The sequence below is a fragment of the Rhodococcus sp. P4_F5 genome (assembly GCF_056401315.1).
In genome coordinates this window covers 55,365-110,917 of record NZ_JBFUJP010000003.1, presented here as the reverse complement: position 1 = coordinate 110,917, position 55,553 = coordinate 55,365, and the positions used below count along the sequence as shown (strand labels likewise).

Below are 55,553 nucleotides of genomic sequence, written 5' to 3'. Positions count from 1 at the left end.
GCGGATGGTGCGCGGGGTCAAGAACCGTTTCGGCGCCGCGGACGAGGTGGGCTGCTTCGAACTGCGCGAGGACGGCATCGAGTGCGTCAGCGACCCGTCCGGCCTGTTCCTGCACCACCGCGACGACGCCGTGGCGGGCACCGCGGTCACCGTCACGATGGACGGCAAACGCCCGTTGCTGGGCGAGGTCCAGGCCCTGGTCGCGCACACCACCAACCCGTCGCCGCGCCGCGCGGTCAGCGGCATGGACTCCGCCCGGGTCGCGATGGTGCTCGCGGTCATCGAACGACGGTTCGGGATCAAGGTGTCCGACAAGGAGGTGTACGCGGCCACCGTCGGCGGGATGCGGGTGACCGAACCGTCGGCGGACCTGGCCCTGGCCCTCTCCGTGGCGTCGGCCTTCCGGGACGTGGCGCTGCCGGCGGGGCTGGTGGTGCTCGGGGAGGTCGGGCTGGCGGGCGAGGTGCGGCGCGTGACCGGCGTCGGCCGGCGGCTCGCCGAGGCGAAGCGGCTCGGCTTCACCCACGCGGTGGTGCCGCTCGACTCCGGCGACGCGCCGCCCGGATTCCGGTCGGTCGAGGTGGGGAACCTCGGCGAGGCCCTGCGGGTGCTGGACGGTCTCCCGCCGGCCGCACCGGACCGGGTCAAGCGGTCGCTGCGACCGGTCCCCTGAACCCGGTCTCCCACACGGAGTTCCGGGCCCAGGGGCCGGCGGGCTCCCTACAGCGAGGAGGTGCCGAACGGCGAGACGGGCACGCCGTCGACGAAGTCCGCCATCGGCGCGAAGTGCTCGGGCTTGATCGTCAGGAACAGCCCGCGGGAGGTCGCCACCACGGTGTCGCCCGCGGTGGGGCCCTCCACGATGCGGGCCTCCGCGCTGGTGTAGACCTTGCGCCGGACCATGCCGTCGATCCGGGCCCGGAACTCGAGCACCGAGCCCAGCGGGATCGGGCGGGCGAAGTCGATCTCGAGGTGCCCGGTCACCACCGGTCCGCCGAGGACCATGCAGGCCATGCCCTGCACCTCGTCGAAGGCCACCGACAGGATGCCGCCGTGGATGACGCCGGGTCCGCCCTGGTATCTCTGCGCCACCGTCAGCCGCCCGCTGACCTCGAGGCCTTCGCCGGCGGTGAAGGTCATCGCCATCCCGGCGGGCTGGTCGTCACCGCAGCCGAAACACTTCGACCAGTGCTGCGGCAGCGCCCCACCGGGCGCGGGGAAGAAGTCGGGACGGGGCGGAAGCGTCAGATCATCAGGCAAGGTCCAGGTACTGCTCATAGATAGGTAATCTAATCGCGGGAAATGCGTGGGGGGCTACCGGCCTCCTGCGATTCAGCACGGTGCCATGAGGTATCGCGAGGCGAAGGGGGACGGCGATGGAGGACACCGCGCCCACGGCCGCGCTCCGCGAGACGATCTCCCGGCTGGCGCCGGGAACCGAACTCCGAGACGGCCTCGAACGCATTCTGCGCGGCCGCACCGGCGCCCTCATCGTGCTCGGCTACGACGACGAGATCGAGGACCTCTGCGACGGCGGGTTCGAGCTCGACGTCGAGTTCGCCCCGACCAGGCTGCGGGAACTGTCCAAGATGGACGGCGCCGTCGTGCTCTCCTCCGACGGGACCCGGATCGTCCGGGCGAACGTGCAGCTGGTTCCCGATCCCAAGATTCCCACCGTCGAGTCCGGCACCCGGCACCGCGCCGCGGAGCGGACCGCCATCCAGACCGGCTGCCCGGTGGTCTCGGTCAGCCAGTCGATGAGCATCGTCAGCGTCTACGTCGACGGCATCCGGCACGTCCTGGACGGCTCGGCGACCATCCTCTCGCGCGCCAACCAGGCGGTCGCCACGCTCGAGCGGTACAAGTCGCGGCTGACGGAGGTCACCAACGCCCTCTCCGTGGTCGAGATCGAGGACTTCGTCACCCTGCGCGACGCGCTGACCGTCGTGCAGCGGCTGGAGATGGTCCGCCGGGTGTCGGTGGAGATCGAGCGCGACGTCCTCGAACTCGGTACCGACGGACGCCAGCTGGCGCTGCAGCTCGAGGAACTGGTCGGCGACAACGACGTGGCGCGTCAGCTGGTGGTCCGGGACTACGTCGCCGGGCCGGGGCAGGCGCCGACCGCAGCCGTCGAACGCGTCCTGACGTCGCTGGACAAGCTCACGGACGCAGACCTGTTGGACCTGACCACCCTGGCCCGCGCCTTCGGCTACCCGGCGACCATCGAGTCGCTGGATGCGCCGATGAGCCCGCGCGGGTACCGGGTGCTGGCCCGGGTGCCCCGGCTGCAGTTCCACCAGGTGCACCGGCTCGTCGGCGCGTTCGGCACGCTCCAGGGCCTGCTCGCCGCGACCGCGGCCGACCTGCAGGCGGTGGAGGGCATCGGCGGCCTGTGGGCCCGGCACATCCGGGAGGGCCTCTCCAGGCTCGCCGAGACCTCGATCGCCGGGCCGTTCGACTAGGTGATGTTGAACGGCTCCGGGGTGCTGCGCAGCGCGCCGAGCTGACCGACCACCGTGTAGGCGCCGGGGCCGACGGGGTTGCGGGCCGCCGCGCAGCCCGGCTCCGAGGTGGCGCCGGACCACTTGATGGTGAACGCGGCCTGCTCGCCGGGCTTGAGGGTGCGCACGTCCGGAGTGCTGTTGGGGAAGCAGTCGGTGTTCGACCACAGCCGGTGCTGGCCATCGAGGCTGTAGACCATCACCTGCTGCATGCCGGCGCCCAGGTCGCGTTCGCACGACTCGTTGCCGATGTTGGTGATGACGATCCCGAACGCCGGGTCCTGACCCGCCGGGTAGTTCGCCTCGTCCGAGCTGGCCTTGATCGCCAGCGACTTGTCCGCGCACTGACCGGGCGGCAGCGCTCCGGCGACCTCGGTCGCGGAGGCCGCAGCCGACCCGGAGACCGCCGATCCCGACGCCTGACCACCCGAGTCGGCGTCGGGCTCGGTCGTGGAGCTGGACGCCGCGGCGGACGCCGACGAGGAGGCGGCCAGCGCCGAACTCGACGCCACCGCTTCCGCGGACGGGTCCTCGTCCCCGCCGCTCACGGCGGAGATGATCCACACCAACAGCAGCAGCACGACCACTGAAACACCGATCGCAAGCATGCGGCGGCGCCAGTAGATCTCAGGGGGCAGCGGCCCGGACGGTTCCAACACAGACACCAAGGTATTCGCCCGGGCCCCGGAGGTGGTCGAGCAGGGTCGGCGTGTCGCTCGCCGCCGCCCCTTCGGTCGGTCAGGCGGGGGTGACGTTGTCCCCGATCTCGCCCACCACACCACGCACCTTCACGCCGCCGTTGGCCAGTGTGTAGGTGACACCGACGATGGCGCAGGTGCCCTTCTCGACCTTCTCGGCGATGATCCGGGATCGCTGCATGAGCAGGTCGCCGGTCTCCACCACGTGCCGGCCCTCGAGCTCGTCGACCGTGCTCAGGCCCTCGTTGCGGCCCATCAGGATGGACGGCGCGACCCGCTCGATGATGCTGCGGATGAAGCCGGCGGGCACCGCGCCGCGGTCCAGCGCGTCGATGGTCGCCGAGACGGCGCCGCAGTTGTCGTGGCCGAGGACCACGATCAGCGGGACGTCGAGGATCTCGACCGCGTACTCGATGGACCCGAGCACCGAGCTGTCGATGACATGACCCGCGGTGCGGACGACGAACATGTCGCCGAGTCCCTGGTCGAAGATGATCTCCGCGGCCACGCGGGAATCACCGCATCCGAAGAGCACGGCGGTGGGGTGCTGTCCGGAGACGAGTTTGGCCCTGTCGGCGACGCCCTGGCTGGGGTGCAGCGAGGTGCCTTCCACGAAGCGGTCGTTACCCTGCTTCAGTGCCTTCCAGGCGGAAATGGGGTTCGAATTGGGCATGGATGCATTGTGCACCCGGTGCCTGTGGCCGCTTTCGCCCGACCTGGTACAACCGCGAACGAGGGACATGACAATCCGGTGAATTCATCCGCACTGATCAGCTGGTTCGAACGCGAGGCGCGCGATCTGCCATGGCGACGCGAGGGCGTCACGGCGTGGCAGATCCTGATGAGCGAGATCATGCTGCAGCAGACGCCGGTGGTCCGGGTGGCTCCGGTGTGGGAGCAGTGGGTGGCCCGCTGGCCGGTGCCGTCGGCGATGGCCGCGTCCAGCCAGGGTGAGGTGCTGCGGGCCTGGGGCAAGCTCGGGTACCCGCGCCGCGCGCTACGACTGCACGAGTGCGCCCGCGTGCTCGCGACCGAACACGGCGACGCGGTCCCGACCGACGTCGACGTGCTGCTCGGACTGCCGGGCATCGGCGCGTACACCGCCCGGGCCGTGGCCTGCTTCGCCTACGGACAGCGAGTTCCGGTGGTGGACACCAACGTTCGACGCGTCATCGCGAGATCGGTACACGGACAGGCCGAGCAGGGCAACCCGTCCACCACCCGCGACCTCGCCGATGCGGCACAACTGCTGCCGCGCACCAGGACTCGGGCCACGGTCTTCTCGGCCGCGCTGATGGAGCTCGGCGCCACGATCTGCACAGCCCGGACCCCGGACTGCGCGCGCTGCCCCCTCGACGACTGCGCCTGGGTGCTGGCGGGCCGGCCCGAACACGCCGGGCCGCCACGCAAGGTGCAGAAGTTCGCGGGCACCGATCGTCAGGTGCGCGGGCGCCTGATGGACGTGCTGCGCGAGAGCCACGGACCGGTGGAACGCGCACGGCTGGACCAGGCCTGGCTCACCGACACCGGCCAGCGCGACCGCGCACTGCACTCCCTGCTCGTGGACGGACTCGTCGAGCAGACCGACGACGGGCTGTTCGCGCTGGCCGGCGAGGGCTGACGCACTGCGAAATCTCGCCGCTCGCGACTACCGGACTAGTCGTCGAGGCCGAGCTCGACGGCCCGGGTGAGAGCGGCGCCGAGGACGTCGGCGTCGAGCACCAGGGTCCGCAGGGCCGTCGCTGCGACGAGCAGGGCGTCGAGGTCGTCGCCGTAGACGCTGACCATGCCGGCCTCCGGGTCGAACCCGACCGCGCCGAGCGCCGACGGGGCCTGGTCGGTGAGCACGGCGCGAAGCGCGCCGGTGAAGTCGTATCCGGAACCCTCGATCCCGTGAGCCTCCAGCGCCGACCGGTGCTGGTGGTACTCCGGGCCCCCGGGCGAATAGATGATGCTGGAGCTGCGGCCGCCGGTCACGAGGCGAATCGGTTCGAGGGCGTCGAAGTCGTCAGGGGTTGCCATGCCGAGACCGTACCGGGGTCGACCGACATGGCCGCGTTCTAGTCGCGAAGGTCGGCGAGGAACTTCTCGACCGCCGCCCGGTACTCGGCCGGGCGGTCGTCGTGGACGAGGTGGCCCGCACCCTCGATCAGCTCGTAGCTGGTTTCGGACCGCCTCGCCGTGGCGGCCATCTCGCGCATCTGCCCGGCGGGGGTGATGGTGAACTCGCCCTCCAACAGCAGCGCGGGCGCGCGGACCGAGGCCCACTGCGTCCAGAAGTCGCGGGTGCCCCACTCCTCGGAGATCTCCCGCCACACCGGGACCTCGCCGTGCAGGTACCAGCCGTCGCCTCGCTGCTCGAACGAGTCCATGAAGTACTGCGCCGCAACGGGTCCGAAGAAGTCGACCATGTGCTCGGCGTCCCGGAACGGCTGCGGCCAGGAGCCGATCAGTGCGGCCCAGTCGTCCGCGGTGCGGCCCTGGAAGTCGGGCGCCATGTCCTCGACCACCAACGCCCGCACCCGCTCCGGGTACGCGGCCGCGAAGCACCAGCCGTGCAACCCACCCATCGAGTGCCCGATCACGACCATCGGTTCGGCGATCGACGCCGTCGCCTCGGCCAGGTCCGCCACGAAGGCCTCGGTGCTCAACGTGGCGGGCGCGGGCCGCCCGTGACCGGCCGCGTCGAAGGTGTGGACGTGCCCGAACTCGCGCAACCACGGCACCTGCCGGCGCCAGGTGCGGGCGCTGCCCATCAGCCCGTGGAGCAACAGGATTGGCACACCGGATCCACCCTCGTCATGAAGCACGGGTCCCAAGGTATCGGAGTACGCTCGCCGCCATGTCTGTGGTGAAGATCAATGCAATCGAGGTCCCCGAGGGCGCCGGCCCCGAGCTGGAGAAGCGCTTCGCGGGCCGCGCCCACGCGGTGGAGAACTCCCCCGGATTCCTCGGCTTCCAGCTGCTGCGCCCCGTCAAGGGCGACGACCGCTACTTCGTGGTCACCCAGTGGGACTCCGAGGAGTCGTTCCAGGCCTGGGCGCAGGGTCCCGCGCGCGCCGCGCATGCCGGCGAGCGCGCCAAGCCGGTCGCGACGGGCGCCTCGCTGCTCGAGTTCGAGGTGGTCCTCGACGTGGCCGCCAAGGGCGTCTGACCGTCAGGAGCAGCCTGCCGGGCGCCCGACCTGCACGGGCGCCGCGCCATCCTCGATTCCGATACCCTCGGCCGCAAGGGTTTACCAACCGTTGACACAAGCTTGAGGAGTTTCGTGGGATTCTGGGATCAGCTCAAGTCGAAGACGCAGGAACTGAACGGGCAGTTGCAGACGAAGACCGCCCAGTTCAAGAACAAGGAGTTCGCGAACGGTTCGATGGCGATGTGCGCGCTGATCGCGGCCGCCGACGGCCGCATCGATCCGGCCGAGCGCCAGAAGACCGCCGCGTTGATCATGGGCAACGAGTCGCTCAAGGTGTTCACGCCTGACGAGCTGCGCGAGAAGTTCGACTGGTACTGCGACAAGCTGCAGGGCGACTTCGACTTCGGCAAGGTCGAGGCGACCGCGACGATCGGCAAGCTGAAGCCGAAGCCGGAGCAGGCCCGCGCGGTCATCCAGATCGGCATCATCATCGGCGGCGCGGACGGCAACTTCGACGAGCACGAGAAGGCCACCGTCAAGGAAGCGTGCTTCGCGGTGGGCATCGACCCCGCCGAGTTCGACCTCTAGATTCCGCCCGTCGACAACGGAGGCGGCGCCGAAGGACCTGGTCCCTCGGCGCCGCCTCCACCCGCTGGAAGGGCCTACTTGCTACCGGCCTGCCAGCGCATGCCCCACCCGTAGGCGGCGTCGAGGTCGGCCTGACTTCCGCTGATGTACTGGACCAGACGGTTGACCGTGACGTCCCGGCCCGTGCTCTCCAGCATCGCGATGGCGCAGATCCGGGCACCGTCGACGGCCGAGTCCAGCCGAACCTCCACCTCGGGACCGCTGGTCGGGTACATGGTCACGACGCCGTCCACCGCCGCCCAGTTCGCGGCGCCCTGGTAGATCATCGCGAAGATCAGGACGCGCTTGAACATCTCGGGGCGGTCGAGGTTGACGTGCATGTTCTCGCCGCCACTGACCGAACCGGTCCGGTCGTCCCCGTCGAGCTGGACGAAGGGGGCCGTGTTCAGCGCGCCGAAGCTGTTCCCGAGCGCCTGGATGACGCCCTTCGAGCCGTCCGCCAGCTCGTACAGGCAGCCGAGGTCGAGGTCGATGCCGCCGGGGCCGGCCAGCTTCGCGAAGAAGCCCTTCTTCTTCGGCTGCTCCTGCGACCAGTTCAGGTTCACCCGCATGGCGCCCTGACGCTCGCCGGACTTGGTCAGGCTGACGCTCGGCGCGCTCTTGGTCAGGGTGATCTTGCTCAGGTTGACACCGCCACCTTGGACGGCGGCCGTGGGCTCGCCCGCCGGGGGCGTACCGGGGCGACGGGTGTAGTCGATTGCCATGTCGTGTCCTTTTCGAGTGGGTTGACTATCCGACGGCGACGGTGCGGGGCTCCTCGACGAGCGCGTCGTCGTCGCCGTCGCCTGCCTTGCGGTTCCTGATGACGCTGGAGATGAACGCGGCACCGATCAGCGCGATGCCGACCAGGCCGGTGATCAGCTCGTTGACGTGCACACCGATCGAGACCAGCAGGATCACCGCGAGCGCACCGATCGCCCAGTGCGCGCCGTGCTCGAGGTAGACGTAGTCCGAGAGTGTGCCCTTGCGGACCAGGAACACGGTGATCGACCGGACGAACATGGCGCCGACGAAGCCCAGGCCCAGCGCGATGATGATCGGGTCGGAGGTGATCGCGAAGGCACCGATGACGCCGTCGAACGAGAACGACGCGTCCAGGACCTCGAGGTAGAGGAAGAGGAAGAAGCCGGCCTTGCCGGTGGCCTTCGCCAGGTTCGACGGGCCGCGGGACGGTTCCTCGCCCTCCTCCGGGAGGTTGAACAGCTCGCCGAGGCCGTTGACCGCGATGTACAGGATCAGACCGGCGACGCCGGCCACCATCACGGTCGCGCGGTTCTCGTCGTCGGCGAGGAAGCCGGCGGTGACCAGCAGCAGGGCGCCCGCGACGATGACCTCGAGCTGATCGAGCTTGCCGATCTTGGCCAGCGGCCGTTCGATCCAGCCGAGCCAGGTGATCTCACGCTCTTCGAAGATGAAGTTCAGGAACAGCATCAGCAGGAACATGCCGCCGAACGCGGCGATCTGCGGATGCGCGTCGGTCAGGATGGTCTCGTAGCTGGGGCTGCCGTCGGGGAAGGCCGCGGCGCCGTCGGCGGGCGGGTTGAGCGCCAGGTTCATCGCCTCGACGGGGCCGAGGCCGGCCGCCACCCACACGATGACCAGCGGGAACACCAGCCGCATGCCGAAAACGGCGATCACGATGCCGATGGTGAGGAAGATCTTCTGCCAGAACTCGCTCATCCGCTGCAGGACCGTCGCGTTGATCACGGCGTTGTCGAAGGAGAGCGAGATCTCGAGGATGGACAGGATCGCGACGAGGAAGACGGCCTCCGGGCCGCCGTAGATCGCCGCGATGATGAGTGCGAGCACGGTGACGAAGAACGAGACACCGAATATGCGCAGAACCACGAAGCGTGGCCTTTCTGTGAGGGCAGTGCAGGGTGGCTGCTGCAGCAGGCGGTTGCCACCGCGGTAGCGAACGACGGACCGGGAAGGGCATGCGGAACGCGCCCTCCCCGGCCCGAGGTTGTGGTGCTGCTGACTAGACGTTCACGCCGTAGTCGCGGGCGATGCCCGACAGTCCCGAGGCGTAGCCCTGGCCGACGGCCCGGAACTTCCACTCCGCGCCGTGGCGGTACAGCTCGCCGAAGACCATCGCGGTCTCGGTGGAGGCGTCCTCGGAGAGGTCGTAGCGGGCGAGCTCCGTGCCGTTCGCGCGATCGACAACGCGGATGAAGGCGTTGCGGACCTGGCCGAACGACTGCGCGCGGTTGTCCGCGTCGTAGATCGAGACGGGGAAGAAGATGCTCTCGATGTTCGCCGGGACGGCGGCGAGGTCGACGGCGATGACCTCGTCGTCCCCCTCGCCCGCGCCGGTGGTGTTGTCGCCGAGGTGCTCGATCGAGCCGTCCGGCGTCTTCATGTTGTTGAAGAACACGAAGTGCTGGTCGGAGACGACCTTCTTGTCGGCGCCGGCCGCGATCGCGCTGGCGTCGAGGTCGAACTCGGTACCGGTGGTGCTGCGGACGTCCCATCCGAGACCGATCGCGACCGCCGTGAGATTCGGCGCTTCCTTCGTGAGGGAGACGTTGCCGCCCTTGGTCAAGCTGACGCCCATGCGGAGCCCTTTCAATGTGGAGGTAGCCGGACCGCGGCCGGTGCCGAGGTCCGAAATGCCGTGATACCGCGGGCCCTGATCGCCAGGTCCAGCGCCGTTAACCAATGTACCTATCACCAATTCTTAAAATTTTGCCCAAGTACGATGGGTGCCGTGACGAGCCGATGGCCGCGATTCTTGGGGGGATCCGACGACGACGACGGGATCCGTCGCGCCCGGGAGTCGATGACCGCGGCCTTCCTGGCCATGGACGCGCGGCAGCGAACCGTCGAAACCGCAGTTGAGGCGTCCGCGGCGCTCTTCCCGGAGCGGGACATCCGGCGACCGTGGGCGCCGGTCCGTGACGCCTGCTACGCCGCCGCGAGCGCCTACGTCGCCCTGTCCGACATGACCGGCGTCACCTCGCCCGGCCCGGAATCGGTGTCGGTCGACCGGACTACGCGGCAACTGTCCGATGCGACACAAGCCCTCGACGTGTTCTACGACACCCACCGCGCCCACCTCGACGGCGCGACGGCGACCCTGCAGGCCGTGCCGCAGGTCGCACGGCAGGCCCGAGCGGACGCGGACRCCGCCCGGGCGCGATTGCGCGGCCCCGACCAGGCGTACGCCGGCTACTCGTCGGTGCGCGCGGGGTCCGCCGACCTCGACGCCGCCACGCTGGCCCTCGACGCCGCCTCCGCCCTCCACGACGCCCGCGACATCCGCGCGGCAACGGCCCGCGCCCTGGCGGCGGTGGCCACCCTGCGGGAATCGTTGTCGGCCGCCCCGACCCGCGAGCGCGAGGCCCGTACCGCGCTGGCCTCGGTGCGCACCCGGGTCGACGCCGTGCGCACCCGGTCCGGCGGCCTGCGCGGGGCGTACTCCGCCATCCTCCGCGAGTTCAACATGGCCAGCTCGCAGGACCTGACGGACAACGAGGAGGCGAGCCGCCGGCACATCGAGGCCGCCGCCGCCGGACTCGCCGACATCGAGCGGGCCCTTGCCGGCGGCGATCCCGACCTCGCGCTCGAACACACCGAGACGGTGCGAACCCACCTGACCGCGGCCGACCGCGCCGTCGACTCCGTCACCGAACGACTGCGGTTGCTCCGCGAGGTCCGGCAGGACCCCGCGGCGAAACTCGCCGCCGTGAGGTTCCGGCTCAAGGACGCCCAGCACCTCGCCGTCGACTCCGGGCACATCGCGGAATGGGGTTCGGTCCTGGACGCGCAGCTCGACCGGATCGACCGGATCAGCGGCGGCCTGCAGGGGACGCATCCGGACTACTGGGCATACATCACCGAACTCGACACCGTGTCGGAGTTCATCGCGGGCGTGGTGCAACGCATGAGAGGGCAGGCAGGTAAGCGATGAGTCTGGGCACCGTCACCGAGACGACCACGATCCGGCACTTCCAACATCTCGACCAGGAGACCCAGGACCGACTGTTCCTGCACCCCTCGCGTCCCTTCGACGACGCGACCGGCCGCGAGGTCCTCGCGACCGCGCTCGGGGCGACGCTCTACATCCCCGCGACCCGTGACGACCTGGCCGCCACAATCATTCGGCGGGCCGGCGAGGGAGTGTGCTCGATGGTCCTCGACCTCGAGGACGCCGTGGCCGACGACGAGGTGGAACAGGCGCTGGCGAATGCGGTCGCCACCCTCGACGAACTCGCCGGCACCGTCGCCGCCAACATGCTGCTCTTCGTGCGGGTGCGCACCGCGGACGGCATTCGCCGGATCGCCGAGTCCGTCACCACCGGCGTCGACGCCCTCAGCGGCTTCGTCGTCCCGAAGTTCACCAGCGCCAGCGGCGCCGGGTTCCTGCAGGAGGTGCGCGCCGCCTCCGAGTTGCTCGGCAAGCACCTGTACGCGATGCCGGTGCTCGAGTCGCCCGAACTGGTCCACCGGCAGAGCCGCGACACCGAACTGCACACGATTCGCGAGCTACTGGCCCAGCACCGCGAGCACATCCTGGCGGTCCGGATCGGCGCGACCGACATGTGCAGCACCTTCGGCATCCGCCGGGACCGCGACCTGACCATCTACGACGTCCGGGTCGTCGTCGACGTGATCGCCGACGTGGTCAACTACCTCGGGCGCGCCGACGGGTCCGGATTCGTCATCACCGGCCCGGTCTGGGAGTACTTCGCCGACCACGAGCGGATGTTCCGGCCGATGCTGCGGGCCACCCCGTTCTTCGAGCACGACGCGGTGCTGTTCCGGCAGCAACTCGTCAGCCGCGACCTCGACGGACTGCTCCGGGAGATCGCGCTGGACCGGGCCAACGGAATCCAGGGCAAGACGGTCATCCACCCGTCGCACGTCGCCGCGGTGCACTCGCTGTCCGCCGTCACCCACGAGGAGTACCACGACGCCCTCGACATCCTCGACGGCGAGACCGTGGGCGGCGTCCAGGCGTCGGGCTACCGAAACAAGATGAACGAGGTTCGCCCACATCGGAACTGGGCCGTGCACACGATGCGTCGGGCGCAGGTCTTCGGGGTGACCAACAAGGGAGTGACATTCGTGGACCTGTTGACGGCGCTGGTGCAGCGGTGACCCGGGCCGGCCTCGAGCCGTGGGCGACCCGCGAGCTCGGCATCGAACTGCAACACAGCGACTCGGCCGCCGGCCACCTGGTGCCGGAGCTCGTCGAGCCGGGGCTGCGCCGGAACCCGCGCCGCGCCCACCTGCTGGTCTCGACCGTGCTGGGCAAGCACCTGCCCACCGAACCGTCGGTCGTGCTCGGCGCGGGCGACCGGCTGGGCGAGTTGGTGCTCGCGGCCCTTGGCATCGACACCACCACCCGGCAGCGCCGCGAGGTGGACGCGCTGGTGCTCGGGTTCGCCGAGACCGCAACGGGTCTCGGGCACTGCGTGGCCGCCCGGATCGGCGCGCGCTGCTACCTCCACTCCACCCGCCGGGACGTTCCCGGCGCCGGCACCTTCGCGGGCTTCGAGGAGGGGCACTCGCACGCCACCAGCCACCTGCTGCAGCCGACCACGGCGTCACTGTTCGCGGGCACCGCGCCCCTGGTGCTCGTGGACGACGAGATCTCCACCGGCGCAACCGCGGTCGACGCCATCCGGGCGCTGCACGCCCAGCACCCACGGAGCCGGTACGTCGTGGCCTCGCTCGTCGACATGCGCACGGCGGACCACCGACTGACCTGTGACCTCGCCGCCGCCGAACTCGGCACCGAGATCGACTACGTCAGCCTCGCCACGGGGCGGGCCGTCCTGCCGGACGGCCTGATCGAACGGGTCATCGCCCTGCCGGACCCGGCACTGAACCCGGTGGGCACCGTCCGCGGCGCGACCGCCAGGGTGGAGATCGCCTGGCCCGCGGCTGTTCCAGACGGGGGCCGGCACGGTTTCCTGCACTCCGACAGCCCGGCATTCGAGCGGGCCGTCGCTGAGGCCGCCGACGCACTGATGGAGCGGATCGATCCGGCCTCGCCGCTGATCGTGGTCGGCCACGAGGAGCTCATGTACCTGCCGCTGCGCCTCGCCGCGGCGCTCGCCGATCGCGGCGTCGCGACCCGATTCCAGACCACCACCCGGTCGCCGGCCTACGTGCTCGACGAGCCGGGGTACCCGTTGCGCCGCGGGTTCGCCTTCGTCGCACCGGAATCCGACGACAGCGCGGGCCGGTACCTGTACAACGCCCACTGGCCCGGCAGCCCGTCACCGGACGACAGTCCCGCCGACGCCCKACCACAGATTCTGCTGGTCGTGGACACACCGGCCGACACCGCGCGACTGCACGGCGAGGGCGGACTGCTCGACGTACTCACCGCGGCGGGCAGCGACGTCCTGCTCGCCGTCGTGCCCAGCACCGATCCCGTGCTGCTGCGTGAGAGCCGAGGGGCGGCCCACCGGTGACCGCCCCGCTGACCGGACCGGCCTTCGGTTCCTACGCCCCCGCCGACGTCCGATGGCTCCTCAAGGACCTGTCCGCGCTCGACCTCGAGGCCGACGTCGCCGAGCGTGAACGCCGAATCCAGTCGGGTCAGGCGCACTACGCGGAATCGCTGCCGATCGAGTTCCAGCCCGACGCTGCCTACCGCGAACTCTTCGACAAGGTGCTGACCGTCAGCGCGGAACGGTTGGCCCTCGCGGTCGGCACCGTCACCGAACTGGTGCTCGCCGAGCGGGGTCGCGAGGTCACCCTGGTGTCGCTCGCCCGCGCGGGCACCCCGGTCGGGGTGCTGATGCGGCACTGGGGCCGCGACGTGCACGGCCTGGACCTGCCGCACTATGCGATGTCCATCGTCCGCGGCCGGGGCATCGATGTCGAGGCATTGAACTACCTTGCCGCCCACCACGATCCGGAGAGCGTCGTCTTTGTCGACGGATGGACCGGCAAGGGTGCGATCACCCGCGAACTCAGCGCGGCACTCGCCGCCCACGCCGCCGCCGGCGGGCCGCATTTCGACGACGACCTGGTGGTGCTCGCCGACCCGGGCGCGTGTGTGCGCACCTACGGCACCCGCGACGACTTCCTCATCGCGACGGCCTGCCTCAACTCCACCGTCTCGGGCCTAGTGTCCCGGACCGTCCTCAACGACACCGTGATCGGCCCCGGCGAGTTCCACGGCGCCAAGTTCTACCGCGGGCTCGCCGATGCCGACGTCTCGAACCACCTGCTCGACACCGTCGCCGCGCGCTTCCCCGACATCCGCGCCGCCGTACCCGCCGCCGTCGCTGCCATCGTGGGCAGCGACCGCTCCCCCACCTGGGCGGGGTGGGCATCGGTGGAGGAGATCCGTGCCCGGTACGGCATCTCGTCGGTGAACTTCGTCAAGCCGGGCGTCGGCGAGACCACCCGGGTCCTGCTCCGACGGGTGCCGTGGCGCGTCCTCGTGCGCGACCGGGACGCGCCGGAGCACGCTCACATCCGAATGCTCGCCGCCGCCCGGGGGGTGGAGGTCGACGAGGTGCCCGACCTCGCGTACTCCTGCATGGGCCTGATCAAGGACGTCGCATGACCGTACTGATCGCCACCGATCTCGACCGCACGATGATCTACTCGCGCTCCGCGATGAGTCTCGGCGACGGCGTCGACGAGGCGGAACTTCGCTGCGTGGAGCACTACGACGGGGCGCCGCTGTCCTTCGTCACCGCGACGGCGGCCCAACTGCTGCGTGACCTGACTCGGGTGGCCGCGGTCGTGCCCACCACCACCCGCACCATCGCGCAGTTCCAGCGCATCGCGCTGCCCGGGGCGCCGTGGCGCTACGCGATCACCAGCAACGGCGGCAACATCCTCGTCGACGGTGTACCGGATCCGCTGTGGCGCAACCAGATCGAGGAAGAGTCCCGGTCCGGCGGCGCGACCCTCGACGAGATCACCACGACGCTGCGTGCCCGGATCGACGCGAACTGGGTCCGCGCCCTCCGGACCGCCGACGACCTGTTCTGCTACCTCGTCGTCGAACCGGACGCGGTGCCGGCCGGGTTCCTCACGGAGTGGGACCGGTGGTGCCGAGAACGCGGCTGGGGAGCCTCCCAGCAGGGGCGCAAGATCTACACGATGCCTGCCGCGGTGTCGAAAGGTCGTGCGGTGGTGGAGGTTCGCGAGCGCCTGCTCGCCGACGGGGTGTTGCCCCTGCAGGCGCGGATGCTCGCCGCCGGCGACGGCGCACTCGACGCGGACATGCTCGCCGTGGCCGATGCCGCGATCCGACCCAGGCACGGAGAACTCGAACAGCTGGGCTGGCAGCGTCCGGGCCTGACGGTCACCGCGAACGCGGGAATCGCTGCGGGCGAGGAGATCCTGCGCTGGTTCGCGTGCCGCGTTCCGCCGACCTCCGCCCTGGCCGAGGCACCCGCCGAGTCTTCTCCCCGCCCCTGAACAGACCGACCACAGCCCGACGACCCGAAGGACGATCACCGTGCCAGAGCAGCTCACCAAGGGCCAGAACGCGACCCTGACCGTCGACGACGTCGTTGTCTCACTCGCGCTCACCGCCGCCGCCGACCTGTCCGCGCTGCTGGTCACCGCGCAGGGCAAGGTCCGCTCGGACCAGGACTTCGTCTTCTTCAACCAGCCGACCGGTCCGGGCGTGCGCCTGCAGCCGGGTGTGCCCGGTCAGTCCGCCGAGCTCGCGGTCTCGCTCGGCGCGGTGCCGGCGGACGTCGAGCAGGTGCGCGCGGTGATCACCCTCGACGACCCCACCGGCAGCTTCGGCCGGTTCGCCGCCCCGACGGCGCGGGTCGCCGACACCGCGGGAAACATGCTGTACGAGTACCGGATCGACGGCCTGGACAGCGAGTCGATCGTCATTGCGCTCGAGCTGTACCGCCGCCAGGGTGGTTGGAAGGTGCGGGCGGTGGGCCAGGGCTACGCCGGGGGCTTCGCGGCGCTGGTCACCGACCACGGGGTGTCGGTCGACGACGAGCCGGCCCCCACCCCCGCTGCACCGCCGGCTCCCCCGGCGCCGCCCGCGGCACCTGCGGCACCTGCGGCACCCGCGGCACCCGCGCCACCTGCGGCACCTGCGGCACCTGCGGAGGTCAGCCTGACCAAGAGCAGGCCCGTCAGCCTGACCAAGGGCCAGAAGGTCACCCTGAAGAAGGACGGCGGTGTCGCACTCACCCAGATCCGGATGGGCCTGGGCTGGGATCCCGTCGTCACCCGCGGCCGGTTCGGCGCGCGCCAGGCGAACATCGACCTCGACGCCTCCGCGCTGCTGTTCGCCGGCACCGAGTTGGCCGAGGTCGTCTACTTCGGGAAGCTGAAGTCCACCGACAACTCGATCGTCCACTCCGGCGACAACCTCACCGGCGACGGTGACGGTGACGACGAGGTGATCGCGGTGGACCTGAGCGCCGTCTCCGCCCGGGTGACCACGATCGTCTTCGTCGTGACCTCGTTCCGGGGGCAGACGTTCGAGCAGGTCGACAACGCGTTCTGCCGGCTCGTCGACGCCACGATCCAGGCCGAGCTCGCGCGGTTCACGCTGAAGGGCGGCATGCCGTTCACCGCCATGGTGATGGCCAAGGTTTACCGGCAGGCAGGTGGCTGGAAACTGCAGGCCGTCGGGGAGGGTGTCGACGCGAAGACGCCGCAGAAGGCCGCCAAGCACCTCCACCCCTTCCTCGGCGACTGACCCTCGCCCTTCGGGGACCCGATTGACACGACTTCGCATCAGGTGCGAAAGTCTGCGGGTAATGCGATGGTGGACGGGAATCCGGTGCAAGTCCGGAGCGGTCGCGCCACTGTGATCGAGGCGTTCGTCAGCCTCGACAGCCAGACACCGTCATCATCGCCAGGATTTTTTAGGGACGCGAAATCCCAGGAGGAACCATGGCTTACGTTCACGCCCCCAGCAGGGCAACCGATTCCATCGGCATCGCGATGATCATCGCGGGCGTCGTACTGCTCGCGATGTTGACGCTGTACCTGGTCGGTTTCGACCAGGGCGCGGTCTCTCGCACCGGCATGTACATGCACGAGCTGATGCACGACGGTCGCCACCTGCTGGGCCTGCCGTGCCACTGACCGAGTCCTTCAAGAACCTCCTCATCCGCGGGCTGCTGGCCGGCCTCGTCGCCGGGCTGCTGGCCGGTGCCGTCGCGTTCGTGATCGGCGAGCCGCACGTCAACGCGGCCATCGCCATCGAGGAGTCGGCATCCGCGGCCGCCGAGGCCGAGCCGTCCGCGGCCGAGGCCCACGAACACGCCACTTCCGAGGCCCACGAGCACCCCGCCCCGGGCGCCGCGGCCACCGCGGCCGAGACCGACGCGGCCCACTCGCACGGCGAGGACGCGCTGGTCAGCCGGGACGGGCAGCGGGCGGGCCTGTTCCTGGCCACCGCGCTCGCCGGCCTCGCCCTCGGCGCCATCTACGCCTCGGTGACCTACTACGCGCGGCGCGCGAGCACGCTGTCCGCACCCGTGCTCGCGTTGGCGCTGGCCGGGCTGGGGTGGCTCGCGATCGAGGCCGTGCCGTTCTTCAAGTACCCGGCGAACCCGCCCGCGGTGGGCGACCCGGACACCATCGACAAGCGGACGCTGCTGTGGCTGGCATCGGTGGTCCTCGGGCTGCTGGCCGTCGCCGTCGCCGCGTACGCCGCCAGGATCGTGGCGGCCAACGACTTCCTGACGGTCCGGATCGCGGCCCCGCTGCTCGCGTTCCTGGTGGTCGTCGGCGTCGGCTACCTGGCGCTGCCCGACGTCGACGAGGTGGGCAGCGACTTCCCGGCCTCCCTGCTCTGGGAGTTCCGGATCTCCTCGCTCACAGTCCAGGCCACGCTGTGGCTGGCGCTCGGGCTGGGCTTCGCCTTCCTCACCGAACGCGCCGCCCGTACGCGCTCAGCGGTCGCCGTCGCCGGTCGCTGACCCCCACCGCGCAACGCAACACCGACCCGCAACACCGACCCGCAACACCGACCCGCAACACCGACCGAATGTCGCATTCGTTCAGCTGAGGTGAACGAATGCGACATTCGGTCAGGCGTAGGGGTGGCCGCTCAGACCGCGCAGGTGTCGTCGGTGCAGGCGCCACCGTCACCGTCGACTGTGACGATCGCGCCGGACTGGGCGAACGCCTGCTCGAGCAGTTGGGTGAACACCTCGACGGGCTGCGCCCCCGAGACACCGATCGCCCGGTTCACCGCGAAGAACGGCACGCCGTTGATCCCGAGCCGCTGGGCCTCCTCGGTCTCGGCCCGCACCTGATCGGCGGCGGTGTCGGTCTCCAGGGCCGCCCGGATCTCGTCGGCGTCCAGACCCACCTCGGCGGCGATGGCGACCAGTTCCTCGCGGTCGTCCACCACCCGGCCCTGTGTGAAGTGCGCCCGGAACAACGCCTCCATCACCTCGTCGGTGCGGTCGCCGGCCAGGTGGACCAGCCGGTGCGCGTCGAAGGTGTTGGCGGAAATCGCGATGTCGAAGTCCATCACCAGGCCGTCCTCGGCCGCGACGGCGGTGACGCGGGCCGCCAGCTGCTGCGCCTCGGCCGCGGACAGGCCCTTGCGCGCGGCGACCTCGTCGATGTTGCTGATCCGTGCGCCGACCGGGCGGTCGGGCAGGAGCTGGTACGAGCGCCACTGCACCCGGACCTGGTCACGGTGCTCGAACTTCTCGAGGGCGGCGGCAAAGCGGCGCTTGCCGATGTAGCACCACGGGCAGGCGATGTCGGACCACACCTCCACCACCACGGACGGCGCGACGGCGGGGGCGGTCTGCTGGTCACTGGTATCTGTGCTCACGAATTATTCTAAACATCCGCGACTCGACTTCTGTTCCGCCCCGCCGCCGGACGAGAGGCTCACTCCAGCGCGGCGTCCAGGGTGATCTCGACGCCGGTCAGGGCCTTGCTCACCGGGCAGGACTCCTTGGCGGCCTGGGCCACCTTTGCGAATCCGGCGGCGTCGAGCCCGTCGACCTCCCCGCGGACGACGAGCTTGATGCCCGTCAGCTTGAATCCGGGGTTGTCCGGCCCCAGGGTCACGGACGCGGTCACGTCCAGGCTCTGCGGGGTGCCTCCTGCCTCGCCGATCAGCGCGGAGAGCTGCATGGCGTAGCAGGACGAGTGTGCGGCGGCGATCAGTTCCTCGGGGCTGGTGGTGCCGCCGGCCTCCTCCGCGGCCCGCTTGGGGAACGACACCTCGAAGGTCCCTGTGCCGGAGCTGGTGAGCTCCACCTGGCCGGAACCGTCCTGCAGGGTGCCGTTCCACGCGGTGCGGGAGGTACGAGTGGGCATGGTGAGTCCTTCCGTCGAGGCTTACGGTTCGCGCAGGCATACCTGCAGGGACAGTCTGTCCCGGATCGTGGTGCCGGGCCACCGGAATGGGGCCGACGTTGTCGCGCGGCGAGCGCCGTCCGGTTCGGGTGTCGTTCCGCGTTCACCCGTCGTCGCCGACGGACACCTCCACGTTGTCGACCCGGTGGTAGTGCGCCAGCAGCTGCCGCTCCTCGTCGCGCTTGGGAAAGACGAAGAAGACCAAGGCCGCGCCGGCCAGCACGATCAGGACCGCCGCCACGTACGCCTTGGTGTCGCCGTCCAGGAAGGCCGTCCGCGCGGCGGCCAGGATCTGGTCCGCGTACTGCGGGTACCGCTCCGCGATGTCGGCCGCGCCCGAGAACGACTTCTCGAGCGTGGACTTCACCTGGTCACTGACCTCGTCGGACTGCGGCGAGGCGGCGACCGTCGCGGCGAACGAGGCGGTGTAACCGGCGGTGAGCAGCGCGCCGAGCACCGACTGCATGATCGCGCCACCGAGGTCGCGCTGCAGGTCTGCCGTTCCCGACGCCATTCCGGCGCGTCGAACCGGGACCGAGCCGGTGAGCGAGCGCGAGGCCGGGGTGCCCGCGAGGCCGACGCCCACGCCGAGGAGCATGTAGCCGAGCCCGATCTTCCAGTACTGCGCGTCCTCCTTCCACAGCAGCAGCGCGACCATCAGACCCGACACGATGGCCGCGTAACCGAGCAGCAGCGTGACGCGGCAGCCGTGCGCCTCGATCAACCGTGCGGACTGCGGCGCCACCAGCACCATGACCGCCGCGGCGGGCAGGGCGGCCGAACCGGCGGCGAGCGTCGAGTAGCCCAGCACGTTCTGCATGAACTGCTGTCCGATGTACATGACGCCCATCAGGGTGCCGAACACGACGATCCCCGCGACCGCGGCCACCCAGAAGATCCGCCGGCGCGCGACCTCGAGGTCGAAGAGCGGATTCGGGGCGCGCTGCTGCCTGACCACGAACACCACACCGGCGGCCGACGCGATCGCCAGCAGCCCGAGCGCGGTCGCCCGCATCCCGTCCACCGGCGCGAAGTTGATGCCGAGCACCAGCGCTGCCACCAGCACCACGGACACCATCCCGCCCAGGTGGTCGACGGCCGCGGTGGACTCGTTGACATGCGCGGGTACGTACCTCAGTGCCATGCCGAGGGCGACCACGGCGAGCGGGAGCGTCACGTAGAACACCGCGCCCCAGTCGTAGCGTTCGAGCAGCAGGCCCGACACCAGCGGGCCGAGCGCGGAGATGCCGCCGCCGATCGCCGACCACAGCGCGATGGCCCGGGTGCGCGCAGCGCCCGACCACAGAGCCGTGATCAGCGCGAGGGTGGTGGGAAAGGCGAGCCCCGCGGACAGTCCGCCGAGCAGCCGGGCGGCGAACAGCACCTCGAAGTTCGGTGCCGCGCCGGCGATCAGGCACGCCGGGATCGAGAGCACCGTGCCCAGCACCAGCAGTCGCTTGCGCCCGTAGCGGTCGCCGAGCGCGCCGAGGTACAGCACCGAGGCGGCCAGCCCGACCGAGTAGCCGACCGCGATCAGGTTCAGCTGCGTCTGGCTGGCGTCGAAGTCCCGGCCGATGTCCGGCAGGGCGACGTTCGCGACGGCCAGGTTCAGATTGGCAACCGCGGCAACGAGTATCAGCGACAGCAGCACGACACGGGCGCGCCCCGGCCGGTCGTCGAGGGGCGGCCGGCTGTCGACCGGGGTGGAGGACACGCCTATCAGTGGACACCAATTCGCTCCCCCACGCGCGCCCAAAGGCGAGATTCGCCTCCCGCGAGGGGTGTAGCCTCAGGTTTGTTGTGACACGTGATTGGGTCGCTGAATCACACGACGGCACACTCCACCGGCGCTCCGCGACGTGATCCCGACAGTCCGGGACCGCCGCCGAGAAGTATTGGCGCCGAAGGTATTGACGCCGAAAGCACTGGGCCGATCGGACCGGACCGCCGCCGCGAATACTGGCGCCGCCACCAACCGGCGCCGCTGGAGGAAGCATGACCACAGTCAACCTGCCGAGCCGCGCGGCGGAGTCCGCCGGCGCCCTTCTCGTAGTCGTGGGCGTCGCCGCGCTCGCGCTACTCACCCTGTACCTGGTCGGCTTCGACCAGGGCGCGATTTCCCGCTCGGGCATGTACCTGCACGAGCTCATGCACGACGGCCGTCACCTGCTAGGCCTGCCGTGCCACTGACGCCGTAGCGCGGCGACACCAGCCGGCGGGCCAGGTCGTCCGATCCAGAACTCGCTGGTGGGCAACAGCTCTCACGAGCAAACGGAGACCTCGATGAGTTCACCGACAGATTTCGACAGCCTGCACGACCGGGTCGCGGGCATCGCACCCGTCAGCCGCCAACGGCTCGACTCACCCTACGAGATATCGAACGACCTGTACGCGGCGCTGCGGCACGTCCTCCACGACGTCGGCGGCCAGCCCGACATCCCCACCCCGTACCTGGAGAAGTCCGAGGAGGCGTGGGAGATGAACACCTACGTCACCTGCGAATGCCTCGGGTGGCGGGGCGTGTGGAACTCCGAGGAGCGCAGGCGGGCCGAGAACGACCTCGGCGCCACCCTGTACTTCGGGTTGCCGTACTACGCCCGCTGGGCCACCGTCGCCGCGAAGACACTGGTCGACAAGGGCCTGATCACCCCCGACGAGCTGTCCGCGAAGCTCGACGAGGTACGGGCCCGGACGGAGGCGCCGAAATGACGAAGTACCAGATCGGTGACCGGGTCACCGTGCGCGAGGCGACCTCGCTGTTCCACACCCGAACCCAGGCGTTCACCCGAGGACACACCGGCGTGGTGGTCGAGCACCGCCCCGAGTGGGTGATCCCGGAGGACGAGGCGTGGGGCCGCGAGGACGGCAGGACCGAACCGTTCTACGTGGTCCGGTTCCTGCAGCGCGACCTGTGGCCGCAGTACTCCGGATTCGACGTCGACACCCTCGAGACCGAGTGCTCGGAGCGGTGGCTGGCCCCGGCAGAGGAGGAGACGAAGTGAGTCAGACGGGTGGGGACCACACACACGACGCGCACGCGCCGATCCAGGATTCCGACGAGGTCAGCGAGTTCGAGATTCTCGAGACCGCGATCCGGGAACTGGCCATCGAGAAGGGACTGTTCTCGGCCGAGGACCACCGCAGGTTCTCCGAGTGGGCATCGCAGGTCGGGCCGGCAGGCGGGTCCCGGCTGGTGGCCAAGGCCTGGACGGACCCCGAGTTCAAGGCGCGGTTGCTCGCCGACGGCACCGAGACCTGCAAGGAGGTCGGCATCGACTGGCGCGACCCCACCGGGTCGGGGACCCCGAGCGACTACACCTACTTCTACGTCCTGGAGAACACCCCGAAGGTGCACAACGTGATCGTCTGCACGCTCTGCTCCTGCTACCCACGGCCGGTCCTCGGGATGTCGCCGGACTGGTACCGCACGCCCAACTACCGCCGGAGGCTGGTCCGCTGGCCACGCGAGGTGCTCGCCGAGTTCGGCCTGCACATGCCGCCGGACGTCGAGGTGCGGGTGCACGACTCCAACCAGAAGTCCCGCTTCATGGTCATGCCGATGCGCCCGGCCGGCACCGAGGGGTGGAGCGAGGAGCAACTGGCGGCGATCGTCACCCGCGACACGATGATCGGGGTGGCGCTGCCGCAGGTGGGCTGGACCGCCACCGCGCCACCGTCGGCGCCGCAGCCGGTGGGAGGCGGACGATGAGCGCGCACGGCGACGACGCGGCGGGCCTGCACAACCAGGGTTACGACGTGCTGCTGGCAACGCTCCCCGCGGGGGCGCGACGCGAGCGGGCACTGCCCGAACTGGACGGCAAGCGCGCGCCGTGGGAATCGAGCATGCAGGCGACCTGCGAGTGCCTGTCGTGGCACGGGTCGCTCGACAACCTCGAGCGGCGCGAGGCCGAGGACGAACTGGGCGAGACCATCTACCACCGCTTCCCGGTCCGGGCCCGGTCCGCACTGGTCACCGCGCATGCGCTGCTGGACCGCGGCGTCATCACCCCGGAGGAACTCGAGGTCCGGATGCGAGCGGTTCGCGAGCGCTTCGAGCGCGAATGACATCACCGGCGAGGATCGCCGCCGCTCAGCCGACCTGATACGTGCCCAGGCCCTTGGCCACCAGCGCGCCGCCGGCCGTGGTCACAATGTCGATGCACCCGGCGAGCGCGCCGCCGTGGACCATCTCGCGGACATGACCCACAACCCTTAATCAGAGTTTGACTACGTTTTCGGAATTGCACTACGGTTTCTGTCATGAGCCTGGACCCGCCGGCCGACCGCAGGCGCCACCGCACGCACACGGCGGTCCTGGATGCCGCGGATCTGCTGTTCGCCCGGAACGGCTACCGCGCCACGAGCGTGGATGCCCTCGCGAACGAGGCAGATGTCGCGCTCAGCTCCATCTACGCGAACTTCCCCGGCGGCAAGGCCGACGTGTACGCCGCGCTCGCCTGTCGCACGGCGACCGAGCACGCGCAGGGCATGAGCAAGGCACTGACCGGCGCCACCGCCGACGACCCCCTCCTGGTGGCCTTCGACGCATACGTCGCGTTCCACCGCGCCCGACCACTGGCCTTCCGGATCCTCGGCCTGACGGACGTCGACGACCGGGATTCCGAGGTCGTGGCGCAGGCCCGAACGCGCATCAGCGCGACGCTGATCGGGATCACCCGCGAGCTGGTGGCGGCGATCGGTTCGACCCTCCCCGGCACCGAGGAGGTCGTGCTGCTGGCGTGGGCGACCGTCAACGGTGTGCTCAGCCTCGAGCATCGCCGCACGATCTCCCGCGGCAGCGCGGATTCACTCATCGAGATGGCCCGAGCGGACGGCGCCCGCAGGCTGAAGGAGCTGACACATGCTCAGGGGTGAACTGAGCCGGGCCGACCGGCTCCGGGTCATGCTGCAGGCGGCAGCCATCCAGACCCGTGCGCTGCCAAGCCAATTGTCGGCGGTGCCGAATTCCAGCCCGGCGACCCCGTCGCTGGTCCCCCCGCCCGATTCCGCCCTGGCCAGGGACGCACTCGAGCACGCTCGCGAGGTGCTCACTCCCGGCATCCTCGCCCACAGCCTGCGATGTTGGCAGTGGGCCATGCGATTTCGCGCGCTGGACGGCAACGAACCCGACCCCGAGGCACTCTTCGTCGCGTGCGTCCTGCACGACACGGCACACTGGGCACGCCTGCCGACGCGCACGTCGGCTGCTTCGCGCTGCTGGGGGCCGAGGAGGCCAGGCGGTTCGTCACGGACCGGGGCGCCCCTTCCGCTGCGGCGGAGACGGTGGCCACCGCAATCGCGCGCCACATGGACCCGCGCACACCCACCAGGCACGGAGCCGAGGCCGCCCTGCTGCACGACGCCGCTCACCTCGACGTCGCGGGGTACCGGATTCGGGACATGCCGCCGGACTTTCTTCGCGCCGTCGTCGCGGCGCTCCCCCACGACGGGCTGGGCGCGGAGTTCGCCGAGCTCGCGCGGCACGAGAGCCGGGTCAGGCCCCGATCGACGGTCGCCGTGCTGTGGCGCAGCGGGATGCGGATTCCCCTGCGCCTCAACCCTCTTGACCGGCTCGGAGATCACTGACCGCGGCGACGACGGCATAGCGTGCGCCCGTCAGGAGGCGGAACTGTTCGGGCCGGACCGGACTCGGCACGCCGCCCACGTCGCGGTGATGACGGTTCGACCGGCCCCCAAACATGAGCAGCGGGTCAACCCGCCTCCGGAGCCGGACGGGCAGGCCTGTGCCGTTCGGCCATGCCCGACGCCCGGAGCCTGATCCCTTCGCGCAGACTCTCGGGCCCGAGTAGTTCGGCATCGTCGCCGAGCATCCACAGCACACCCCCGGCGTGCGCTGCGTCGCCGAACTCGACATCGGCGGTGATCCAACCGTCCGCCCGAGTCTCCGACGCAGTGGAGAGCACCGAGCCGAGGAGGTCCTCCCGCCGCCCGGCCCGCACCCGAACGGTGGCCGTAACGGACTCGTGCAGCGCACGGAACTCGGACCGCCGCCGGTCCCAGATCCCGGCCAGGTCGACAACGGGGTCGCGCCGCGCCTGCTCGTCGAGCTCGCGGGCATCCTGGATGCGGGAGAGCCGGTACGTGCGCTCCGAACCGCGGTGCGTCGCCACCAGGTACCACCGGCCGCCGGCGTTGACCAGGCCGATCGGATCAACTGTGCGCCAGCGTGATTCGCTGCCGCGGGCCGTGTACCGGAGACGAAGCCGGCGTCCCGTGAACACCACCTGCTGGATCAGGCCGAGATGCTCCTCGTGTGACGGATCGGTGAGCCAACCGCCCTGCCGCACGAGCACCCGTTCCGCGACTCGCGTGGCGGCCGTGCGGTGCGTGTCGGGCATGGCGGCCAACACCTTCCGCATAGCGGACGCGAATGCGGGCGCCATTCCCAGCGCCGCAGGGGTGGCAGCGGCGCCGGCCGCGAGCAGCGCCTTCGCCTCCTCCACCGTCAGACCGGTGAGATCGGTGGTGAACCCCGGCAGCAGGGCGAACCCGCCGTCGCGGCCGCGTTCCGCGTAGACGGGGATCCCGGCCGCCGACAAGGCCTCGACGTCACGCAGCACGGTGCGAGTGGACACCTCCAACTCCCGGGCGAGGGCTGTTGAGGACATCCGTCCCCGGTTCCGCAACAGCAATACGAGTGAGAGCAGGCGGTCGGCACGCATTGCCCCATTCTCTCAGGAATACATGACAGGAGATGTCGTGATTAGGGACGAGAGTGGGCACGGTCCGCACACGCGCACTCGATCGAAAGGCCCCTGATGACCGACATCACCGACCCCCGCCCCCTGTACCGCGAAGCCCTGGCCTGGGTGACCGCGTTGATGGCCGAGGTGCGGCCGGACCAGCTGACGGATCCGACGCCCTGCGACGAGTTCGACGTCGCGACCCTGATGGGCCACCTGGTTGCCACCGTCGACCGGGCACGCGTCATCGGCGAGGGCGGTGACCCGGCCACCGTGCCGCTGGTCGCGACCGCCGCCGTCGACGACGAATGGTCCGCCGCGTACCGGATCGCCGGCGAGACGATGTGGGTGGTCTGGGGCGACGACGCGCTGCTCGACGCCACCGTCACCGCGCCCTGGGGCCGCGTACCCGGGCGCGCCGCGATCTGGGGATACCTGAACGAGACGCTGGTCCACGGCTGGGATCTGGCCACCGCGACCGGGCAGCCCGCCGAGACCGACTCCGCCCTCGCCGAATCGGCCCTCGCGGTGGCCCGCCGCGCGATCCCCGAGAGCCCCCGCGGCGGGCAGGTGCCCTTCGGCGCGGTCGTCGAGTCGGCCGAGGGAGCCGGACCGACGGAACGCCTTGCCAATTGGTCCGGCCGAACCAGCATCGGCCGGACGGTGATGTCCGCCTGAGACACGGCCCGACACACGACAACGCCCCGCGAGCAAGAGCTCGCGGGGCGTTGTCCTGTGTCAACCTACTCGGTGGGACCGGTCTCGGTCGGCGCGTCGCCGGCCTTCGCCATGTCCACCGGCAGCGAGTCCGGAACCGCGACCGGCTTCGGGCTTCCGGTGAACGTGAACTTCGCGTCCTCGCCGGCACCCTCGCCGTCCCAGTTCTCGACGTCGACGAGCACGATCTGGCCGGGGCCCAGCTCGTTGAAGAGGATCTTCTCCGAGAGCTGGTCCTCGATCTCGCGCTGGATGGTGCGACGCAGCGGTCGCGCACCCAGGACCGGATCGAAGCCGCGCTTGGCGAGCAGCGACTTGGCCTGCTCGGTCAGCTCGATCTCCATGTCCTTGTTCTTCAGCTGCTTCTCGACGCGGCCGATCATCAGGTCCACCATCTGGATGATCTGATCCTTGGTCAGCTGGTGGAAGACGATGATGTCGTCGATGCGGTTGAGGAACTCGGGCCGGAAGTGCTTCTTGAGCTCGTCGTGAACCTTGAGCTTCATCCGCTCGTAGTTCGACTCGTTGCCCGTTCCCGAGGTGAAGCCCAGTCCGACTGCCTTCGAGATGTCGGAGGTGCCCAGGTTCGAGGTGAAGATCAGCACGGTGTTCTTGAAGTCGACCGTGCGACCCTGACCGTCGGTGAGACGGCCGTCCTCGAGCACCTGCAGGAGGGTGTTGTAGATCTCCTGGTGTGCCTTCTCGATCTCGTCGAACAGCACCACACTGAACGGCTTGCGACGGACCTTCTCCGTCAGCTGGCCGCCCTCTTCGTAGCCCACGTAGCCGGGAGGCGCACCGAACAGCCGCGACGCGGTGAAGCGGTCGTGGAACTCGCCCATGTCGATCTGGATGAGCGCGTCGTCGTCGCCGAACAGGAAGTTCGCGAGCGTCTTCGCCAGCTCGGTCTTACCGACGCCGGACGGGCCGGCGAAGATGAACGAACCGGAGGGACGCTTCGGGTCCTTCAGGCCGGCGCGGGTGCGGCGGATCGCCTTGGAGACCGCCTTGACAGCGTCCTCCTGGCCGATGATCCGCTTGTGCAGCTCGTCCTCCATGCGGAGCAGACGGGTGGTCTCCTCCTCCGTGAGCTTGAAGACCGGGATGCCGGTCCAGTTGCCCAGGACCTCGGCGATCTGCTCGTCGTCGACCTCGGCGATGACGTCCAGGTCACCGGAGCGCCACTGCTTCTCCCGCTCGGCCCGCTGCGCGACGAGGGTCTTCTCCTTGTCCCGCAGGTTCGCGGCCTTCTCGAAGTCCTGCGCGTCGATCGCGGACTCCTTCTCCCGACGCGCGTCGGCGATCTTGTCGTCGAACTCGCGCAGGTCCGGCGGCGCGGTCATCCGGCGGATGCGCATCCGGGCGCCCGCCTCGTCGATCAGGTCGATCGCCTTGTCCGGCAGGAACCGGTCGTTGATGTACCGGTCGGCCAGCGTGGCCGCGGCAACCAACGCGCCATCGGTGATCGAGACGCGGTGATGCGCCTCGTAGCGGTCGCGCAGACCCTTGAGGATCTCGATGGTGTGCTCGACTGTCGGCTCGCCGACCTGCACCGGCTGGAAACGGCGCTCGAGGGCGGCGTCCTTCTCGATGTACTTGCGGTACTCGTCGAGGGTGGTCGCACCGATGGTCTGCAGCTCGCCACGGGCCAGCTTCGGCTTGAGGATCGAGGCCGCGTCGATGGCGCCCTCGGCCGCGCCCGCACCGACCAGCGTGTGCAGCTCGTCGATGAACAGGATGATGTCGCCGCGGGTGTTGATCTCCTTGAGCACCTTCTTCAGGCGCTCCTCGAAGTCACCGCGGTAGCGGCTGCCCGCGACCAGGGAACCCAGGTCGAGGGTGTAGAGCTGCTTGTCCTTGAGCGTCTCGGGGACCTCGCCGTTGACGATCGCCTGCGCGAGGCCCTCGGCGACGGCGGTCTTGCCGACGCCGGGCTCGCCGATGAGCACCGGGTTGTTCTTGGTGCGGCGGCTGAGCACCTGCATGACCCGCTCGATTTCTTTCGAACGGCCGATGACCGGGTCGAGCTTGCCCTCGAGCGCGGCCTGGGTCAGGTTGCGGCCGAACTGGTCGAGCACCAACGAGGTGGACGGGGTACCCGCCTCACCGCGGCTGGTGCCGGCCTCGGACGGCTCCTTGCCCTGGTAGCCGGACAGCAGCTGGATGACCTGCTGGCGGACCCGGTTCAGGTCGGCGCCGAGCTTCACGAGGACCTGGGCGGCGACGCCCTCGCCCTCGCGGATCAGGCCGAGCAGGATGTGCTCGGTGCCGATGTAGTTGTGGCCGAGCTGCAGCGCCTCGCGCAGGCTCAGCTCCAGCACCTTCTTGGCGCGCGGGGTGAAGGGGATGTGACCGGACGGGGCCTGCTGGCCCTGACCGATGATCTCTTCCACCTGGCTGCGCACGCCCTCGAGGGAGATGCCCAACGACTCGAGCGACTTCGCCGCCACGCCCTCGCCCTCGTGGATGAGGCCGAGCAGGATGTGCTCGGTGCCGATGTAGTTGTGGTTGAGCATCCGGGCCTCTTCTTGGGCCAGGACAACAACGCGCCGCGCGCGGTCGGTGAACCTCTCGAACATCGCTCTCCCTCACGTTCCTTATGGGTAGATCCCTCAGCGGGATCCACGAGCCGCACCCCTACTCTAATGGCCCAGTGGCACGGCCTGCGCAGCTCCGTCCCATCACTGACGGGTCTGCAAGCATGCTTACCGGTCTCAACGTCGCAGCCAGGCGATTCGTTTCCCTAGGACGCTACGCCCGCAGCGAACAACGTGGCGACTCCCTCGGATCGGCCACGGAGATCACCCGACGAGCGGCAGTACCGCCTCGCACGGCACCGGTCGCGGGTTCGCCGGGTCGAGCGCGTTGAGCACCAACGTGGCGGCGACCGGCTCACCGGCGATCGACAGGTGTTCGCCGAAGTCCTGAGCGCGGTGGTCCTGAACGACGATGTTCGTCGTGTTCGGCCCCTCCTCGTACCCGCTCATGTGCGGCATGACCAGCTGGTCGTATCTGGTGATGATGTTGGTGTAGGTGATGCCGGAGTAGGTGGGCATCAGCGCACCCTGGGAATGGCCGACCAGGTTCACCTTCTTCGCCCCCGTGGACGCCGGCACCCGGTCCACGAAGTCCGCGAGCTGCTGCGCGCTCTCGTCCATCGGCCGGAATGCACCGAGTGCACTCAACGGCCAGGGCAGGTCGTCGTACGCGCCGTAGGTCAGTGCGTAAACGCAGTACCCCTCGTTCGCGAGCAATGGCGCACAAGTGGCGCAGTTGGTCTGCTTGTTGCCGCCGGCGCCGTGCACCAGCACCACCGGTTCGGGGTGCGCGGCGGAGTGCCGGCACCGACCAGTCATTGGATCCGGGAGCGGAGCCGCCGGGATTACCGAGTTCGAGCGGGACACCCGCCAAGAACCGGTACGGCACCGGCAATGCCGCCRCACCCGCAGTTCCTGTGCCGAGTAATAAAACTGTCGCGGAAATCCATGTCGTGATCACAGTTACCCGGCGCACTGTGCCCCCGGTTCCTCGTCGTTTCGCCGCCCGCGAGGCTAACAGCCGATAAACCTCGGGACGGGCGAAACGACGGGTGAAATCCGGTGGGGCGTCAGTTTGCTTTGTTGTATGCGTCGATGATTTCCGCCGAGATGCGTCCGCGTGCGGACACCGGGCGTCCATTGCGCCGAGCCCAGTCGCGGATCGCAGCGCTCTGCTCCCGGTCGACGGCCACTCGGGACTTTCCGGCAGGCGCCGAAGACTTCACGCGACGACGCCCGGTCGACTTGCGCGCATGGGAAACCCAGACATCGAACTGCTCGCGCAACTTCGACGCATTCTCCGACGACAGGTCGATCTCGTACATGACGCCGTCGAGCGCGAACTCGACTGTTTCATCGGCGGCCGCTTCCTGATCAACATCGTCGATCAGAGTGACGGTGACCTTCTTCGCCATGGGTCGAGTTCCCTTCCATTAAATGTGCTATTCCTCGCCGCGATCGCGACTTTCGCCGAGTGTACTCCTGTTTCGGCCGCGTTCATGACCGAGAAATAACCGGGGAATGGCAATTAAAGGGATCAGCGCGAGGTCGGCCGGACAATTGGGAACAAGATTGTTTCCCTGATTCCCAGCCCGGTGAGCGCCATGAGCAGGCGGTCGATACCCATTCCGGTTCCGGTGGTCGGCGGCATGCCCTGCTCCATTGCGGCCAGGAACTCCTCGTCGAGGGCCATCGCCTCGTCGTCGCCCTCCGACGCCAGCCGCGCCTGGTCGACGAAACGCTCCCRCTGGATGACCGGGTCCACCAGCTCCGAGTAGCCGGTGGCGAGCTCGAAGCCACGGATGTACAGGTCCCACTTCTCCGTCACGCCGGGCTCGCTGCGGTGCTGGCGGGTCAGCGGCGAGGTCTCGACCGGGAAGTTCCGAACGAAGGTGGGCTCGTGCAGCTGATCGCCGCACTGGTGCTCCCACAGCTCCTCGACGAGCTTGCCGTGGCCGTAGCCCTTGTCCTTGGGCACCTCGAGACCGACCTTCGCGGCCAGCGCGAGCAGCTCGTCGACGGTGGTCGCCGGGGTGACCTCGACGCCGATCGCGGCGGACAGCGACGGGTACATCTCCATCGTCTTCCACTCGCCGCTGAGGTCGTACTCCTCGCCGTTGTGGAGGGTGACCACCTGGGTGCCGAAGGCCGCCTGCGCGACCTCCTGGATCAGTTCCCGGGTCATCTTCGCCGAGTCGTCGTAGGTGCCGTACGCCTCGTAGGTCTCGAGCATGGCGAACTCCGGCGAGTGCGTCGAGTCGATGCCCTCGTTGCGGAAGTTCCGGTTGATCTCGAACACCTTCTCGATGCCACCGACGACGCAGCGCTTGAGGAACAGCTCCGGCGCGATCCGCAGGTACAGGTCGATGTCGAGTGCGTTCGAATGCGTGACGAACGGCCGGGCCGCGGCGCCGCCTGCCACCGTCTGCAGCATCGGGGTCTCGACCTCGAGGAAGCCGCGACGCTCGAGCGCATTGCGCAGCTCGCGGACCACGGCGACCCGCTTGCGCGCCATGCCGCGGGCCTCGGGACGCACGATCAGGTCCGCGTAGCGCTGGCGGACCCGGGACTCCTCGTTCATCTCCTTGTGGGCGACCGGCAGCGGGCGCAGCGACTTCGACGCGATCTGCCAGACGTCGGCCATCACGCTGAGCTCACCGCGGCGCGAACTGATGACCTCGCCGTGCACGAACACGAAGTCACCGAGGTCCACGTCGGACTTCCACGCGGCGAGCGCGTCCTCGCCGACGCCGGCCAGGCTGATCATGGCCTGCAGCTGGGTGCCGTCGCCCTCCTGCAGGGTGGCGAAGCAGAGCTTGCCGGTGTTGCGGAGGAAGATCACGCGGCCGACCACGCCGACCTCGACGCCGGTGGCGGTGTCCGGCTCGAGGTCGGGGTGCTGCGCGCGGACCTCGGCAAGGCTGTGCGTGCGCGGAACCGAGACGGGGTAGGCCTGCTGCCCCTGCGCGAGGATCCGGTCCCGCTTCTCGCGGCGGATCCGCAGCTGCTCGGGGGTGTCGTCGGCGGGCTCGGTCATAACATCACTCACGGATGACCAGACTAGTGCCCCTCAGTGCGCGACGACCGCCTCGCCCTCACGAACGACGTGCCGGGCCCGCATCAGGGCGCCGAGCAGACCCGCCGAGCGCATCGCCTGGTAGCCGCCGACCAGGTCCGTCGCGCGGCGCAGACCGAGCTCCTGCAGTGCCGCCGCAGCCAGGCTGGAGGTGTACCCCTCCGAGCACACCACGATCCACTCCACATCGTGGTCGACGGCGGCGGCGAGACGCGCGTCGCTGGTCGGGTCGAGCCGCCACTCGAGGACGTTCCGCTCGATGGCGAGCGCGCCGGGCAGGGTGCCCTCGCGCTGCCGCTGCGCCTGCGGGCGGATGTCCACCACGATCGCTCCGCGGGCGACTGCCGCCTCGAGTTCGAACACCGTCAGCCGACGGTAGGTGTTGCGGGCCGTCTCGAGCATCTCGTCGATGGTCATGCCGTCAGTCCTTCCGGGAGGTCGGTGAGCTCGGTGCGGGTGCGACGGAGGCTGCCGTGATCGGTCACCTCGTAGAAGGACATCGCCGACAGCGGCGGCGAGTAGGCGTGCACGCTGAGCGTCGGCCGGTCCGGGCCCGATTCCGTTCCCGGCGCCTGCACCACGTCGTGCACCCACCCCAGCGGGAAGGACGCCTGGTCCCCCGCTTCGAGGGTCCGGTACTTCAGTTCGGTTCCGCCCCAGCGATATTCGGCGAGGGCCCCACTGAGCACGGTGAGCGCGCCCAGCGAGCCCGCATGGTCGTGGAGTTCGGTGGCACTGCCGGGCACCCAGCTGATCAGCCACACGTCGACGTCGTCGTCCGCGTGCAGTCGGGTGGACCAGCGCTCGGCAGTGGGCCAGCCGCCGGGGAGCAGGTGCGCGAAGCGGCCGTCGAGCACGTCCTGCGCACCCTGGTCGCTGATGCGCAGCAGGTCGGCGGGCCGGAGCCGGCTGGGCGAGACGGAGCGGTCAGCCGACAAGGCGACCGGGTTCCGCGAGGACCGGGGGTTCGAAGAAAATGGGTTCAGAGAAGAGACCACAGATGTGGAAGGCATGGCAGAGACTCCAGGAATGAGGAATTGATCGGGGCTGCGTTCAGCCTCGACAACACTCCTGGGTGACCATGCGGTAATTCACGCCGACCAGTGTGGCACAGAATCCCCGATCCCGGAACCCCTGCACTCCGGGACCTCAGCGCTCAGGTGACCGGCGGCCGCCGGGCCGCGTTGCGAGCCTGGTTGCGCTCGTAGACGATTCGCAGCCCCTCCAGGGCGAGGTCGCGTTCGAGGTGGGCGATTGTCTCCGACTCCGGCATCACCAACGGCGCACTGTCCCCGGTCGCAATGACTGTGACGTCGTCACCCGCGAAGGCCGGCAGTTCGGCCCGCACCCGGCGCACCAACCCGTCGACCAGGCCGGCGAACCCGAAGATCGCCCCGGACTGCATGCACTCGACGGTGTTCTTGCCGACCACCGACCGCGGACGCACCAGTTCCACCTTGCGCAGCGCCGCCGACTGCGAGGCCAGCGCGTCCGTGGAGACCTCGAGTCCGGGCGCGATGACACCGCCGAGGAACTCGCCCTTTGCAGACACCACGTCCACGCAGGTGGACACGCCGAAGTCCACGACGATGCACGGACCACCGTAGAGATGGTGCACGGCAAGGCTGTTCACGATCCGGTCGGCGCCGACCTCCTTCGGGTTGTCGACCAGCAGCGGCACCCCGGTGCGCACCCCCGGCTCGACCACCACGTGCGGGACGTGCGCCCAGTAGCGGGTCAGCATCACCCGCAACTCGCGCAGCACCGACGGCACCGTCGACAGCGCGGACACGCCGGTGACCTGCTCGACGTGGGCACCGAGGAGCCCACGCAGCATCCAGGCCAGCTCGTCCGCGGTGACCCGCGGATCGGTACGCATCCGCCAGTCCTGCAACAACTTCGAGTGCTCACCGCTGCCCGTGAACAACCCGAGCGCGATGTTGGTGTTGCGGACGTCGACGGTCAGCAGCACGGCTACACCAGCGCCGGGTTGTTCTCGAGCGTGGACAGCATCCGGGGGGTGATCAGTCCGGATCCCTCGGGGGCGTGTGCCGGGTCGCAGCCGAGCTCGACCTGCCGGTTGTCGGCGTCGACGAAGACCACCCGCGGCGCGTAGTCACGGCATTCCTGCTCGTTCATCACGCCGTAGGCAATCAGGATGACCAGGTCGCCAGGCTTGACCAGATGCGCTGCGGCACCGTTGATCCCGATCACGCCGGTGCCGCGCTCGCCGGCGATGACGTAGGTCTCGAGCCGGGCGCCGTTGTCGATGTCGACGATGCACACCTGCTCGCCCTCGAGCAGGTCCGCGGCGTCCATCAGGTCCTGGTCCACGGTGACGGACCCGACGTAGTGCAGGTCCGCGTGGGTGACGGTGGCGCGGTGGATCTTCGACTTCATCATGGTGCGAAACATGTGCTGTCCTCCCGGTCTAGCTGGAAATCAGGTCGGTGGGCGAGGTGGTGCGGGTGTCCACGTCCCGCTCCAGGAATCCGGTGCCGACGGCGACGCCGACGTTGTCGATCAGACGGGTGTTGCCGAGCCGGGCCGCGACGAGCAGCCTGCCGTCGCCGCGTTCCGGCGCCGGCCCGAGGTCCACACCGCGAACCTCCAGGTAGTCGACCTCAAGTTCCGGGGTCGCCTCGAGCACGCCGCGCGCGGTGGCCAGGATGGCCTCCGCACCGCCGGCCGCCGCATGTGCGCCGGCCACCAGCGCGGCCGACAGCGCGGTCGCCACGGCCCGCTGGTCCTCGTCGAGGTACCGGTTGCGCGAGGACAGGGCGAGACCGTCCTGCTCCCGGACCGTCGGCACACCGTAGATCTCGACGTCGAAGTTCAGGTCGCGGACCATCTGCCGGATCAGGGTGAGCTGCTGGTAGTCCTTCTCGCCGAAGTACGCCGTGTTCGGCACGGCGATCTGCAGCAGCTTGGCGACCACGGTCAGCATCCCCGCGAAGTGCGTCGGCCGGCTGGCACCCTCGAGTTCGGCGCCGAGCGGACCGGGGTGGATCACGGTGCGCGGGCCGGCCGGGTACATGTCGGCGGCGGACGGCGCGAACACCAGTTCCACGCCCTCGGCGCGCAGCAGTTCGATGTCACGGTCCAGGGTGCGCGGGTACGCGTCCAGGTCCTCGCCCGCACCGAACTGCAGCGGGTTGACGAAGATCGAGACGATCACCACCGCGCCGCGCAGCTTGGCCTGCCGGACGATCTCGAGGTGCCCGGCGTGCAGTGCACCCATGGTGGGCACCAGCGCGACCTGCCGCCCGACGCCACGCAGCGCCTTCGACACCTTGGTCAGTGCGGCGGGGTCGTGATGCACAGTCAGTTCACCGCGCGCGTAGCCGTTCACGAATTGTCCTCCAGGATCTCGATGAGTTCAGGCTTGGCGCCGGCGAGCTGCGCCGAGCGCAGCGACATGGCGCGGTACCCCTCCGCCAGCTGCGGGTCCACCTCGCGAAGCACCCGCAGGTGGGTGGTCACCGCATCGACGTCGCCGCGCGCCACCGGGCCGGTCAGCGCGGACGGGCCGCGGCGCAGCGCGTTGTCGAGGGCGGCGGACAGCAGCGGCGCGAGCACCCGCTCGGCCACGCCGTTGGGGTCGTCGTCCACCAGCTGCTGGCCGAGCAGCTCGCCGCCGGAGAGGGCGACGCGGAGCGCGGCCACCGCGTCCGAGACGAGCGTGACCAGGTGATTACTGCCGTGCGCGAGGGCCGCGTGGTACAGCGGCCGGACCTCGTCGCGGACCCGCACCGGCTCCCCGCCGATCTCGAGGACCAGTGACTGCGCGATCGCGTAGCCGATCTCGTCGGCCGCGGTGATGCCGAAACACGCCGACGACATCCGGGCAACGTCCTCGTCGTGTCCGGTGAAGGTCATCGCGGGGTGGATCGCCAGCGGTACCGCGCCGATCGCGGTGAGCGGCGCGAGTACGCCGATGCCGTTGGCCCCGGAGGTGTGCGCGACCAGGGTTCCGCGGCGGACCGATCCGGTGGCGGCCAGGCCGGCCACCAGGTCCGCGAGCTGATCGTCCGGCACGGCCAGGATCAGCAGTTCGCAGCGGCCGGCGACGTCGGTCGCGGGCAGGATTTCGGAGTCGGGCAGGCTGCGACGGGCACGGCGGACCGATGCGTCCGACACGGCGGTACAGGCAGCCACCACGTGGCCGACTCGCTCGAGTGCGGCACCGATCGCGGTTCCCACGCGTCCCGCCGAGACGATTCCTACCGTCAGTCGTGCGGGCGCCGGATCGCGAAAAGACCCATCTCGAGTGATCTCGAATGAGGTCACCGTTGTTCCTCTCGTTCGTTCCAGTCCCGCAGGGCGGGTACCGGACGTTCACAGCGAGGATAGCCGCCGGTCGGTGACGGACGCCACGGTGCGGGGCAGTGATATAGGTCGCTTCGCGGGCTCCGCTCCCGGGATACAGGTCGCTTCGCGGGCTCCGCTCCCGGGATACAGGTCGCTTCGCGGGCTCCGCTCCCGGGATACAGGTCGCTTCGCGGGCTCAGTCGCGGCGGCGGCGGCCCGGGCGCGGCTCGTCGGCGGCGTCCGCGGTCTTCATGTTCGCCATGATCTCGGCGACGGTGAGCCCACCCGCGGAGTGCGCGCCGGGCTCGGGCTCGGGCTGGGGCTCTGCCCGCCGACGCGACCGGCGGCCGGTGACCGCCGACGGCTCGAGCTCGAGCTCGGGCTCCGGCTCCGGCTCCGGCTCCGGCGTTGACTCAGCCGGCTCGGGCACCGGCTTCGCCACCGGGGTCGGCGCGGGCGTCACGACCGGCTCGGGCTTCGCGGCGGCGGTGGGCGCGGCCGGGCGCGGCTGCTCGGGCGCGGCCGGCTGCTCCTCCGGCACCAACGCCACCTCGGCGGTGACGGGCTCGTCGAACGGCGTGGCGAAGGTCTGGCCCCGGCCGGCCCCGGCGTACGCAGGGTCGGGAGCGAAGGTCGGGGTGGCGGCGGTCCCGGGGTACTCCGGATCGGGCTCGAGGGTCCGGCGGTAGCCCGTCGCCTGCTGCGGCTGCTGCTGGTGGGGCTGGGACGAGGCCGGGGTGCCGACACCACTGCCGAGCTCACGCATCCGTCGAGCCTCGGCGGTGAGCGCAGTGCGGTCGGCGGGCATCTTCCCCTCGAAGAGGATCTCGAGATTGCCGCGCAGCGCCGCCAGTTCCGCGCGCAGCGCCGCGATCTCCGAGGTGTCCAGGACCGCCTCGCCGCGCACCCGCGCCTCGACACCCAGCTCGTACTCACGCCGGGCGCTGATCTCGCGCTCGAGCTGCAACTCGTAGACCTTCTGCAGATCCCGGACCTTCGCCTTGTCCGCGGCCGACTCCCGGCGGTACTTCGTCATCGCGATCGCACCGAGCGTCGCGGCCCAGAGCGCGATGACCAGGCCAACTCTCAGCAACTGCACACTGTTGCTGAAGATCAGGAACAGACTGGCAACCACCGCCAGCGCCACCAGAGCGGCCACGATCATCTGGCTCGTGCTGCGTTTGTTCCGCCGGAGCGACGTCGCGCGACCAGTAACCGTCATGCAGCCGAGGATAGCCGCCCCGGCCGACGCTCTCACATCGTGAGAGTCGACCGCCCTCGGCGGCCCGGTCAGACGGCCGGCTCGTCCGGCGGTTCGTCCGGGGTCCGGCAGCAGTGCTCGAGCCACAGCGCGGCCGCCACCAGGACCGCTCCGGCCACCAGACCCACCACGACCCCCGTCGTGTCGCTCGCCGCGGCGTCGACAGTGGAGCGCTGCGGCATCAGGTACAGCAACAGTCCCAGCCACACGCCGGCGCTGCCTGCACCCACCAGCGCGGACGCCTTCGCCAGCGCGACGGCACGGGCGGCGGTGATCGGGTGCAACTGACGCGGCCCCGGGCCGACGCGGTGGTTGTTGACGCGGGACCGGATCACCAACGCCAGCACCACCTCGATCGCCGCGACCGGGTACAGCGAGGCACCCGCGAAGACCGGGACCGGGGGCAGCGAACCGTAGAACGCACCGGCCAGCAACCAGGTGGCAATCGCGGCGAACAGGGCCAACGCCAGCAGGTCCCGAACTCGGGTGGCGCTCGTCATCTCGGCGCCAGCCGGAGGTCGGTCCGGCGTACGCCGTCGCGCTCGGCCGGGTCCAGCCGCTCCAGCAGCGCCCGCGCCGACGCCACGACGCCGTCCACCACCAGCGCCGCATCGGGATCCACCTCGAGCCACGGGGCCAGCACGAACGCCCGCTCGTGGGCACGCGGGTGCGGCAGGGTCAGCTCCGGGTCCGAACTGACCACGCCGTCGCAGTCCACGACGTCCACGTCCAGGCTGCGCGGCCCCCAGCGCTGCTCGCGCACGCGGTCCGCCTCCGCCTCCAGGCGACGGCCCAGTCGCAGCCAGCCCCAGCAGTCCAGCTCGGGGTCCTGGGCGATCACCGTCGCATTGAGGAAGTCCTGCTGCTCGACCCCACCCCACGGCGCGGTCGCGTAGACGCTCGACACCGCGACCGCCCGCTCGCCGAGGGCATCGATCACCGACTGCAGGTGCGCCAACGGGTCTCCCATGTTGGACCCGATCGACAGCACCGCCCGGCTCATCCCTGCAGCCCCCCTCGACCGCCCGCGCCCTTGCGGGAGCGTCGGGCGACCACGGCCACGTCCGCGAAGGTCAGCGGGATCGGCGCCGACGGCTTGTGCACGGTGACCTCGACCGCGCTCACCCGGTCGTCGCGCAGCACCGCCTCGGCAATCTCGGCCGCGACCGTCTCGATGAGGTCGCGCGGCGGTCCCGCGACGATGGCGGCGGCGGTCTCCGCCAACTCGCCGTAGTTCAGGGTGTCGGCGAGATCGTCCGAAGCTGCGGCCGGCGCCAGGTCCAGCCACACCGTGATGTCGATGTAGAAGTCCTGCCCGTCCCGCTTCTCGTGCTCGAAAACCCCATGATTGCCGCGAATCTTCAACCCGCGCAGTTCGATTCGATCAGACATCGGCCACCCCCTCCGCCGCGGCCCAGGCCTGGGCCACCGCAATCGCGTCGCGGGAACCCCGCACGTCGTGCACCCGCACGCCCCAGGCGCCGCCGCGCGCCGCCAGCGCCGAGACCACCGCCGTGGCCACCTCCCGGCCGGCCGGTGGACGGTCGCCGTCGGCGTCCGCGAGCAGCGAGCCGAGGAACCGCTTGCGCGAGGCGCCGATCAGCACCGGGAAACCGAGCGCGTTGAGCCGCGGCAGCGCCCCGAGCAGCGCCCAGTTGTGCTCAGCGGTCTTCGCGAAACCGAGTCCGGGGTCGAGGAGCAGCCGGGACGGGTCCACTCCGGCGCGCACCGCGGCGTCGACCGCGACGAGCAGTTCCGTGGCGACCTCCTCGACCACGTCGCCGTAGTGCTCGACACCGCCTGCGTGGACGTACTCCCCCGCCGACCGCCAGTGCATGAGAATCCACGGCAGCCCGGCGTCCGCCACCACCGAGGCCATCGCCGGGTCCGCGCGTCCACCGGAGACGTCGTTGACCACGCCGGCGCCCGCCTCGATGGCGGCGTGGGCGACCGAGGCGCGCATCGTGTCGACGCTGACCGGGATGCCCTCCGCGGCGAGCGCCGCGATCACCGGCGCGACACGCTCCGCCTCTACCGCCGCGTCGACCCGCTGGGCGCCGGGCCGTGTCGACTCGCCGCCGACGTCGACGATGTCCACGCCGAGACGGCGCAGTTCCAGACCGTGCTCGACGGCCGCGTCGAGGTCCAGGAACCGGCCGCCGTCCGAGAAGGAGTCCCGGGTGACGTTCAGCACGCCCATCACCACGCAGCGGCCCGGTGTCGGCAGCACGGTCACTTGCGCAGGATCAGGTCCAAGGCCTCGGAGCGCGAGGCGGCACTGGACTGGAGCAGGCCGCGCACGGCCGAGGTGGTGGTGCTGGCGCCGGGCTTGCGGATGCCCCGCATCGCCATGCACAGGTGCTCCGCCTCGACCACGACGATGACGCCGCGCGGATCGAGCTTGCGCATCATCGCGTCCGCGATCTGACTTGTCAGCCGCTCCTGCACCTGCGGACGCTTCGCGTACAGGTCCACGAGGCGGGCCAGCTTCGACAGGCCCGTCACGCGGCCGGTGGTGCCGGGGATGTAGCCGACGTGCGCGACTCCGTGGAACGAGACCAGGTGGTGCTCGCACGTGGAGTACATCGGGATGTCACGGACCAGCACCAGTTCCTGGTGACCCTCGTCGAAGGTGGTGTTGAGCACCGAGTCCGGATCCGTGTACAGGCCGGCGAAGACCTCCCGGTACGCCCGCGCCACCCGTGACGGGGTGTCGAGCAGCCCCGGCCGATCGGGGTCCTCACCGACCGCCAGGAGCAGCTCTCGCACCGCCGCCTCCGCACGCGGCTGATCGAACACCCGCCCCGACGCCAACGCCGTCAGCTCGTGCGACTCGTTGCTTCCCCCATGGGAATTCGCACCACCGAGTTGATTGACCGACACCCGACCGCACCTCCACCTCTCGGACCGATGTCCACCGTTAGCGTCCCTGAGACACAGACCAGTGGAACAGCCTAGTGCTCCGGGACCTACTGCTGCCCGTTCGGGCCTTCCCAGCGCTCGGTCGCCGTGTCCTTGGTACCGGACTTGGGTTGCGGCTCCGGGCGCGGCTGGCTCTCCAACGGCGGCTGCGGCGGCGGGTTCCACTGCGGGTATCCCTGCTGGGGATACTGCCCCTGGGGGTACTCGCCCTGCGAGTAGCCGCCCTGCGGGTACTCACCCTGCGGCGGGTACTGCTGGGTCTGACCGCCCTGCGGGTACTGGCCGTACGGGTACTCCGCCGGACGCGCGTGCTGCCCCTCGTTCGGGTCACGCGGCGGCCAGCCGGGCGCCGACCAGCCGGCGGGCGCGCCGTAGTCCGGCACCGAACCCTGCGGCTGCTGCCGGTTCGGATCCCCGAACGCCTGGAAGCCGCCGTTGTTCGTGGCCGGCACCGGGTATCCGTTCTGCGGCGCAGGCGCGGCCGCCGGAACCGCGGCCGGAGCCGAGGTCCGCTTGCTGAACGTGGGCTGACGCGCGGGCTCGTCCGGCAACGGCTCGCCGCGCTCGATCGCCAGCTCTCGCGGCGTCTTCACCGGCGGCTTGTCCGACGGGGTCCGGCCACCGAAGTCGTTGAACGCGGTGATCCGGGGACGCTTCTCGACGCTGGTGAAGATCTGCTCGAGATCCTTGCGCGTCAGGGTCTCCCGCTCGAGCAGTTCGGTCGCGAGGATGTCGAGGACGTCGCGGTACTCGTTCAGGATCGACCACGCCTCGGTGTGCGCGGCCTCGATGAGGTTGCGCACCTCCTCGTCGATCTCGCGGGCCACCTCGTGTGAGTACTCCGAGCTCACGCCCATCGAGCGGCCGAGGAACGGGTCTCCCTGCTCCTGCCCGTAGCGGACCGCGCCGAGCTTGGCGCTCATGCCGTACTCGGTCACCATCGCCCGGGCGATCTTGGTGGCCTGGTCGATGTCCGAGGAGGCGCCGGTGGTCGGCTCGTGGAACACGAGTTCCTCCGCGGCGCGCCCGCCCATCGCCATCACCAGCCGGGCGATCATCTCCGAGCGGGTCATCAGACCCTTGTCGTCCTCGGGGACGGTCATCGCGTGGCCACCGGTACGACCGCGGGCCAGGATCGTGACCTTGTAGATCGGCTCGATGTCCGGCATCGCCCACGCGGCCAGGGTGTGCCCGCCCTCGTGGTAGGCGGTGATCTTCTTCTCGTGTTCGCTGATGATCCGGCTCTTGCGGCGCGGGCCGCCGATCACGCGGTCGACCGACTCCTCGAGTGCGGCCTCCGTGATCACGGTGCCGTTCTCGCGGGCGGTGAGCAGCGCGGCCTCGTTGATGACGTTCGCGAGGTCCGCGCCGGACATGCCGACGGTCCGCTTGGCCAGGCCCTCGAGGTCGGCGTGCTGGTCCAGCGGCTTGCCCTGCGAGTGCACCTTGAGGATCGCGCGGCGGCCGGCCAGGTCCGGGTTGCCGACGGGGATCTGGCGGTCGAACCGGCCCGGACGCAGCAGCGCCGGGTCCAGGATGTCGGGGCGGTTGGTCGCGGCGATCAGGATGATGCCGGTGCGGTCACCGAAGCCGTCCATCTCGACGAGCAACTGGTTGAGGGTCTGCTCACGCTCGTCGTGACCGCCGCCGAGGCCGGCGCCGCGCTGGCGGCCGACCGCGTCGATCTCGTCGACGAAGATGATGCAGGGGCTGTTCTGCTTGGCCTGCTCGAACAGGTCGCGCACGCGGGAGGCGCCGACACCGACGAACATCTCGACGAAGTCCGAACCGGAGATGGTGAAGAACGGCACCCCGGCCTCGCCTGCGACGGCCCTGGCCAGCAGCGTCTTACCGGTGCCGGGCGGGCCGTAGAGCAGCACGCCCTTCGGGATCTTCGCGCCGAGGGCCTGGTACCGCGCCGGGTTCTGCAGGAAGTCCTTGATCTCGTACAGCTCTTCGACGGCCTCGTCCGCGCCCGCGACGTCCGCGAACGTCGTCTTGGGCATGTCCTTGGAGAGCTGCTTGGCCTTCGACTTGCCGAAGCCCATCACGCCGCCCTTGCCACCGCCCTGCATGCGGCCCATCACGAAGACGAACAGGCCCAGCAGGATCACCATCGGCAGCACGAACAGCAGGAGCGAGGTGAGCCAACTCTCCTGGCTCACCTTCGTGTCGTACTTCTCCATCCCGGCCTTCTGGACCTCGGTGAAGATCTGCTCGGACGCGGCGCTCGGGTACTTGGCGATGATCTGGGTGGCGTCGCTGGTCGCCTCGTTGCCCTTCTTCAGGGTCAACCGGACCTGTTGTTCACGGTCGTCGATCTGCGCGTCGGTGACGTTCTTGCCCTGGAGCTGGGCAATCGCGACCGAGGTGTCGACGTTGGTGTACCCGCGGGTGTCATTGCCGAAGTAGCTGAACGCATAGATGATCAGCAGGATGGCGGCGACGATCCCCAGGTTTCGAAACACAGTCTTGCGGTTCATACAGGTTCAGCCGCTGCGGGCCTGTTCCTTTCCAGTTCCGGTCGAGCCTTCCAGCTTCGGGCAAGCGTGGTACGCCGGGTTCCGGCTGCAAACCGGACAATCAAGGTTACCGCGAGAACCTCGGGCAATGCCCGGTAGCACTCTCGGCACGGGCCGGCATCGGCACCGGTCCCGAACAGTAGAACGAGCGGGACACCGCGATGGTTCCACAGCTCGCACCCGGCGGTGCGCAGTTACGCTCCCGGCATGACGATGGCGCACGACGAGGCCCTGACCGAGCTCGACGAGTCGCAGCGGCGGGTGGAGTCGACCCTCGCCTCACTCACCGACGCACAGGCCCGGGCGGCGTCGCTGCTGCCCGGCTGGACCCGCGGGCACCTCGTCTCACACCTGGCCCGGAACGCGGACGCGCTGAACCGGTTCGCGGTGGGCGTGCTCGACGGCACCCCGCGCGAGATGTACCCCGGCGGCCGCGAGGCGCGCGCGGCCGCCATCGAGGAGGGCGCCGACCGGCCGGTGGCCCTGCTCGCCGCGGACTTCCGCTTCGCCGGTCGACGGCTGCTCGACTCCCTGCGCGGGATCGGCCCGGACCTGCTCGGCACCCCGGTGAAGTGGCGCAAGCCCGTCACCGCCCGGGACATCCCGCTGCTGCGCTGGCACGAGCTCGAGATCCATCACCTCGACCTCGGTCTCGGCTACTCGTGCCGGGACTGGCCGGTGTCGTTCGTCGAGTCGACGCTCGAGTCGCAGCTGCCCGAACTCGCCGTCGCCGCCCCCGACGTGACACCGCCGGACCTGCCGCGGGCCGAGTTGCTGGCCTGGCTGATCGGCCGGCCGACCCGGGACGGCCTGCCCGAGCTTCCCGCCTGGCCGTTCTGACGGCGATACGCTTAGCCCCGTGCCCTTCGGACGATGTCCACGGAGCGGGCGTCAGGATCGGCGGGCGGGGCCATGACGGACCGTCCGACCCGACCACCGCCCGAGGCGACGGTCGCGGCGAACCCGTCGCCAGAGCGCGATGCGCCCGAGCGGACGGCACTGGAACCTCCCGGACCGCCGACCACCGCATTCGAAGCCACGGCCCTCGAAAGCACGGCCCTCGAAAGCACGGCGGCCGAAACCACCGCACTCGAAGCCACCGCGCCCGGCGGCCGCACCCGGACGTCGCTGGCCGCCACCCGTCCGGACGCGGGCCCCCCCACCCTCGACGACCTGGACTCCGGCCAGCACGTCGACGACTTCGACCTGCTGATGGCGCTGGGCCGCGGCGCGTTCGCCCGGGTGTTCCTGGCCCGCCAGCGCTCCATGCAGCGGATGGTCGCGGTGAAGATCTCCCGCGACCACGGCACCGAGCCGCAGACCCTCGCCCAGCTCGACCACGACTACATCGTCCGGGTCTTCGACCAACGGGTGGCGCAGGACCTCGAGCTGAAGCTGCTGTACATGCAGTACATACCCGGCGGCACCCTGCTCGGCGTGCTCCGCCGGGTCCGTGACACCCCGGCCGACGCCCGCAACGGGCGGCTGCTGCTCGACGAGATCGACGCCGTGCTCGACGCGAAGGGCGGGCTCCGACCCACCGACTCGAGCGTCCGGGACGAGATCTCCCGGCTGTCCTGGCCGGAGACCGTCGCGTGGCTCGGCAGGCGGCTGGCCGACGCGCTCGACTACGCAGGCCGACACGGTGTGCTGCACCGCGACATCAAGCCGGCCAACGTGCTGCTCACCGCCGAGGGCGTGCCCAAGCTCGCGGACTTCAACATCAGCTTCAGCGAGCAGGTTTCCGGGGCGAGCCCGGTGGCCTACTTCGGCGGCTCGCTCGCCTACATGTCGCCCGAGCAGTTGCGTGCCTGCCAGCCGTCGTCCGCGACGACGGCCGCCGACCTCGACACCCGCAGCGACCTGTACGCGCTCGGCGTCATGCTGTGGGAGCTGCTCACCGGCCGACGCCCGTTCGCGGACGACGCGGCCGCCGACACCGACCTGGACCGGATGGTCGCGACACGCCATCGCGGCGTGGAACTCACCGCACTCGACCAGCTGCCCGCGAACTGTCCGGCGGCGCTGCGCCGGGTGCTGCTCACCTGCCTCGAACCGGACCCCGACCGGCGGTGGCCGACCGGCGCCGAACTCGCCCAGCAGCTCGAGCTGTGCCTGGACCCGCACGCCCGCGACCTCGTCGACCCGCCGCCGGACAGCGGACGGATCCGGATGCGGCGCTGGGCGATCCCGATCCTGGTACTTGCCATCGCGGTGCCCAATGCGGCGGCGGGGCTGTACAACTACCACCACAACAAGTCGCTGATCATCAACACGCTCTCCCCCGACGTGCAGCAGAGCTTCGAGCAGATCCAGACCGTCATCAACGCGATCACGTTTCCGCTCGGGGCGATCCTGCTGCTGTACATGTGCCGCTACCCCCTGACGGTGCCCCGGGGTCTGCGCCGGGGCCGGACCTACGACGTGCGGACCCTCGCCCGGGCACGTACCGACACGCTGCTGCTCGGGGACCGCGTGGTGCTGGTGGTGTTCGGGCTGTGGTCCGTCGCGGGCCTCGCCTACCCGATCGCACTGCAGCTCGGGGCGGGCGGCATCCCGTCCCACGTGTACGTGCACTTCATCGCCTCGCTGGCGGTGTGCGGGGCGATCGCGGTTGCCTACCCGTTCTTCTTCGTGACGTTCTATGCGGTCCGATGTCTCTACCCGGTGCTGCTGCCGTTGGGCATCACCAGCAGCGACGACGCGCGCAAGCTCCGCGGCCTGGACCGGCGCAGCACCCGATACCTGGCGGTCGCAGCCTCGGTGCCGCTGGTCGCGGTCGCCGGGGTGACCTTCCTCTCGCCCGAGCAGATTCCCCAGGTGATCGACGCGGTCCGGTTCCTGTGCGTCGGCGCGATCTTCGCGTTCCTGGCCGCCTACTGGCTGTTCCGGATGCTCGAACAGGACCTGCGCGCGCTCGAGCGGGTGGTCTCGCACGATTCCGCGGACCGACCCGCGTAGTCACCGCGTCCAGTCACACCGACGCGACCCGCCGGCAGTCACACCGACGCGACCCGCCGGCAGTCACACCGACGCGACCCGCCGGCAGTCACACCGACGCGACCCGCCGGCAGTCACACCGACGCGACCCGCGTCCAGGGCCGCAGTTGCTCGAGCTGCGCGGCGACGGCCAGGATCCGTGCCTCGCCCCCGGGCGGCGCGGCGATCTGCACCCCGAGCGGCGTGCCCGACTCCGGGTGGATGCCCACCGGGACACTGGCCGCGGGCCAGCCGACCAGGTTCCACAACGACGGGAACGGCGCGTACCGGATGTTGGCCACCACGTTCGACAGCCAGGACTTCTCGCTCCACCGCAACGCCGGGATCGGCGCGGCCGCGAGGGTCGGGGTGATCACCACGTCGTGCTCGGTGAAGTAACTCTCGAGCGCCGACACCAGCCGTTCCACCGGGCCCGCGGTGACCCGGCCCGCCAGCACCCGGCCGACCGCCGCGTGCCGTCGGGTCCGCGGCTGCAACAGCGCGGGGTCCAGCAACTTCGCGTCCGCCGCGGTGCCCGCGGTCCAGCGCGCAAACAGCGGCAGCGGGTTCACCGGATACGGCAACCGCGCGGTCGCGACGTGGTGACCGGCCCCGCCGAGCACCGCGGCGGCGCCCTCGGCCGCGGCCCGCCAGTGCGTGTCCACCCGCACCACCGGCAGCGGGGAGGCCACCGACACCCCGATCCGCAGGGCGCCGGGGTCGGCGATCTCCGCGAGCTCGGGCCGACCGGCCATCACCGAGAGCAACAGCGCCGCGTCCTCGACCGTGGTCGTCAGTGGGCCGTTCTCTGACATGCCGAACCAGGAGTTCACGCCCAGCTCGGCGGGCACCAGCCCGCGGCCGGGCTTGATGCCGAACAGCCCGCAGTCCGCGGCCGGGATACGGATCGATCCCATGCCGTCGTTGCCGTGCGCAACCGGCACCATGCCCGCGGCGACGGCCGCGGCCGACCCGCCGGACGAGCCGCCGGGCGTCCGCTCCGGATTCCACGGGTTCCGGGTGATCGCGTCCGGGGTGTCGGTGGCACCCCACACGCACAGTTCGGGGACGGCGGTGATGCCGACGACCACCGCGCCCGCGGCCCGCAACCGCGCCACCACGGCGTGATCCTCGGTCTTGGGAACCCTCGAGGTGGCCGCGGAGCCGTCGCCCTCCGGATGACCGGTGACCGCGACGTTGTCCTTGACGGCGATCGGCACGCCCGCCAGCGGCAGCGACGCGAGATCGGCGCGGCCGGCCAGCGCGGCCGCCTCGGCACGGGCCTGCTCGGCGCGCACGGTGACGAAGGCCCGGAACCGTGGGTCGCGGGCGGCGATCCGGCCCAACGCGTCGTCGACGGCGTCGAGCGGGGTGAGCTCACCGGCCCGCACCCGGGCCGCGATGGACGCGGCGGTGAAGTCCGGGCCCGTCATCGCGGGTGTGTCCTCAGCCGCCGTAGACGGTGGGCTCGAGGGTTCCGATGTAGGGCAGGTCGCGGTAACGCTCGGCGTAGTCGAGGCCGTAGCCGACGACGAACTCGTTGGGGATGTCGAAGCCCACGTTCGCGACCGGGACGTCGGCCTTGACCGCGTCGGGCTTGCGCAGCAGCGTGACCACCTCGAGCGAGGCGGGGTTGCGGGTCGACAGGTTGCGCATCAGCCAGGACAGCGTCAGACCGGAGTCGATGATGTCCTCGACGATCAGCACGTTCCGGCCCGCGATGTCCTTGTCGAGGTCCTTGAGGATCCGCACCACGCCCGAGGAGGAGGTCGACGAGCCGTAGGAGCTCACCGCCATGAACTCCATCTGGGTGGGGATCGGCAGGGCCCGGGCCAGGTCGGTCATGAAGAAGACGGCGCCCTTGAGCACGCCCACCAAGAGCAGGTCACCCTCCGGCGCGTCGACCGGGTAGCGCTCCGCGATGATCGCGGCCAGCTCGGCCGTCTTCTCGCGGATCTCTTCCTCGGAAATCAAGACCGATGCGATGTCGCCTTCGTACACGGCGCTAACCCCTTTGTTGGTCGCTGATTTGTTGGTCGCTGACGAGCCCGACCGACAGCCTGCCACGTCGCCGCGAGAGCACCAACCTCGCGCCCGGTCGACCGCCGCCGACGGCCACCCCGCCCTGCCCGCGCCAGTGCCCGACCAGGTCGTCGGCCGTCCGCAGCTGCCGGTCCGTCAGGGCCCGCGCACCCTGCCCGAGCAGCCAGGCCCGCAGCACCCGGCGTCGCACCGCGGGATGCGCATCGGCGAGGGCCGCGACGTCGAGCACACTGGTCCCGTCGTCGACCCGTTCGGCCGACGCCAGCAGTTCCGCCGCGAGCCCGTCGAGCACTTCACCGTCCTCGCGTAGCTGGTCGGCGGTGCGTGCCAGGGCGGGCGCGACACCGCCGCCGAGAATCTGCTCGAGCAGCGGCAGCGCCTCGGAGCGCAGCCGCACCCGGGTGAACTCGGGGCTCGAATTGTGCGGGTCCTGATAGGGCTTCAGACCCAGCTCGGCGCAGGCGCGGGCGGTCACGGCGCGACGCACCCGCAGCAGCGGCCGCCCCCACGGCGGGTCGTCGGCGCGCATGCCGGCCAGCGAGCGCGGACCGGACCCGCGGGAGAGACCGAGCAGCACCGTCTCCGCCTGGTCGTCGAGGGTGTGCCCGAGCAGCACGGGGCGGGCGCCACGCGCGTCGTCGAGTGCCTCGTAGCGCGCCCGCCGCGCGGCCGCCTCCAGGCCGCCCGCGCCCTGCACCCGCACCGCCAGCACCCGGGCCGACGCGCAGCCCAACGCCAGAGCGCGCTCGGCTGCCCTCGCGGCCACCTCGCCGGAGCCGTCCTGCAGCCGGTGGTCGACGACGAGCGCGTGCACCGGCCCCGCCTCCGCGACGGCGGCCGCGGTCAGCGCCAGCGAGTCGCCACCGCCGGAGAGCCCGACCGCGACGCCGGCGTCGCCGCCGTACTCCTCCCGCCAGCGGCGGACCGCGTGCCGCACCTCGAGCAGCGCCGGGCCCTCGGGCAGGCGGCCAACCGGTTCCGCGGGCTCCGCCCGGCTCATCCCAGCACCCGGGCGATCCACTTCTCATGGTCGTCGATCTCGTCGACCCGGGGCAGCGTGTCGGGCCCGGTCCAGACGGCGTTGAACTCACTCATCCCGACCCGGCCGACGACGGCGTCGACGAAGGCCTTGCCGCGCACGTACTGCGCCATCTTCGCGTCCATCCCGAGCAGCGCCCGGACCAGCCGCTGCAGCGGGTTGCTCTGCCGCGTCCGGCGCTTGTCGAAGGCGTCCCGGATCTGCGCCACCGTGGGCACCACCGCCGGCCCGACCGCGTCCATCACGTGGTCGGCGTGTCCCTCGAGCAGGGTGCCGAGAATCAGCAGCCGGTCCAATGCCACGCGCTGCGACTCCGACTGGGTCGCGCGCAGCAGCCCGAGCAGGCCGCGTTCCTCGGGCGCCTGCTCGACGCCGCCGCGACGCCTGCGCAGTTCCTCGGCGAGCCGGCCGATCAGGTCGGCGATCGGTTCGTCGCCCGCGGCCCCCAGGGTCGCGACGCTCTCGCGCATGTAGTCCGCGATCCACGGCGCGGACGAGAACTGCACCCGGTGGGTGACCTCGTGCAGGCACACCCACAGCCGGAAGTCGCTCGGCACCACCCGCAGCGTGCGCTCGACGGACACCACGTTCGGCGCCACCAGCAGCAGCGTGCCGTGCTCGCCGGTGAACGGGTCGTACTGGCCGAGGATCGCCGAGGACAGGAACGCCAGCATTGCGCCCGCCTGCAGCCCGGCCGGCCGGCCGGCGAGCAGTCCCCCGCCGGTGGTCGGCCGGTCGGCGTCACCCGTGAGATTGGCCATCGAGTCGGCGGCGGCCCGGATCCAGCCGGCGCGGTCCACCACCCGGGCCTGCGGCACGGGCAGCCCGTCGGCGAGCCCGGTGACCTCCCGGACCGGTCCCTCGGCGCACACCGACGCCTCCGACAGTTCCGCGACGACGGCCTCCGCGGAGTACCGGCTGGTGCGTGGGCCTGGTCGGGACAGCCGAACCCCGGCCCATGCTGCGACATCCCAGTCGACCGCCCCGGCGAGCCCACCGGGCGCATCCGAACCGTCCTGGGTCATCGGCAGCAACGTCACTGACACCCACAAGAGCGCAGCGTCGAGGCGAGCGCGTCGAGGGCCGGGCGGCTGACCTGCGGCGGACGGTCGTTGGACATCAGCGAGAAGGTGAGCACCCGGTTGCCGACGTCGGTGACGTACCCGGCGAGCGCGCTCGCGGCCGACAGCGTGCCGGTCTTGGCGCGCACCCAACCGGCGCCGTTGCGGTCGCCGGAGGCGTACCGGTCCGAGAGGGTGCCGGTGGCACCGGCGACGGGCAGGTAGTCAAGCAGCGGCCGCAGCTTCGGGGCGGAGTCGCCTGCCGCCGCGGTCAGCGCGCGGTCCAGCAACCGGGCCGGGATCCGATCGTCGACGGACAGCCCGCTCGCGTCGTGCAGGGTCAGCCCGCCGACGTCGAATCCGCCGGCGACGAGGGTCTGGGAGATGGCGGCGACCGCTCCGCCGAACGACGGCTCCATGCCCGCCTTCATCGCGATCTCGCGGCCGACGGCCTCGGCGAGCACGTTGTCCGAGTGCCCCATCATCTGTCCGAGCCGGTCCCGCAGCGGCGCCGATTCCACCGACGCGAGCGGGGCGGCGCCGGACGGTGCGGTACCGACGGTGACGGCGGCCGGGTCGGCGCCCAGCGCGGCGGCCAGCAGCCGACCGGTGTCGAGGGCGGGGGTGGCGCTGCGCGGGGACTCGTCCTCGAGCGGGCGCAGGCGTCCGCCGTCCAGCATCACCGGCTCCATCGGCGCGATGTAGCCGGCGCCGACGTCGGCGGGGAACCAGCCCTGCGCCAGCGCCGGGCCCGCGTAGGCGCCGTTGTCGACGACGACGCTGTCCACCACCACGCCGGAGCTGCGGACCTGGGCGGCCAGGTCGTCGAGGCGGGCGGCACCCGGGTAGAAGCCGGGCTGGCCGGCCGGTTGGGCGGTCATCGTCGGGTCGCCGCCGCCGACCAGCACGATCTGGCCCGGCGTGTCGCCGCGCACCACCCGGGTGGCGACGCGGTGCTCGGGGCCGAGCGCGAGCAGCGCCGCGGTCGCGGTGAGCACCTTGGTGGTCGACGCCGGGACCATCGGGGCGTCGGGGCCCTGGCTCCAGAGCACCGCCCCGGTCGCGGCGTCGGAGACCACCCCGGTGAACGTCCCGAGATCCGGGTTGGCCAGACCGGGGGCCAGCGCGGCGGCCAGCCCGGCCGTCGTCGGCATCGGTGCGTCGTCGGGCACCGGGGCGACCTGTGGCGTCGGCAGCACCGGCGGCGGCGCCGGATTGGTCGCGGTGGTCGTCGCGTCCGCCGAAAGACCGAGGTCGGGGCGGGTGACGGCGAGCACTGTGCCCGTGGCGCCGAGCGCCGCGACCAGCACCGCGATCAGCAGAATCCGTACCCGTTTGCGCCGTTGCGCGGCCAGGGACCCCATCTTGCGGTCCTTCGCGCCTGCCTTCGCCAACACCCCTCCGATTTCGTCGTGGTCCGCCCCCGCGGCACTCCACTGGTCGTTCCGTTGTTCCACAGTATCGTCGACCGGTTACCCTGACCCGGCATCATCCACCGAGACAAAGCGAGGAAGCGGCGTGGAGTTCGACGTCACCATCGAGATCCCCAAGGGTCAGCGCAACAAGTACGAGGTCGACCACGAGACCGGCCGTGTGAAGCTGGACCGCTACCTCTACACCGCGATGGGATACCCCGCCGACTACGGCTTCATCGAGAACACCCTCGGTGAGGACGGCGACCCGCTCGACGCGATGGTCCTGCTCCCCGAGTCGGTCTTCCCCGGCGTCATTGTCGAGGCCCGCCCGGTCGCCATGTTCAAGATGGTCGACGAGGCCGGCGGAGACGACAAGGTGCTGTGCGTGCCGGCCGGCGACACCCGCTGGGACCACATCCAGGACCTGAGCGACATCTCGCAGTTCGAGCTGGACGCGATCAAGCACTTCTTCGTCCACTACAAGGACCTCGAGCCCAACAAGCACGTCACCGGCGCCGACTGGGTCGGGCGCGCCGAGGCGGAGGCCGAGATCGAGGCCTCGTTCAAGCGTCTGAAGGACAACGGCGGCCACTGAGCCGCTTCGTCTGAAGTCAACGTGTGGGGTTCCGTCCGGTAGCCGGGCGGAACCCCACACGTGTTTCCACACCCAGGGGCACCGAACCCGGACATGACTGGGCCGCAGTGCATTCCGCCCTGTCCCCCGACCCCGGCGCGGAGGGGGCATGCCGATTGTCGCTGGCCACCACTACCATTCGCCGGGTGACCGGATACGACGACCTCGACCACCTCGACACCTCGACACTGCCGCCCCGCCAGCAGCAGATTCTCGCCACGATCCTGGACTGGGTGGTCGCGCACGGGTATCCGCCGAACACCCGGCAGATCGGGGACGCGGTTGGCCTGCGGTCGTCGTCGTCGGTGTCGAGACACCTGAAGAGTCTGGAGGAGAAGGGCTTTCTGCGGCGGGGCGAGGGGATGTCACGGCCGGTCGACGTGCGCCCGTTCCTGCGGGCCTCCGAGCCACGGCAGTCGGGCGGGAACTCGGTGGCCGTGCCCGTGGTCGGCGACATCGCCGCCGGCAGCCCCATCCTCGCCGAGGAGCACGCCGGGGACGTGATGACCCTGCCGCGCGAGCTGGTCGGGTCCGGCACCGTGTTCGGACTGCGCGTGCGCGGCGAGTCGATGGTCGACGCCTCGATCTGCGACGGGGACATCGTGGTGGTACGCCAGCAGCACGAGGCACATTCGGGCGAGATCGTCGCCGCGATGATCGACGGCGAAGCCACGGTGAAGGTGTTCCGGCGCCGGAGCGGGCATGTCTACCTCGAGCCGCGCAACCCGGCCTACGACGTCATCGACGGCGACGAGGCCGTGGTGCTGGGCAAGGTGGTCTCGGTGATGCGGCGCGTCTGAGGGCGTGTCTCCCGACCTGGTTGTGCGTTGACGCGAGTTCGATCCCTCAGCTTTCCCACGAGATCCTCGTCGCGTGTCGATCCGAATCGAAGYGAACGACCAGGAGCTGGTCGGAAACGTCCGGCGACAGCGTGAAATCGATCCAGCTCTCCAGGCCGCCACCTTCACCCACCTTCAAGACAAATGCCTTCGGGTCCAAGAGAGCCACCAGCGCCTCCGCCGTGGCGCGCTGATCTCGATACTCCTCGTGCGCCTTTCGGACTTCCGGAAGGTCGAGCTCGTCCGAATGAAACTCCACGAACCGGGCGACCTGCGTCCCGGTGCCGAGATCATCCGCAAGGAGCTTCCGCGCCTTGCCCACCAACTCGGGGAACGCGTCGATGAGACCACCCGTCTCACCCAGAAGCTTGCCGTTCTGAGAAACACCCTCGAAGATGCCCAGCCAAACAGGCACAGCACCGTTCGGAGTTCGGATGGTGACCGCGTCGGCAAATCCGGAATCGGTGTCCAACGACAGCGGACCCACCAACTCCGAGTGAATTGTCACCTGCATCCGACAATCATGCCCTGCCCGACGAAGAGGCATACCCTAGTCCGCCGACGCCTCCTGCTCCCGCTGCGCCGCCGCCGACGCCGCGAGGCCGCCGCCGACCCGCAGCGGYACCTCCTTCCAGAACAGCACCAGCACCAGGCCCAGCAGCGCGATCGCGGTGACGGCCAGGAACACCGTCGACATCGAGTCCGCGAAGCCGACCTTGAACGGCTCCGCCAGCTCCGAGCTGAGCTGCTGGACGATCGAGCTGTCCCTGAGCACCGCGCCCGCCGCCGACACGTCGTGGTTGGCCAGCCCCGTCGCCAGCGCGACGTCGGCCGGGTTGGAGCTGTGCAGGCCCGCGACCACGGCCTGCTGGTAGGCGGGGTCCTGGGCCGCCGTGCGCAACTGGTCGGAGATGTTCGGCGTCAGCTGCGCGAACAGGATGGACAGGAACACCGCGACGCCGAGGGTGCCGCCGATCTGCCGGAAGAACGTCGCCGCGGCGGTGGAGACACCCATGTCCTGTGGGGGCAGCGCGTTCTGGATCGCGAGCGTCAGCGGCTGCATCAGATTGCCGAGGCCGAATCCGGTGATGAACATGAAGCACATGACGATGGCCAGCGAGGTGTCCGCCTCGACGTAGTGCATGAGGAAGACGCCGAGCGTGAGCAGCACCGCACCGACCACCGGGAAGACCCGGTAGCGCCCGGTCTTCGCGATCAGCTGCCCGGACATGATGGAGGCCGACATCATGCCGACCACCATCGGCAGCATCTGGATTCCCGCCATCGTGGGGCTGGCGCCGCGGACCACCTGCAGGTACTGCGGGATCAGCGAGATGCCGCCGAACATGGCCGCGCCCACCACCACCGAGATGACCACGCCCATCGCAAAAGTCGAGTTCCGGAACATGCGCAGCGGGATCAGCGCCGCGTCGCGCATCCGCTTCTCGACGAACACGAAGGCGATCACCCCGACCCCGCCGATCACGTAGCAGGAAACCGAACGGGTGCTGCTCCAACCCCATTCACGCCCCTGCTCGGCAACCACCAGCAGCGGGACGATGCCGACCGCCAGAACCAGCGCGCCCCAGAAGTCGATCCGCACGTCGGGCCGGCGGACCTTGGGCAGGTTCAGCACCTTGAACACCACCGCGAACGCGACGATGCCGATGGGCACGTTCACCAGGAAAACCCAACGCCAGCCATCGATTCCGAGGATGGTGTCCTGACCGCTGAGCAGGCCGCCGAGCACCGGACCGAGGACGCTCGAGGTACCGAACACGGCGAGGAAGTAGCCCTGGTACTTGGCACGCTCACGGGGGCCGACGATGTCTCCGAGAATGGCCAGCGCCAGGGACATCAGGCCGCCGGCGCCGAGACCCTGGAAGGCGCGGAAGGCGGCGAGCATGTACATCGACTGGGCCAGCGTGCACAGCAGCGAACCGAGCACGAAGATGATGATCGCGGCCATGAAGAACGGTTTGCGGCCGTACATGTCGGACAACTTGCCGTACAGCGGGGTCGCCAGGGTCGCGGTGATCAGGTACGCCGTGGTGACCCAGGCCTGCAGCGCGTAGCCGTCGAGGTCGTCGGCGATGGTGCGGATCGCGGTGGAGACGATGGTCTGGTCCAGCGCGGCGAGGAACATGCCGAGCATCAGGCCGCTGAGGATCGTCAGGATCTGGCGGTGGGTGAAGACTCCGGTCGTCTCGGATCCG

60 protein-coding genes, 1 pseudogene and 1 riboswitch (2 of these 62 cut by a window edge) are annotated in these 55,553 nt (G+C 70.3%); of the genes and pseudogenes, 25 read left to right on the top strand and 36 right to left on the bottom strand.

Annotated elements, in window-relative coordinates:
• On the top strand, positions 1-673 hold the final stretch of the coding sequence (radA, locus tag AC1DU4_RS03360) for a DNA repair protein RadA (RefSeq protein ID WP_477837672.1). 764 nt of this gene lie to the left of the window's left edge; 673 of the gene's 1,437 nt are visible here — the last part of the coding sequence; its start codon lies beyond the left edge, outside the window; the stop codon is at positions 671-673.
• A gap of 47 nt (positions 674-720) precedes the next feature.
• Here radA and AC1DU4_RS03355 read toward each other — a convergent pair whose 3' ends face one another.
• Positions 721-1,278, bottom strand: a complete 558-nt coding sequence (locus tag AC1DU4_RS03355; protein WP_072845532.1) for a PaaI family thioesterase — start codon at positions 1,276-1,278, stop codon at positions 721-723.
• 98 nt (positions 1,279-1,376) lie between these two features.
• On the opposite strand from AC1DU4_RS03355, the gene disA reads away from it, so the two are divergent.
• The gene (gene disA / locus AC1DU4_RS03350) at positions 1,377-2,462 is read left to right on the top strand and encodes a DNA integrity scanning diadenylate cyclase DisA (RefSeq protein WP_477837671.1); all 1,086 of its coding nucleotides are present in this window, start codon (positions 1,377-1,379) and stop codon (positions 2,460-2,462) included.
• Here the strand turns inward: disA and AC1DU4_RS03345 are convergent.
• Both AC1DU4_RS03345 and AC1DU4_RS03340 read right to left on the bottom strand, forming a co-directional pair.
• Positions 2,459-3,160, bottom strand: a complete 702-nt coding sequence (locus tag AC1DU4_RS03345) for a hypothetical protein (protein WP_477837670.1) — start codon at positions 3,158-3,160, stop codon at positions 2,459-2,461. The two genes, disA and AC1DU4_RS03345, sit on opposite strands and share 4 nt — an antisense overlap.
• Positions 3,161-3,239: 79 nt before the next feature.
• Positions 3,240-3,872: a carbonic anhydrase gene (locus AC1DU4_RS03340; RefSeq protein WP_477837669.1), complete on the bottom strand. Its 633-nt coding sequence runs from the start codon at positions 3,870-3,872 to the stop codon at positions 3,240-3,242.
• A gap of 78 nt (positions 3,873-3,950) precedes the next feature.
• On the opposite strand from AC1DU4_RS03340, the gene AC1DU4_RS03335 reads away from it, so the two are divergent.
• Positions 3,951-4,820: an HhH-GPD family protein gene (locus AC1DU4_RS03335; protein ID WP_477837668.1), complete on the top strand. Its 870-nt coding sequence runs from the start codon at positions 3,951-3,953 to the stop codon at positions 4,818-4,820.
• Between the two features lie 35 nt (positions 4,821-4,855).
• On the opposite strand, the gene AC1DU4_RS03330 is transcribed toward AC1DU4_RS03335, so the two are convergent.
• Positions 4,856-5,221 (bottom strand): Imm51 family immunity protein, encoded by a 366-nt coding sequence (locus AC1DU4_RS03330; protein ID WP_477837667.1) that lies wholly within the window; start codon positions 5,219-5,221, stop codon positions 4,856-4,858.
• Positions 5,222-5,259: 38 nt separating this feature from the next.
• The gene (locus AC1DU4_RS03325; protein WP_477837666.1) at positions 5,260-6,009 is read right to left on the bottom strand and encodes an alpha/beta fold hydrolase; all 750 of its coding nucleotides are present in this window, start codon (positions 6,007-6,009) and stop codon (positions 5,260-5,262) included.
• 32 nt (positions 6,010-6,041) lie between these two features.
• On the opposite strand from AC1DU4_RS03325, the gene mhuD reads away from it, so the two are divergent.
• Together mhuD and AC1DU4_RS03315 are read left to right on the top strand one after the other, a co-directional pair.
• Positions 6,042-6,353 carry a mycobilin-forming heme oxygenase MhuD gene (gene mhuD, locus AC1DU4_RS03320; protein ID WP_477837665.1) on the top strand — a complete coding sequence of 104 codons (312 nt, stop codon included), beginning with the start codon at positions 6,042-6,044 and terminating at the stop codon, positions 6,351-6,353.
• Between the two features lie 114 nt (positions 6,354-6,467).
• Positions 6,468-6,923, top strand: a complete 456-nt coding sequence (locus AC1DU4_RS03315; protein ID WP_477837664.1) for a tellurite resistance TerB family protein — start codon at positions 6,468-6,470, stop codon at positions 6,921-6,923.
• Between the two features lie 74 nt (positions 6,924-6,997).
• Here AC1DU4_RS03315 and AC1DU4_RS03310 read toward each other — a convergent pair whose 3' ends face one another.
• The 3 genes from AC1DU4_RS03310 to AC1DU4_RS03300 all read right to left on the bottom strand — a co-directional run bounded on the left by AC1DU4_RS03310 (position 6,998) and on the right by AC1DU4_RS03300 (position 9,540).
• Positions 6,998-7,687, bottom strand: a complete 690-nt coding sequence (locus tag AC1DU4_RS03310) for a TerD family protein (protein ID WP_477837663.1) — start codon at positions 7,685-7,687, stop codon at positions 6,998-7,000.
• A 25-nt stretch (positions 7,688-7,712) separates the two neighbouring features.
• The gene (locus AC1DU4_RS03305; protein ID WP_477837662.1) at positions 7,713-8,831 is read right to left on the bottom strand and encodes a DUF475 domain-containing protein; all 1,119 of its coding nucleotides are present in this window, start codon (positions 8,829-8,831) and stop codon (positions 7,713-7,715) included.
• Positions 8,832-8,964: 133 nt separating this feature from the next.
• Entirely contained in the window at positions 8,965-9,540 is a 576-nt protein-coding gene (locus AC1DU4_RS03300; RefSeq protein WP_477837661.1) for a TerD family protein, read from the bottom strand.
• Between the two features lie 144 nt (positions 9,541-9,684).
• Here AC1DU4_RS03300 and AC1DU4_RS03295 point away from each other — a divergent pair, with 144 nt between their 5' ends.
• The 8 genes from AC1DU4_RS03295 to AC1DU4_RS03260 all read left to right on the top strand — a co-directional run bounded on the left by AC1DU4_RS03295 (position 9,685) and on the right by AC1DU4_RS03260 (position 17,872).
• Positions 9,685-10,896 (top strand): hypothetical protein, encoded by a 1,212-nt coding sequence (locus AC1DU4_RS03295; RefSeq protein ID WP_477837660.1) that lies wholly within the window; start codon positions 9,685-9,687, stop codon positions 10,894-10,896.
• A complete protein-coding gene (locus AC1DU4_RS03290; protein ID WP_477837659.1) occupies positions 10,893-12,086 on the top strand; it encodes an HpcH/HpaI aldolase/citrate lyase family protein in 1,194 nt (397 codons plus the stop codon). The genes AC1DU4_RS03295 and AC1DU4_RS03290 overlap by 4 nt, the downstream gene beginning before the upstream one ends.
• A complete protein-coding gene (locus tag AC1DU4_RS03285) occupies positions 12,083-13,411 on the top strand; it encodes a phosphoribosyltransferase family protein (protein WP_477837658.1) in 1,329 nt (442 codons plus the stop codon). Before AC1DU4_RS03290 ends, AC1DU4_RS03285 begins: the two co-directional genes overlap by 4 nt.
• Positions 13,408-14,517, top strand: coding sequence for a cysteine protease StiP family protein (locus tag AC1DU4_RS03280; protein ID WP_477837657.1), 1,110 nt, complete (start codon positions 13,408-13,410; stop codon positions 14,515-14,517). Before AC1DU4_RS03285 ends, AC1DU4_RS03280 begins: the two co-directional genes overlap by 4 nt.
• Positions 14,514-15,383 carry an HAD family hydrolase gene (locus AC1DU4_RS03275; RefSeq protein WP_477837656.1) on the top strand — a complete coding sequence of 290 codons (870 nt, stop codon included), beginning with the start codon at positions 14,514-14,516 and terminating at the stop codon, positions 15,381-15,383. The genes AC1DU4_RS03280 and AC1DU4_RS03275 overlap by 4 nt, the downstream gene beginning before the upstream one ends.
• A 40-nt stretch (positions 15,384-15,423) precedes the next feature.
• Positions 15,424-16,641: a TerD family protein gene (locus tag AC1DU4_RS03270; RefSeq protein WP_477837655.1), complete on the top strand. Its 1,218-nt coding sequence runs from the start codon at positions 15,424-15,426 to the stop codon at positions 16,639-16,641.
• A gap of 44 nt (positions 16,642-16,685) precedes the next feature.
• Positions 16,686-16,811: riboswitch (cobalamin riboswitch) on the top strand.
• Positions 16,812-16,838: 27 nt separating this feature from the next.
• Entirely contained in the window at positions 16,839-17,033 is a 195-nt protein-coding gene (locus AC1DU4_RS03265; protein WP_477837654.1) for a CbtB domain-containing protein, read from the top strand.
• A complete protein-coding gene (locus AC1DU4_RS03260) occupies positions 17,024-17,872 on the top strand; it encodes a CbtA family protein (protein ID WP_477837653.1) in 849 nt (282 codons plus the stop codon). Before AC1DU4_RS03265 ends, AC1DU4_RS03260 begins: the two co-directional genes overlap by 10 nt.
• 131 nt (positions 17,873-18,003) lie before the next feature.
• Here the strand turns inward: AC1DU4_RS03260 and AC1DU4_RS03255 are convergent, their stop codons facing one another.
• The 3 genes from AC1DU4_RS03255 to AC1DU4_RS03245 all read right to left on the bottom strand — a co-directional run bounded on the left by AC1DU4_RS03255 (position 18,004) and on the right by AC1DU4_RS03245 (position 20,991).
• Positions 18,004-18,744: a DsbA family oxidoreductase gene (locus AC1DU4_RS03255; RefSeq protein WP_477837652.1), complete on the bottom strand. Its 741-nt coding sequence runs from the start codon at positions 18,742-18,744 to the stop codon at positions 18,004-18,006.
• Positions 18,745-18,803: 59 nt separating this feature from the next.
• Positions 18,804-19,238, bottom strand: coding sequence for an OsmC family protein (locus tag AC1DU4_RS03250; protein WP_072845512.1), 435 nt, complete (start codon positions 19,236-19,238; stop codon positions 18,804-18,806).
• Between the two features lie 142 nt (positions 19,239-19,380).
• Positions 19,381-20,991, bottom strand: coding sequence for an MFS transporter (locus AC1DU4_RS03245; protein WP_477837651.1), 1,611 nt, complete (start codon positions 20,989-20,991; stop codon positions 19,381-19,383).
• 281 nt (positions 20,992-21,272) lie between these two features.
• Between AC1DU4_RS03245 and AC1DU4_RS03240 the strand changes: the two genes are divergently transcribed.
• From AC1DU4_RS03240 to AC1DU4_RS03210, 7 genes are all read left to right on the top strand, one after another.
• A complete protein-coding gene (locus AC1DU4_RS03240) occupies positions 21,273-21,467 on the top strand; it encodes a CbtB domain-containing protein (RefSeq protein ID WP_477837650.1) in 195 nt (64 codons plus the stop codon).
• Between the two features lie 93 nt (positions 21,468-21,560).
• Complete coding sequence (locus tag AC1DU4_RS03235) at positions 21,561-21,986, top strand: hypothetical protein (protein WP_477837649.1); 426 nt, start codon at positions 21,561-21,563, stop codon at positions 21,984-21,986.
• Entirely contained in the window at positions 21,983-22,279 is a 297-nt protein-coding gene (locus tag AC1DU4_RS03230; protein WP_477837648.1) for an SH3-like domain-containing protein, read from the top strand. Before AC1DU4_RS03235 ends, AC1DU4_RS03230 begins: the two co-directional genes overlap by 4 nt.
• Positions 22,276-22,986 carry a thiocyanate hydrolase subunit gamma gene (scnC, locus tag AC1DU4_RS03225; RefSeq protein WP_477837647.1) on the top strand — a complete coding sequence of 237 codons (711 nt, stop codon included), beginning with the start codon at positions 22,276-22,278 and terminating at the stop codon, positions 22,984-22,986. The genes AC1DU4_RS03230 and scnC overlap by 4 nt, the downstream gene beginning before the upstream one ends.
• Positions 22,983-23,342 carry a ScnB gene (locus AC1DU4_RS03220; protein WP_477837646.1) on the top strand — a complete coding sequence of 120 codons (360 nt, stop codon included), beginning with the start codon at positions 22,983-22,985 and terminating at the stop codon, positions 23,340-23,342. Before scnC ends, AC1DU4_RS03220 begins: the two co-directional genes overlap by 4 nt.
• 195 nt (positions 23,343-23,537) lie before the next feature.
• Entirely contained in the window at positions 23,538-24,152 is a 615-nt protein-coding gene (locus AC1DU4_RS03215) for a TetR/AcrR family transcriptional regulator (protein WP_477837645.1), read from the top strand.
• Between the two features lie 276 nt (positions 24,153-24,428).
• Positions 24,429-24,863 carry an HD domain-containing protein gene (locus AC1DU4_RS03210; protein WP_477837644.1) on the top strand — a complete coding sequence of 145 codons (435 nt, stop codon included), beginning with the start codon at positions 24,429-24,431 and terminating at the stop codon, positions 24,861-24,863.
• A gap of 125 nt (positions 24,864-24,988) precedes the next feature.
• Here the strand turns inward: AC1DU4_RS03210 and AC1DU4_RS03205 are convergent, their stop codons facing one another.
• The gene (locus AC1DU4_RS03205; protein ID WP_477837643.1) at positions 24,989-25,960 is read right to left on the bottom strand and encodes a helix-turn-helix transcriptional regulator; all 972 of its coding nucleotides are present in this window, start codon (positions 25,958-25,960) and stop codon (positions 24,989-24,991) included.
• Positions 25,961-26,056: 96 nt separating this feature from the next.
• Between AC1DU4_RS03205 and AC1DU4_RS03200 the strand changes: the two genes are divergently transcribed.
• Positions 26,057-26,659, top strand: coding sequence for a TIGR03086 family metal-binding protein (locus AC1DU4_RS03200; protein WP_477837642.1), 603 nt, complete (start codon positions 26,057-26,059; stop codon positions 26,657-26,659).
• 65 nt (positions 26,660-26,724) lie between these two features.
• On the opposite strand, the gene AC1DU4_RS03195 is transcribed toward AC1DU4_RS03200, so the two are convergent.
• The 17 genes and pseudogenes from AC1DU4_RS03195 to ftsH all read right to left on the bottom strand — a co-directional run bounded on the left by AC1DU4_RS03195 (position 26,725) and on the right by ftsH (position 43,288).
• Positions 26,725-29,277, bottom strand: a complete 2,553-nt coding sequence (locus tag AC1DU4_RS03195) for an ATP-dependent Clp protease ATP-binding subunit (RefSeq protein ID WP_477837641.1) — start codon at positions 29,275-29,277, stop codon at positions 26,725-26,727.
• Positions 29,278-29,499: 222 nt separating this feature from the next.
• Positions 29,500-30,211, bottom strand: a pseudogene (locus AC1DU4_RS03190) (esterase/lipase family protein).
• A gap of 94 nt (positions 30,212-30,305) precedes the next feature.
• The gene (locus tag AC1DU4_RS03185) at positions 30,306-30,650 is read right to left on the bottom strand and encodes a histone-like nucleoid-structuring protein Lsr2 (RefSeq protein ID WP_072845504.1); all 345 of its coding nucleotides are present in this window, start codon (positions 30,648-30,650) and stop codon (positions 30,306-30,308) included.
• A gap of 122 nt (positions 30,651-30,772) precedes the next feature.
• Complete coding sequence (gene lysS, locus AC1DU4_RS03180; protein ID WP_477837715.1) at positions 30,773-32,272, bottom strand: lysine--tRNA ligase; 1,500 nt, start codon at positions 32,270-32,272, stop codon at positions 30,773-30,775.
• A gap of 33 nt (positions 32,273-32,305) precedes the next feature.
• On the bottom strand, positions 32,306-32,728 hold the full coding sequence (locus AC1DU4_RS03175) for a rhodanese-like domain-containing protein (RefSeq protein WP_477837640.1): 423 nt from the start codon (positions 32,726-32,728) through the stop codon (positions 32,306-32,308).
• The gene (locus tag AC1DU4_RS03170) at positions 32,725-33,324 is read right to left on the bottom strand and encodes a cysteine dioxygenase (RefSeq protein WP_477837639.1); all 600 of its coding nucleotides are present in this window, start codon (positions 33,322-33,324) and stop codon (positions 32,725-32,727) included. Before AC1DU4_RS03170 ends, AC1DU4_RS03175 begins: the two co-directional genes overlap by 4 nt.
• Before the next feature lie 143 nt (positions 33,325-33,467).
• Complete coding sequence (locus tag AC1DU4_RS03165) at positions 33,468-34,283, bottom strand: type III pantothenate kinase (protein ID WP_477837638.1); 816 nt, start codon at positions 34,281-34,283, stop codon at positions 33,468-33,470.
• Between the two features lie 2 nt (positions 34,284-34,285).
• Complete coding sequence (gene panD / locus AC1DU4_RS03160; RefSeq protein ID WP_477837637.1) at positions 34,286-34,726, bottom strand: aspartate 1-decarboxylase; 441 nt, start codon at positions 34,724-34,726, stop codon at positions 34,286-34,288.
• Positions 34,727-34,742: 16 nt separating this feature from the next.
• Complete coding sequence (gene panC / locus AC1DU4_RS03155) at positions 34,743-35,663, bottom strand: pantoate--beta-alanine ligase (RefSeq protein ID WP_072845499.1); 921 nt, start codon at positions 35,661-35,663, stop codon at positions 34,743-34,745.
• Positions 35,660-36,601: a Rossmann-like and DUF2520 domain-containing protein gene (locus AC1DU4_RS03150; RefSeq protein WP_072845498.1), complete on the bottom strand. Its 942-nt coding sequence runs from the start codon at positions 36,599-36,601 to the stop codon at positions 35,660-35,662. Before AC1DU4_RS03150 ends, panC begins: the two co-directional genes overlap by 4 nt.
• A gap of 217 nt (positions 36,602-36,818) precedes the next feature.
• Complete coding sequence (locus AC1DU4_RS03145; protein ID WP_477837636.1) at positions 36,819-37,844, bottom strand: DUF6779 domain-containing protein; 1,026 nt, start codon at positions 37,842-37,844, stop codon at positions 36,819-36,821.
• 68 nt (positions 37,845-37,912) lie between these two features.
• On the bottom strand, positions 37,913-38,383 hold the full coding sequence (locus AC1DU4_RS03140) for a DUF3180 domain-containing protein (RefSeq protein WP_477837635.1): 471 nt from the start codon (positions 38,381-38,383) through the stop codon (positions 37,913-37,915).
• Positions 38,380-38,886 carry a 2-amino-4-hydroxy-6-hydroxymethyldihydropteridine diphosphokinase gene (gene folK / locus AC1DU4_RS03135; RefSeq protein ID WP_477837634.1) on the bottom strand — a complete coding sequence of 169 codons (507 nt, stop codon included), beginning with the start codon at positions 38,884-38,886 and terminating at the stop codon, positions 38,380-38,382. Before folK ends, AC1DU4_RS03140 begins: the two co-directional genes overlap by 4 nt.
• Complete coding sequence (gene folB, locus AC1DU4_RS03130; protein WP_072845494.1) at positions 38,883-39,275, bottom strand: dihydroneopterin aldolase; 393 nt, start codon at positions 39,273-39,275, stop codon at positions 38,883-38,885. The genes folK and folB overlap by 4 nt, the downstream gene beginning before the upstream one ends.
• The gene (gene folP, locus AC1DU4_RS03125; protein WP_072845557.1) at positions 39,268-40,083 is read right to left on the bottom strand and encodes a dihydropteroate synthase; all 816 of its coding nucleotides are present in this window, start codon (positions 40,081-40,083) and stop codon (positions 39,268-39,270) included. The genes folB and folP overlap by 8 nt, the downstream gene beginning before the upstream one ends.
• Before the next feature lie 32 nt (positions 40,084-40,115).
• Positions 40,116-40,766, bottom strand: coding sequence for a GTP cyclohydrolase I FolE (folE, locus tag AC1DU4_RS03120; protein ID WP_083577387.1), 651 nt, complete (start codon positions 40,764-40,766; stop codon positions 40,116-40,118).
• Between the two features lie 86 nt (positions 40,767-40,852).
• On the bottom strand, positions 40,853-43,288 hold the full coding sequence (gene ftsH / locus AC1DU4_RS03115; protein ID WP_477837633.1) for an ATP-dependent zinc metalloprotease FtsH: 2,436 nt from the start codon (positions 43,286-43,288) through the stop codon (positions 40,853-40,855).
• 246 nt (positions 43,289-43,534) lie between these two features.
• Between ftsH and AC1DU4_RS03110 the strand changes: the two genes are divergently transcribed.
• Together AC1DU4_RS03110 and AC1DU4_RS03105 are read left to right on the top strand one after the other, a co-directional pair.
• On the top strand, positions 43,535-44,167 hold the full coding sequence (locus AC1DU4_RS03110) for a maleylpyruvate isomerase family mycothiol-dependent enzyme (protein ID WP_477837632.1): 633 nt from the start codon (positions 43,535-43,537) through the stop codon (positions 44,165-44,167).
• A gap of 72 nt (positions 44,168-44,239) precedes the next feature.
• Positions 44,240-46,288: a serine/threonine-protein kinase gene (locus tag AC1DU4_RS03105; protein WP_477837631.1), complete on the top strand. Its 2,049-nt coding sequence runs from the start codon at positions 44,240-44,242 to the stop codon at positions 46,286-46,288.
• Between the two features lie 113 nt (positions 46,289-46,401).
• Here AC1DU4_RS03105 and AC1DU4_RS03100 read toward each other — a convergent pair whose 3' ends face one another.
• Genes AC1DU4_RS03100 through dacB form a run of 5 tightly spaced genes read right to left on the bottom strand, consistent with a single transcriptional unit; the run spans position 46,402 to position 51,813 of the window.
• Positions 46,402-47,739, bottom strand: coding sequence for an amidase (locus AC1DU4_RS03100; protein ID WP_477837630.1), 1,338 nt, complete (start codon positions 47,737-47,739; stop codon positions 46,402-46,404).
• 13 nt (positions 47,740-47,752) lie between these two features.
• Positions 47,753-48,307, bottom strand: a complete 555-nt coding sequence (gene hpt / locus AC1DU4_RS03095; RefSeq protein ID WP_072845490.1) for a hypoxanthine phosphoribosyltransferase — start codon at positions 48,305-48,307, stop codon at positions 47,753-47,755.
• A gap of 4 nt (positions 48,308-48,311) precedes the next feature.
• A complete protein-coding gene (gene tilS, locus AC1DU4_RS03090) occupies positions 48,312-49,349 on the bottom strand; it encodes a tRNA lysidine(34) synthetase TilS (protein WP_477837629.1) in 1,038 nt (345 codons plus the stop codon).
• Positions 49,346-50,413 carry a zinc-dependent metalloprotease gene (locus AC1DU4_RS03085; protein WP_477837714.1) on the bottom strand — a complete coding sequence of 356 codons (1,068 nt, stop codon included), beginning with the start codon at positions 50,411-50,413 and terminating at the stop codon, positions 49,346-49,348. Before AC1DU4_RS03085 ends, tilS begins: the two co-directional genes overlap by 4 nt.
• Before the next feature lie 11 nt (positions 50,414-50,424).
• Entirely contained in the window at positions 50,425-51,813 is a 1,389-nt protein-coding gene (gene dacB / locus AC1DU4_RS03080; RefSeq protein WP_477837713.1) for a D-alanyl-D-alanine carboxypeptidase/D-alanyl-D-alanine endopeptidase, read from the bottom strand.
• Between the two features lie 154 nt (positions 51,814-51,967).
• Here dacB and AC1DU4_RS03075 point away from each other — a divergent pair, with 154 nt between their 5' ends.
• On the top strand, positions 51,968-52,459 hold the full coding sequence (locus tag AC1DU4_RS03075; RefSeq protein WP_072845488.1) for an inorganic diphosphatase: 492 nt from the start codon (positions 51,968-51,970) through the stop codon (positions 52,457-52,459).
• A gap of 185 nt (positions 52,460-52,644) precedes the next feature.
• Positions 52,645-53,298 carry a transcriptional repressor LexA gene (gene lexA, locus AC1DU4_RS03070; protein ID WP_477837628.1) on the top strand — a complete coding sequence of 218 codons (654 nt, stop codon included), beginning with the start codon at positions 52,645-52,647 and terminating at the stop codon, positions 53,296-53,298.
• A gap of 46 nt (positions 53,299-53,344) precedes the next feature.
• Here lexA and AC1DU4_RS03065 read toward each other — a convergent pair whose 3' ends face one another.
• Entirely contained in the window at positions 53,345-53,851 is a 507-nt protein-coding gene (locus AC1DU4_RS03065) for a DUF2004 domain-containing protein (RefSeq protein WP_477837627.1), read from the bottom strand.
• Between the two features lie 36 nt (positions 53,852-53,887).
• On the bottom strand, positions 53,888-55,553 hold the 3' portion of the coding sequence (locus tag AC1DU4_RS03060) for an MDR family MFS transporter (protein ID WP_477837626.1). 44 nt of this gene lie beyond the right edge of the window; 1,666 of the gene's 1,710 nt are visible here — the last part of the coding sequence; the start codon falls outside the window, past its right edge; it ends in the stop codon at positions 53,888-53,890.

Excerpts from the sequence above, each read along its gene's own strand:
- AC1DU4_RS03355 (WP_072845532.1), bottom strand. The coding sequence starts at position 1,278 with ATGAGCAGTACCTGGACCTTGCCTGATGATCTGACGCTTCCGCCCCGT.
- disA (WP_477837671.1), top strand. The coding sequence starts at position 1,377 with ATGGAGGACACCGCGCCCACGGCCGCGCTCCGCGAGACGATCTCCCGG.
- AC1DU4_RS03340 (WP_477837669.1), bottom strand. The coding sequence starts at position 3,872 with ATGCCCAATTCGAACCCCATTTCCGCCTGGAAGGCACTGAAGCAGGGT.
- AC1DU4_RS03330 (WP_477837667.1), bottom strand. The coding sequence starts at position 5,221 with ATGGCAACCCCTGACGACTTCGACGCCCTCGAACCGATTCGCCTCGTG.
- mhuD (WP_477837665.1), top strand. The coding sequence starts at position 6,042 with ATGTCTGTGGTGAAGATCAATGCAATCGAGGTCCCCGAGGGCGCCGGC.
- AC1DU4_RS03310 (WP_477837663.1), bottom strand. The coding sequence starts at position 7,687 with ATGGCAATCGACTACACCCGTCGCCCCGGTACGCCCCCGGCGGGCGAG.
- AC1DU4_RS03300 (WP_477837661.1), bottom strand. The coding sequence starts at position 9,540 with ATGGGCGTCAGCTTGACCAAGGGCGGCAACGTCTCCCTCACGAAGGAA.
- AC1DU4_RS03290 (WP_477837659.1), top strand. The coding sequence starts at position 10,893 with ATGAGTCTGGGCACCGTCACCGAGACGACCACGATCCGGCACTTCCAA.
- AC1DU4_RS03275 (WP_477837656.1), top strand. The coding sequence starts at position 14,514 with ATGACCGTACTGATCGCCACCGATCTCGACCGCACGATGATCTACTCG.
- AC1DU4_RS03265 (WP_477837654.1), top strand. The coding sequence starts at position 16,839 with ATGGCTTACGTTCACGCCCCCAGCAGGGCAACCGATTCCATCGGCATC.
- AC1DU4_RS03250 (WP_072845512.1), bottom strand. The coding sequence starts at position 19,238 with ATGCCCACTCGTACCTCCCGCACCGCGTGGAACGGCACCCTGCAGGAC.
- AC1DU4_RS03240 (WP_477837650.1), top strand. The coding sequence starts at position 21,273 with ATGACCACAGTCAACCTGCCGAGCCGCGCGGCGGAGTCCGCCGGCGCC.
- AC1DU4_RS03235 (WP_477837649.1), top strand. The coding sequence starts at position 21,561 with ATGAGTTCACCGACAGATTTCGACAGCCTGCACGACCGGGTCGCGGGC.
- AC1DU4_RS03230 (WP_477837648.1), top strand. The coding sequence starts at position 21,983 with ATGACGAAGTACCAGATCGGTGACCGGGTCACCGTGCGCGAGGCGACC.
- AC1DU4_RS03220 (WP_477837646.1), top strand. The coding sequence starts at position 22,983 with ATGAGCGCGCACGGCGACGACGCGGCGGGCCTGCACAACCAGGGTTAC.
- AC1DU4_RS03215 (WP_477837645.1), top strand. The coding sequence starts at position 23,538 with ATGAGCCTGGACCCGCCGGCCGACCGCAGGCGCCACCGCACGCACACG.
- AC1DU4_RS03205 (WP_477837643.1), bottom strand. The coding sequence starts at position 25,960 with ATGCGTGCCGACCGCCTGCTCTCACTCGTATTGCTGTTGCGGAACCGG.
- AC1DU4_RS03200 (WP_477837642.1), top strand. The coding sequence starts at position 26,057 with ATGACCGACATCACCGACCCCCGCCCCCTGTACCGCGAAGCCCTGGCC.
- AC1DU4_RS03195 (WP_477837641.1), bottom strand. The coding sequence starts at position 29,277 with ATGTTCGAGAGGTTCACCGACCGCGCGCGGCGCGTTGTTGTCCTGGCC.
- AC1DU4_RS03185 (WP_072845504.1), bottom strand. The coding sequence starts at position 30,650 with ATGGCGAAGAAGGTCACCGTCACTCTGATCGACGATGTTGATCAGGAA.
- AC1DU4_RS03175 (WP_477837640.1), bottom strand. The coding sequence starts at position 32,728 with ATGACCATCGACGAGATGCTCGAGACGGCCCGCAACACCTACCGTCGG.
- AC1DU4_RS03170 (WP_477837639.1), bottom strand. The coding sequence starts at position 33,324 with ATGCCTTCCACATCTGTGGTCTCTTCTCTGAACCCATTTTCTTCGAAC.
- panD (WP_477837637.1), bottom strand. The coding sequence starts at position 34,726 with ATGTTTCGCACCATGATGAAGTCGAAGATCCACCGCGCCACCGTCACC.
- AC1DU4_RS03145 (WP_477837636.1), bottom strand. The coding sequence starts at position 37,844 with ATGACGGTTACTGGTCGCGCGACGTCGCTCCGGCGGAACAAACGCAGC.
- AC1DU4_RS03140 (WP_477837635.1), bottom strand. The coding sequence starts at position 38,383 with ATGACGAGCGCCACCCGAGTTCGGGACCTGCTGGCGTTGGCCCTGTTC.
- folK (WP_477837634.1), bottom strand. The coding sequence starts at position 38,886 with ATGAGCCGGGCGGTGCTGTCGATCGGGTCCAACATGGGAGACCCGTTG.
- folB (WP_072845494.1), bottom strand. The coding sequence starts at position 39,275 with ATGTCTGATCGAATCGAACTGCGCGGGTTGAAGATTCGCGGCAATCAT.
- folP (WP_072845557.1), bottom strand. The coding sequence starts at position 40,083 with ATGGGCGTGCTGAACGTCACCCGGGACTCCTTCTCGGACGGCGGCCGG.
- ftsH (WP_477837633.1), bottom strand. The coding sequence starts at position 43,288 with ATGAACCGCAAGACTGTGTTTCGAAACCTGGGGATCGTCGCCGCCATC.
- AC1DU4_RS03110 (WP_477837632.1), top strand. The coding sequence starts at position 43,535 with ATGACGATGGCGCACGACGAGGCCCTGACCGAGCTCGACGAGTCGCAG.
- AC1DU4_RS03105 (WP_477837631.1), top strand. The coding sequence starts at position 44,240 with ATGACGGACCGTCCGACCCGACCACCGCCCGAGGCGACGGTCGCGGCG.
- AC1DU4_RS03100 (WP_477837630.1), bottom strand. The coding sequence starts at position 47,739 with ATGACGGGCCCGGACTTCACCGCCGCGTCCATCGCGGCCCGGGTGCGG.
- tilS (WP_477837629.1), bottom strand. The coding sequence starts at position 49,349 with ATGAGCCGGGCGGAGCCCGCGGAACCGGTTGGCCGCCTGCCCGAGGGC.
- AC1DU4_RS03085 (WP_477837714.1), bottom strand. The coding sequence starts at position 50,413 with ATGACCCAGGACGGTTCGGATGCGCCCGGTGGGCTCGCCGGGGCGGTC.
- dacB (WP_477837713.1), bottom strand. The coding sequence starts at position 51,813 with ATGGGGTCCCTGGCCGCGCAACGGCGCAAACGGGTACGGATTCTGCTG.